This window comes from Clostridium sp. AM27-28 (genome assembly GCF_003480955.1).
GTDB classification, from domain to species: domain Bacteria; phylum Bacillota; class Clostridia; order Lachnospirales; family Lachnospiraceae; genus Otoolea; species Otoolea fessa.
The window spans coordinates 57,672-115,342 of the sequence record NZ_QUJT01000011.1 but is presented as its reverse complement, the minus strand read 5'-3'; the positions used below and the strand labels follow the sequence as shown (position 1 = coordinate 115,342).

Annotated in this window: 55 protein-coding genes (2 of these 55 cut by a window edge); 14 read left to right on the top strand and 41 right to left on the bottom strand. The window is 48.9% G+C overall.

All coding sequences use genetic code 11. The features are described 5' to 3' along the window. Window positions 1–306, bottom strand: partial view of a proline racemase family protein gene (locus DW720_RS12490; RefSeq protein WP_207663588.1) — the 5' portion only. Its footprint begins 735 nt before the window's first position; the window shows 306 of its 1,041 coding nt (coding positions 1–306); the start codon lies at window positions 304–306; its stop codon lies off the left edge, out of view. Window positions 307–671: 365 nt separating this feature from the next. Here DW720_RS12490 and DW720_RS12485 point away from each other — a divergent pair, with 365 nt between their 5' ends. After that, window positions 672–1,769, top strand: a complete 1,098-nt coding sequence (locus DW720_RS12485; protein ID WP_022358813.1) for a helix-turn-helix transcriptional regulator — start codon at window positions 672–674, stop codon at window positions 1,767–1,769. 76 nt (window positions 1,770–1,845) lie between these two features. On the opposite strand, the gene DW720_RS12480 is transcribed toward DW720_RS12485, so the two are convergent. Further along, window positions 1,846–2,205 carry a DUF1622 domain-containing protein gene (locus DW720_RS12480; protein WP_118749713.1) on the bottom strand — a complete coding sequence of 120 codons (360 nt, stop codon included), beginning with the start codon at window positions 2,203–2,205 and terminating at the stop codon, window positions 1,846–1,848. A 277-nt stretch (window positions 2,206–2,482) separates the two neighbouring features. Between DW720_RS12480 and DW720_RS12475 the strand changes: the two genes are divergently transcribed. Next, window positions 2,483–3,469: an ornithine cyclodeaminase family protein gene (locus DW720_RS12475; protein WP_182427995.1), complete on the top strand. Its 987-nt coding sequence runs from the start codon at window positions 2,483–2,485 to the stop codon at window positions 3,467–3,469. Between the two features lie 156 nt (window positions 3,470–3,625). Here DW720_RS12475 and glyA read toward each other — a convergent pair whose 3' ends face one another. The 4 genes from glyA to clpB all read right to left on the bottom strand — a co-directional run bounded on the left by glyA (window position 3,626) and on the right by clpB (window position 9,553). Then, on the bottom strand, window positions 3,626–4,873 hold the full coding sequence (gene glyA, locus DW720_RS12470) for a serine hydroxymethyltransferase (RefSeq protein WP_022358816.1): 1,248 nt from the start codon (window positions 4,871–4,873) through the stop codon (window positions 3,626–3,628). A 152-nt stretch (window positions 4,874–5,025) separates the two neighbouring features. Further along, window positions 5,026–6,174, bottom strand: a complete 1,149-nt coding sequence (locus tag DW720_RS12465) for an FprA family A-type flavoprotein (protein WP_118749712.1) — start codon at window positions 6,172–6,174, stop codon at window positions 5,026–5,028. 133 nt (window positions 6,175–6,307) lie between these two features. Further along, a complete protein-coding gene (gene rpiB / locus DW720_RS12460) occupies window positions 6,308–6,751 on the bottom strand; it encodes a ribose 5-phosphate isomerase B (RefSeq protein ID WP_022358818.1) in 444 nt (147 codons plus the stop codon). 210 nt (window positions 6,752–6,961) lie between these two features. Then, on the bottom strand, window positions 6,962–9,553 hold the full coding sequence (gene clpB / locus DW720_RS12455; RefSeq protein WP_118472541.1) for an ATP-dependent chaperone ClpB: 2,592 nt from the start codon (window positions 9,551–9,553) through the stop codon (window positions 6,962–6,964). A gap of 261 nt (window positions 9,554–9,814) precedes the next feature. Between clpB and DW720_RS12450 the strand changes: the two genes are divergently transcribed. Beyond that, on the top strand, window positions 9,815–11,734 hold the full coding sequence (locus DW720_RS12450; RefSeq protein ID WP_118749711.1) for an ATP-binding protein: 1,920 nt from the start codon (window positions 9,815–9,817) through the stop codon (window positions 11,732–11,734). Window positions 11,735–11,803: 69 nt separating this feature from the next. On the opposite strand, the gene aroE is transcribed toward DW720_RS12450, so the two are convergent. The 5 genes from aroE to DW720_RS12425 all read right to left on the bottom strand — a co-directional run bounded on the left by aroE (window position 11,804) and on the right by DW720_RS12425 (window position 17,701). Then, a complete protein-coding gene (gene aroE, locus DW720_RS12445) occupies window positions 11,804–12,673 on the bottom strand; it encodes a shikimate dehydrogenase (RefSeq protein ID WP_107001852.1) in 870 nt (289 codons plus the stop codon). A gap of 47 nt (window positions 12,674–12,720) precedes the next feature. Then, entirely contained in the window at window positions 12,721–13,500 is a 780-nt protein-coding gene (locus DW720_RS12440; protein WP_107001851.1) for a shikimate kinase, read from the bottom strand. Between the two features lie 164 nt (window positions 13,501–13,664). After that, window positions 13,665–14,552: a shikimate dehydrogenase gene (locus DW720_RS12435; protein WP_022358823.1), complete on the bottom strand. Its 888-nt coding sequence runs from the start codon at window positions 14,550–14,552 to the stop codon at window positions 13,665–13,667. A 98-nt stretch (window positions 14,553–14,650) separates the two neighbouring features. After that, window positions 14,651–16,672, bottom strand: a complete 2,022-nt coding sequence (locus DW720_RS12430) for an FAD-dependent oxidoreductase (RefSeq protein WP_118749710.1) — start codon at window positions 16,670–16,672, stop codon at window positions 14,651–14,653. A gap of 72 nt (window positions 16,673–16,744) precedes the next feature. Next, window positions 16,745–17,701 carry a LysR family transcriptional regulator gene (locus DW720_RS12425; protein ID WP_118293781.1) on the bottom strand — a complete coding sequence of 319 codons (957 nt, stop codon included), beginning with the start codon at window positions 17,699–17,701 and terminating at the stop codon, window positions 16,745–16,747. Between the two features lie 458 nt (window positions 17,702–18,159). Between DW720_RS12425 and DW720_RS12420 the strand changes: the two genes are divergently transcribed. From DW720_RS12420 to DW720_RS12395, 5 genes are all read left to right on the top strand, one after another. Next, window positions 18,160–19,374: an MFS transporter gene (locus DW720_RS12420; RefSeq protein WP_107001849.1), complete on the top strand. Its 1,215-nt coding sequence runs from the start codon at window positions 18,160–18,162 to the stop codon at window positions 19,372–19,374. Window positions 19,375–19,405: 31 nt separating this feature from the next. Further along, entirely contained in the window at window positions 19,406–20,170 is a 765-nt protein-coding gene (aroD, locus tag DW720_RS12415; protein ID WP_333493394.1) for a type I 3-dehydroquinate dehydratase, read from the top strand. Between the two features lie 335 nt (window positions 20,171–20,505). Next, complete coding sequence (locus DW720_RS12405) at window positions 20,506–21,126, top strand: TRAP transporter small permease (RefSeq protein WP_118749708.1); 621 nt, start codon at window positions 20,506–20,508, stop codon at window positions 21,124–21,126. Beyond that, the gene (locus tag DW720_RS12400) at window positions 21,126–22,415 is read left to right on the top strand and encodes a TRAP transporter large permease (protein ID WP_118749707.1); all 1,290 of its coding nucleotides are present in this window, start codon (window positions 21,126–21,128) and stop codon (window positions 22,413–22,415) included. The genes DW720_RS12405 and DW720_RS12400 overlap by 1 nt, the downstream gene beginning before the upstream one ends. A 132-nt stretch (window positions 22,416–22,547) precedes the next feature. Continuing rightward, window positions 22,548–23,594 carry a TRAP transporter substrate-binding protein gene (locus DW720_RS12395; RefSeq protein ID WP_118696203.1) on the top strand — a complete coding sequence of 349 codons (1,047 nt, stop codon included), beginning with the start codon at window positions 22,548–22,550 and terminating at the stop codon, window positions 23,592–23,594. Between the two features lie 172 nt (window positions 23,595–23,766). Here the strand turns inward: DW720_RS12395 and DW720_RS12390 are convergent, their stop codons facing one another. From DW720_RS12390 to DW720_RS12330, 13 genes are all read right to left on the bottom strand, one after another. Next, window positions 23,767–24,357: a 50S ribosomal protein L25 gene (locus DW720_RS12390; RefSeq protein ID WP_118492815.1), complete on the bottom strand. Its 591-nt coding sequence runs from the start codon at window positions 24,355–24,357 to the stop codon at window positions 23,767–23,769. Window positions 24,358–24,592: 235 nt separating this feature from the next. After that, window positions 24,593–25,408, bottom strand: a complete 816-nt coding sequence (locus tag DW720_RS12385; RefSeq protein WP_118570137.1) for a histidinol-phosphatase — start codon at window positions 25,406–25,408, stop codon at window positions 24,593–24,595. Window positions 25,409–25,503: 95 nt separating this feature from the next. Then, complete coding sequence (locus DW720_RS12380) at window positions 25,504–26,247, bottom strand: YkgJ family cysteine cluster protein (RefSeq protein WP_118570138.1); 744 nt, start codon at window positions 26,245–26,247, stop codon at window positions 25,504–25,506. A gap of 2 nt (window positions 26,248–26,249) precedes the next feature. Next, on the bottom strand, window positions 26,250–27,305 hold the full coding sequence (locus DW720_RS12375) for an aminotransferase class I/II-fold pyridoxal phosphate-dependent enzyme (protein WP_118492809.1): 1,056 nt from the start codon (window positions 27,303–27,305) through the stop codon (window positions 26,250–26,252). A 75-nt stretch (window positions 27,306–27,380) separates the two neighbouring features. Beyond that, window positions 27,381–28,226: a CPBP family intramembrane glutamic endopeptidase gene (locus tag DW720_RS12370; protein WP_182427996.1), complete on the bottom strand. Its 846-nt coding sequence runs from the start codon at window positions 28,224–28,226 to the stop codon at window positions 27,381–27,383. A gap of 61 nt (window positions 28,227–28,287) precedes the next feature. Continuing rightward, window positions 28,288–28,926: an endonuclease III gene (nth, locus tag DW720_RS12365; protein ID WP_118492805.1), complete on the bottom strand. Its 639-nt coding sequence runs from the start codon at window positions 28,924–28,926 to the stop codon at window positions 28,288–28,290. 156 nt (window positions 28,927–29,082) lie between these two features. Further along, a complete protein-coding gene (locus DW720_RS12360; RefSeq protein WP_118492804.1) occupies window positions 29,083–29,952 on the bottom strand; it encodes an NYN domain-containing protein in 870 nt (289 codons plus the stop codon). Between the two features lie 492 nt (window positions 29,953–30,444). Then, on the bottom strand, window positions 30,445–31,038 hold the full coding sequence (locus DW720_RS12355) for a type IV toxin-antitoxin system AbiEi family antitoxin domain-containing protein (protein WP_118469317.1): 594 nt from the start codon (window positions 31,036–31,038) through the stop codon (window positions 30,445–30,447). Window positions 31,039–31,194: 156 nt separating this feature from the next. After that, on the bottom strand, window positions 31,195–31,329 hold the full coding sequence (locus DW720_RS16160) for a hypothetical protein (protein WP_255646893.1): 135 nt from the start codon (window positions 31,327–31,329) through the stop codon (window positions 31,195–31,197). Between the two features lie 564 nt (window positions 31,330–31,893). After that, the gene (rlmD, locus tag DW720_RS12345; RefSeq protein WP_347474771.1) at window positions 31,894–33,300 is read right to left on the bottom strand and encodes a 23S rRNA (uracil(1939)-C(5))-methyltransferase RlmD; all 1,407 of its coding nucleotides are present in this window, start codon (window positions 33,298–33,300) and stop codon (window positions 31,894–31,896) included. Window positions 33,301–33,324: 24 nt separating this feature from the next. Next, on the bottom strand, window positions 33,325–33,915 hold the full coding sequence (locus DW720_RS12340; protein ID WP_118749706.1) for a TIGR01440 family protein: 591 nt from the start codon (window positions 33,913–33,915) through the stop codon (window positions 33,325–33,327). Between the two features lie 91 nt (window positions 33,916–34,006). After that, entirely contained in the window at window positions 34,007–35,110 is a 1,104-nt protein-coding gene (gene aroC, locus DW720_RS12335; protein ID WP_118749705.1) for a chorismate synthase, read from the bottom strand. A gap of 25 nt (window positions 35,111–35,135) precedes the next feature. Continuing rightward, window positions 35,136–36,212, bottom strand: a complete 1,077-nt coding sequence (locus DW720_RS12330) for a lactonase family protein (protein WP_107001837.1) — start codon at window positions 36,210–36,212, stop codon at window positions 35,136–35,138. 397 nt (window positions 36,213–36,609) lie between these two features. On the opposite strand from DW720_RS12330, the gene DW720_RS12325 reads away from it, so the two are divergent. From DW720_RS12325 to DW720_RS12310, 4 genes are read left to right on the top strand one after another with little or no spacing between them, the layout of a single operon-like run. Next, window positions 36,610–37,143: a helix-turn-helix domain-containing protein gene (locus tag DW720_RS12325; protein WP_022358843.1), complete on the top strand. Its 534-nt coding sequence runs from the start codon at window positions 36,610–36,612 to the stop codon at window positions 37,141–37,143. 36 nt (window positions 37,144–37,179) lie between these two features. Beyond that, on the top strand, window positions 37,180–38,256 hold the full coding sequence (gene potA / locus DW720_RS12320; protein ID WP_118523643.1) for a spermidine/putrescine ABC transporter ATP-binding protein: 1,077 nt from the start codon (window positions 37,180–37,182) through the stop codon (window positions 38,254–38,256). A gap of 18 nt (window positions 38,257–38,274) precedes the next feature. After that, window positions 38,275–39,096, top strand: a complete 822-nt coding sequence (locus DW720_RS12315; RefSeq protein ID WP_118523644.1) for an ABC transporter permease — start codon at window positions 38,275–38,277, stop codon at window positions 39,094–39,096. Next, on the top strand, window positions 39,096–41,024 hold the full coding sequence (locus tag DW720_RS12310) for an extracellular solute-binding protein (RefSeq protein WP_118749704.1): 1,929 nt from the start codon (window positions 39,096–39,098) through the stop codon (window positions 41,022–41,024). Before DW720_RS12315 ends, DW720_RS12310 begins: the two co-directional genes overlap by 1 nt. An 82-nt stretch (window positions 41,025–41,106) precedes the next feature. Here the strand turns inward: DW720_RS12310 and DW720_RS15760 are convergent, their stop codons facing one another. Then, window positions 41,107–41,247, bottom strand: a complete 141-nt coding sequence (locus DW720_RS15760; RefSeq protein ID WP_181986255.1) for a hypothetical protein — start codon at window positions 41,245–41,247, stop codon at window positions 41,107–41,109. A gap of 111 nt (window positions 41,248–41,358) precedes the next feature. Between DW720_RS15760 and DW720_RS12300 the strand changes: the two genes are divergently transcribed. After that, a complete protein-coding gene (locus tag DW720_RS12300) occupies window positions 41,359–41,790 on the top strand; it encodes a NifB/NifX family molybdenum-iron cluster-binding protein (RefSeq protein ID WP_117796726.1) in 432 nt (143 codons plus the stop codon). A 51-nt stretch (window positions 41,791–41,841) separates the two neighbouring features. Here the strand turns inward: DW720_RS12300 and trmL are convergent, their stop codons facing one another. The 13 genes from trmL to DW720_RS15755 all read right to left on the bottom strand — a co-directional run bounded on the left by trmL (window position 41,842) and on the right by DW720_RS15755 (window position 53,148). Beyond that, on the bottom strand, window positions 41,842–42,336 hold the full coding sequence (gene trmL / locus DW720_RS12295; protein WP_022358848.1) for a tRNA (uridine(34)/cytosine(34)/5-carboxymethylaminomethyluridine(34)-2'-O)-methyltransferase TrmL: 495 nt from the start codon (window positions 42,334–42,336) through the stop codon (window positions 41,842–41,844). Continuing rightward, window positions 42,330–43,505 carry an aminotransferase class I/II-fold pyridoxal phosphate-dependent enzyme gene (locus DW720_RS12290; RefSeq protein ID WP_118492791.1) on the bottom strand — a complete coding sequence of 392 codons (1,176 nt, stop codon included), beginning with the start codon at window positions 43,503–43,505 and terminating at the stop codon, window positions 42,330–42,332. The genes trmL and DW720_RS12290 overlap by 7 nt, the downstream gene beginning before the upstream one ends. Next, on the bottom strand, window positions 43,502–43,984 hold the full coding sequence (locus DW720_RS12285) for an Lrp/AsnC family transcriptional regulator (RefSeq protein ID WP_022358850.1): 483 nt from the start codon (window positions 43,982–43,984) through the stop codon (window positions 43,502–43,504). The genes DW720_RS12290 and DW720_RS12285 overlap by 4 nt, the downstream gene beginning before the upstream one ends. Before the next feature lie 14 nt (window positions 43,985–43,998). Then, complete coding sequence (locus DW720_RS12280) at window positions 43,999–44,616, bottom strand: AIR synthase-related protein (RefSeq protein WP_243015256.1); 618 nt, start codon at window positions 44,614–44,616, stop codon at window positions 43,999–44,001. Between the two features lie 115 nt (window positions 44,617–44,731). Then, on the bottom strand, window positions 44,732–46,249 hold the full coding sequence (locus DW720_RS12275; RefSeq protein WP_243017806.1) for a VanW family protein: 1,518 nt from the start codon (window positions 46,247–46,249) through the stop codon (window positions 44,732–44,734). A 127-nt stretch (window positions 46,250–46,376) separates the two neighbouring features. Further along, window positions 46,377–47,102 carry a 3'-5' exonuclease gene (locus DW720_RS12270; RefSeq protein WP_118749703.1) on the bottom strand — a complete coding sequence of 242 codons (726 nt, stop codon included), beginning with the start codon at window positions 47,100–47,102 and terminating at the stop codon, window positions 46,377–46,379. Between the two features lie 191 nt (window positions 47,103–47,293). Then, the gene (locus DW720_RS12265) at window positions 47,294–49,117 is read right to left on the bottom strand and encodes a B12-binding domain-containing radical SAM protein (RefSeq protein WP_118743201.1); all 1,824 of its coding nucleotides are present in this window, start codon (window positions 49,115–49,117) and stop codon (window positions 47,294–47,296) included. A gap of 4 nt (window positions 49,118–49,121) precedes the next feature. Continuing rightward, window positions 49,122–50,174 (bottom strand): L-threonylcarbamoyladenylate synthase, encoded by a 1,053-nt coding sequence (locus DW720_RS12260; RefSeq protein ID WP_182436550.1) that lies wholly within the window; start codon window positions 50,172–50,174, stop codon window positions 49,122–49,124. A gap of 150 nt (window positions 50,175–50,324) precedes the next feature. Beyond that, window positions 50,325–51,062: an N-acetylmuramoyl-L-alanine amidase gene (locus DW720_RS12255; RefSeq protein ID WP_347560722.1), complete on the bottom strand. Its 738-nt coding sequence runs from the start codon at window positions 51,060–51,062 to the stop codon at window positions 50,325–50,327. Between the two features lie 99 nt (window positions 51,063–51,161). Further along, window positions 51,162–51,521 (bottom strand): hypothetical protein, encoded by a 360-nt coding sequence (locus DW720_RS12250; protein ID WP_118696173.1) that lies wholly within the window; start codon window positions 51,519–51,521, stop codon window positions 51,162–51,164. Window positions 51,522–51,550: 29 nt separating this feature from the next. After that, window positions 51,551–52,177: a hypothetical protein gene (locus DW720_RS12245; RefSeq protein WP_118696172.1), complete on the bottom strand. Its 627-nt coding sequence runs from the start codon at window positions 52,175–52,177 to the stop codon at window positions 51,551–51,553. 17 nt (window positions 52,178–52,194) lie between these two features. Further along, window positions 52,195–52,974, bottom strand: coding sequence for a hypothetical protein (locus DW720_RS12240; RefSeq protein WP_118696171.1), 780 nt, complete (start codon window positions 52,972–52,974; stop codon window positions 52,195–52,197). 12 nt (window positions 52,975–52,986) lie between these two features. Beyond that, window positions 52,987–53,148 (bottom strand): hypothetical protein, encoded by a 162-nt coding sequence (locus tag DW720_RS15755; protein ID WP_182427997.1) that lies wholly within the window; start codon window positions 53,146–53,148, stop codon window positions 52,987–52,989. A gap of 182 nt (window positions 53,149–53,330) precedes the next feature. Here DW720_RS15755 and DW720_RS12235 point away from each other — a divergent pair, with 182 nt between their 5' ends. Continuing rightward, window positions 53,331–53,687 carry a helix-turn-helix transcriptional regulator gene (locus DW720_RS12235; protein ID WP_118696170.1) on the top strand — a complete coding sequence of 119 codons (357 nt, stop codon included), beginning with the start codon at window positions 53,331–53,333 and terminating at the stop codon, window positions 53,685–53,687. 43 nt (window positions 53,688–53,730) lie between these two features. Here the strand turns inward: DW720_RS12235 and DW720_RS12230 are convergent, their stop codons facing one another. From DW720_RS12230 to DW720_RS12220, 3 genes are all read right to left on the bottom strand, one after another. Then, on the bottom strand, window positions 53,731–54,603 hold the full coding sequence (locus DW720_RS12230) for a YitT family protein (protein ID WP_107001826.1): 873 nt from the start codon (window positions 54,601–54,603) through the stop codon (window positions 53,731–53,733). Window positions 54,604–54,713: 110 nt separating this feature from the next. Continuing rightward, the gene (locus tag DW720_RS12225) at window positions 54,714–56,168 is read right to left on the bottom strand and encodes a sigma 54-interacting transcriptional regulator (protein WP_118293786.1); all 1,455 of its coding nucleotides are present in this window, start codon (window positions 56,166–56,168) and stop codon (window positions 54,714–54,716) included. A gap of 149 nt (window positions 56,169–56,317) precedes the next feature. Beyond that, window positions 56,318–57,671, bottom strand: the 3' portion of a protein-coding gene (locus DW720_RS12220) for a sodium/glutamate symporter (protein ID WP_022358860.1). It continues 14 nt past the right edge of the window; 1,354 of the gene's 1,368 nt are visible here — the last part of the coding sequence; its start codon lies beyond the right edge, outside the window; its stop codon occupies window positions 56,318–56,320.

Genomic DNA, 57,671 nt, shown 5'->3' with positions numbered 1-57,671 from the left:
GCACATCGGCATCCAGTTTCCAACCTCGTAATATAAAACACCAAAATCTGCCTCCGGATTGCAGGGCTTGGTAACAATCGTTCCGGACATTACGTCATTTCCTCGCGGTTCAAAACAAATTGCTTTTCTCATCCAGTCCTGTTCCTGCATCATATAGAGCATCTTTTCTTCCATCGTGTTCCCCGGAATTTCCGGAAATCCCGATAAAATGGTTCGGGTTGGCTCTCCCTCTGTATGTGTCTCGATGCAGGTTACTGCCTTTCTCCCCTTAATCTCCTGCAAACAAAATTCATTCTTTTTTTCCATAGGCTCCTCCGTATTAAAAATTTTGTCCGTTCTCTTTCAGTTTTCTGAAATCTCGTTGTTAAAATCATATCATGATGAAAACTTTCAAAAAACATCATTTTTAATACAAAGTTTTTTGTGTTTTGGTTATTATGATGCATGACGTCAGTTAATGGTAGATACTTTCGGTTCTATCATAGTATACTTTTGGATACTTTTTCTATTTTCAAAGTTTTTCCACTTGCAATAATCATAACAACATTTTATTATGCTTTATATATTATCAGTCTATTAAAAATAGTTTAAAACAATAGTTGGACTATAGTCTAGTATTGATTCCATTTTGTTTTCACTAATTGAATACTCACGGGAAAGGAGGCATCTTCATGAGTGCTGAAAATCTTTTTACAACATCACGAATTGAAAACGTCAATCAGATCATTGCTGAACTTTACGACGATTCAATTCTTCTTGAAAAACGGATGGAGAGTTTTTTCCTGAACCTGAACAATATTGTTTTTTTTGAAAAAGCAAATTTTTTGTTTTACCAAAAGCAGGGACAGAATTACAAAACCCATTCCATCTACACCATCAACTGGAATGATGAACAGAAACGGCGATATCAGGAAGAATACTGCCATATGGACGATGTTCTGTCGATTCTGGACTCCGACAGTAATGTAACTTTCCTGACCAACCAGCTGTTCAATCAGGAGGTTCGAAAAAATTCTCTTTATTTTCAGGAATTTCTACTTCCCATGGGGCTGCATGATTCCATTGAAACGAATTTTTCGATTCGGAACCGGGATCTGCGGGGTGTGTTTTCCATCCACCGATCCAACGATAAAAAAAATTTCCTGCCAGATGAATTAAGCCTTGTCCGGTTATTCCAGCCGCATTTCTGCAACGTATTTAAAAATTACGGGCGGGAGCTCAACATCGGACGGGCATTTCATGTACTGGAAAATTACAACTGCATCGGAATCGGCTGTTTTGACGATAAACTGAATTTTATCGGGTGCAACACAACCTACCATACATACATGGAGAATCATGGATTTGCAGATTTATCCAACAACCCCATTTCCAATTGTTTTCGCTCTCTTTGCCGTCAGCTGCTCCGTTCTGGAAGCATTACCGGACAAAATATCGAATACAAGATGGAAAACAGCCCTTTGTTTCTGGAGGTAAGCCGCTCCCATCTTAAGGAGGGACCAGACAACGACTGCTTTGTATGTCTGTTCTTCGATTTATCCTATGTGATGGATCGTACTCTTTCCCAGATCAGCCGGGATTTTTCCCTGACGAACCGAGAAGTAAATGTTTTAAGCCTTTTACTGCGCGGCTATTCCAACGATCAGATATCTTCCACCCTCTTCGTCAGCATCCCTACTGTCAAAAAGCATCTGGCTTCCATTTATTCCAAAATGGAAATCAAGAGCCAGAAGCAAATTCTGGAACGCATTCATTTCTACGACAAATAATTTTCGCATTAATCTTGTTTAACCACGAAAAAAGGGAGTCCGCTCATCCTGCAGACTCCCTTTTTCGTGCCCCTTTTTACTCTAGCTTTCCTCCTTGCTCTTCCTGGGTGTCTCTTTTTTCGTTCTTGATCTCCCAATGAATCAAAAATGTAAGCATTGCCCGAAGGACAATGATGGCTCCCAAAATTCCAAGTTCCGACCATTCCCGTACCACAACCGTCCTGAGTACCTCGCCGCCCATCTTAAATTCCAACGCCAGCGCAATTCCCTGTGCCAGATTCAGGCGGATCAGCTGACGCTTGTTTCGTATCCACTGAACAAAGCAGGATACCGCTGTCGAAACCAGCACAATGATTCCAAACAATTCTAGCACGACCGTGCATATCTGTACCAAATTCTCTAACAACCAGTCTAATACTTTAATTACTTCTCCCATTACCCCTTCCTTTCCAGGTATTCTTCCCTTCTCGCTTGTGCTAATTTTATCCATTTCCTGTAGCTCAGTAAATGCGTAAACCTACTGAACCGCTACAATTTTCTTTACTATACACGCCCCATTTCAAATATGCAACTTGATTTTTATTCTGTTTTCATCTTGACAATGAAACGTGAAACTGCTACAATCCAGCTATACAAACCACTTTTGATTTGTGATAAATCTATTTTTAGTATATATGTTTTATTTCATTCATAAATATTCAGGAGGTTTTGATATGTTATTTCTCAGCGAACAAGAAATGTGGCAGTCCGTCACCTTAGAGGATGTCATGGACGCAATCGAAGATGCGTATGCGATTCACAAAAGCGGCAATTATAAGATGCCGGATCGTTTTATCGCACAGCGTGATAAAAATATGATGCTCTATATGCCGTGTTTTCTGGATTCCGTCATCGGTACAAAGATGTTATCCGAATTTCCGGACAATCCCTCTCTGGGAATTCCGTATCTGAACGGACTTATGATTTTAAATAACGCAAAGACCGGTCTGCCGAAGGCGATTATGAACGGAAGTGTCCTGACCGCAATGCGGACCGGTGCGGTCGGCGGTGTCGCACTGCGCTATCTGGCTCCAGAGGATGCTGCCTCAGTTGGTCTGGTTGGCTGCGGTATGCAGGGACTACACCAGCTTCTCTATGCCTGCGAGGTGCGCCCGATCACAGATATTTATCTGTATGACGCATACGCTAAGGATCTTTCCGGCTTTATCGAGCGCTTATCGGCGCGTCTGGCATCGTTTGGAAAAAACGACATCCAGATTCATACCTGCGCGGATACACGTGAACTGGCTGAGCACAGCCGCGTCCTGATCTCCGCCACCCAGGCGGTCGATCCGGTCTACCCGGATGATGAAGAGCTGCTTCGCGGCAAATGCTTTGTTGCCATCGGCTCCTGGCGTCCGGAACGGCGCGAACTGCCGGATGCGGTGTGGAAACTCGTCAAGAACGCGTACACCGAGCTTCCGTATGCCTGCGAGGAGAGCGGCGATCTGAAAATTCCGCTGGAAAAGGGCGTTCTGACACAGAAGCGCGTCCACTTTATCGAGGATCTGATCGAAGATACCAAGCAGGGACATCCGCATGAGCAGAACGAGACCCGCTGCTTTAAATCAGTCGGCATGGGACTCTTTGATGTGCGGACGGCACAGCTTATCTATGAAAAAGCATTGGACAAAGGAATTGGACAAAAACTTAATTTCTAGGAAAAATGGTTGGAATAGAAAAGGCTGTATCACCTACCGCGCGCTTCCATGCGGCAGGCAATACAGCCTTTTTCTTATTGTTATATGTGCATTAATTTTCCAGCATTTTTCTGAATCTATAGACTGGCAAATTTTTTGCTCCATATTCTTCTCTACTTATTTATATAACGGATACTTCTCACACAGTTTCGTCACTTCCGCACGGATGTAATCTGCCTTGTTCTCGAAGTCGGTAGCTGCCAGCCAGATGCACTCTGCAATCACTTCCATGTCCTCTTCTTTCAGTCCACGGGTGGTAACAGCCGGAGTACCGATGCGGACGCCAGAAGTAACAAACGGGCTTCTCGGGTCGTTTGGAACGGTATTTTTGTTCAGGGTAATGTATACTTCATCGCAGCGGTTCTGCAGCTCTTTACCGGAAATATCCATGCCGCGCAGATCAACTAACATCAGGTGGTTATCGGTTCCGCCGGTCAGAATCTTGAATCCCTGCTTCTGAAGTGCGGCTGCCAGCGCTGCTGCATTCTTCTTTACCTGAAGCTGATACTCTTTAAATTCTGGCTTCAGCGCCTCGCCGAAGCAGACTGCCTTGCCAGCAATGATGTGCTCTAACGGACCGCCCTGGGTTCCCGGGAAAATCGCCTTGTTGAAGTTGAACTTCTCAGCTGCTTCCTTATTTGCCAGAATCAGACCACCTCTCGGTCCGCGCAGTGTCTTATGAGTGGTTGTCGTAACAACATCTGCATACGGAATCGGGCTCTGGTGAAGACCGGCTGCTACCAGACCAGCGATATGAGCCATATCGACCATCAGGTATGCGCCTACTTTGTCTGCAATTTCACGGAAACGTTTGAAATCAATCTCTCTTGCATAGGCACTTGCACCTGCAATGATCAGCTTCGGTTTTGCTTCCAGTGCAATGCGCTCTACCTCTTCGTAATCAATCACGCCATTGTCATCGACACCATACGGCACAATGTTGAAATATAAACCGGAGAAATTGACAGGGCTTCCGTGTGTCAGATGTCCGCCGTGATCCAGGTTCATGCCCATAACAGTATCACCCGGTTTCAGCATTGCGATAAATACCGCCATGTTTGCCTGCGCGCCGGAATGCGGCTGTACGTTTGCATAATCACAGCCAAACAGTTTTTTCGCTCTCTCGATCGCGATGGACTCTACAACATCGACACACTGGCATCCGCCGTAGTAACGTTTTCCCGGATATCCCTCCGCATATTTGTTGGTTAATACCGATCCCATCGCCATCATAACCGGCTCCGATACAATATTCTCCGACGCGATCAGCTCCAGGTTTCTTCTCTGACGGGCTGCCTCTGCTTCAATGGCTTCTCCCACTTCCGGGTCTGCCTCTGTAATGAACTTCATTACCTCATCTACCATGTCTGTTTCTCCTATTCTTTTTCTGTCATCCATACAAAATCATCAAGTGGATTTTTCATATATAAATATAAAAACCACTCTTTTGTCTCTCCGGATTTTTTATTTAAAAAAGCCTTTTTCAGGTCTCATTAAATACTGTCACCAGACGCTTCTTATGCCAGCAGCGCTTCCGCCATCTGCTCCAGCGACGGAATATCGCTCTCCTTGAGCGCCCCGCGAACCGTAACGACCGGTTCAACCACCGTGATCTCCTTCATCGCATCCAGCATTCCCTTCATCGTGCGCGCTGCACTCGGCGCCCAGGAACCGTTTTCAATCAGGGCAACGGTGCGTTTCTGGTAATTCTTGCTCTGTAAGTGGTGCAGGAAATCTGCCATAACCGGCATCACACCCGCGTCATAGGACGGTGCTGCCAATACAATTTTTCCATACCGGAATGCATCTTCCAGCGCCTCCGCCATATCACCGCGCGCCAGATCCGCGATTGCCACTTTCGGGCATTCTTTTTTCTCAAGAATTTCCTTGGATTTCTTCGCCGCATCCTCGGTGTTGCCATGCAGGGACGCATATGCGATAAATACACCCTCAGACTCGACGCCGTAGCTGCTCCAAATCTGGTATTTTTCAAGCACATGACCGATCGTCTCTTTCAGAACCGGTCCATGCAGCGGGCAGATGATCTGGATCTCAAGACCGGCTTCTTTCTTAAGAAGTGCCTGCACCTGCATTCCATATTTTCCTACAATATTGAAATAATACCGTCTCGCCTCGCAGTCCCAGTCCTCATCCACATCAAGCGCACCGAACTTGCCGAAACCGTCGGCGCTGAACAGCACCTTGTCGCAGGAATCATAGCTTACCATAACCTCCGGCCAGTGTACCATCGGTGCCATGACGAACGTCAGCTCATGGCGCCCCAGTTTCAGGGTATCGCCCTCCTTGACCGTCAGCGCACGGCTGGTATCAAGATCAAAGTACAGTTTCAGCATCGGAAATGTCTTCGCATTGCCTACCAATGTGATTTCCGGATACCGTTCTACGACTGCCTGGATACTTGATGCATGATCCGGCTCCATGTGGCTGATTACCAGATAATCCGGGGTTCTTCCAGCCAGTGCGGTTTCCAGATTTTCCAGAAATTCCGTCTGTTTGCGCTTGTCTACCGTATCCATGATCGCGATCTTTTCATCCATAATCACGTATGAGTTATATGAAATACCATTTGGCACCTGATACTGCCCCTCAAATAAGTCAATGTCATGGTCGTTTACACCGATGTAGCGAATATCTTCTGTGATCATCTCCTGCTTCCTCCTGTTCTTTTCGCAGCTGCTCCATCTCTTTACAGCTGCCTCTTTTTGTTCTCACAGGCATCTCGCATCCTGCTGTCAGCCTGCCTTATGATTTCATCCGTTACCTCTGACTGACTCTGAATCAGTCTTTCTCCTCAATCGCCATAATCATATCCACGCGTCTCTGATGGCGTCCGCCCTCAAATTCTGCGTTGATCCACTCGTCAACGATCATCTTCGCAAGCTCACTTCCTACCACGCGGGCGCCGAAGCAGAGTACATTGGCATCGTTGTGGCGGCGGGACATCACCGCTGTGTACGGCTCGCTGCATACGCAGGCGCGCACGCCTTTTACCTTGTTAGCTGCCAGTGAAATACCAAGACCGGTACCGCAGATTGCGATACCCAGATCGGCTTCGCCGGAAACAACTGCACGACCTACCTTCTCTCCATAAACTGGATAATCACAGCTCTCGCTGCTGTCTGTACCCAGATTTAACACTTCGATTCCTTTTTCTTTCAGGAAATCCACAATAATGTTCTTCAGTTCTACCGCCGAATGGTCATTTCCAATCGCAATTTTCATCTCATCTTCTCCTCATCTGACTGACTTCCGGAACAAATGATATAGTCCGGTCATTATGAAATCATTTTAGTAAAGTTGCCGGGCAATGTCAAGACTGTGAAAATCTCAGAAATACATAAAAAGAGCGCAGAGGAAGCTCTTTCGCACTTCTCCGCGCCCTATTGTTTCTTCTATATAATAGTTATAAATCCGCCGTAAGACGTTTTCCGCTTACGCGCTATGGACAGCCGAAGCCGTCAGCTTGCCATCCGAAAGCCCGATCTCTATCGTATCGCCCGCACGGACGCCGTCCGCCAGAATCAGCTTCGCTGCCAGTGTCTCAACGTTCTTCTGCAGGTACCGTTTCAGCGGTCTTGCACCGTAAACCGGATCGTAGCCATTTTCAATGATGAAATCCTTTGCCTCGTCCGTCAGGGCAATCTTTAACTCCTTATCCGCCAGACGTTTGTTGACATCTGCAATCAGAAGCTCAATGATGCCTCCGATGTTGCCTTTCGTCAGCGGCTTAAAGAGAATAATCTCATCCAGACGGTTCAGAAACTCCGGACGGAAGTGAGCTCTCAAGTCATGCATAACGGAGCTTTCCGCCTCCGGCTTGATCTGTCCCTTTTCATCGATGCCGTCCAGCAGATACTGGGAACCGATGTTGGAGGTCATAATCAGGATCGTATTCTTGAAATCGACAGTTTTGCCGGTCGAATCCGTGATACGTCCATCATCCAGAACCTGCAGCAGGACGTTAAATACATCCGGGTGCGCTTTCTCAACCTCATCGAAGAGGACAACGGAATACGGTTTGCGCCGTACTGCCTCGGTCAGCTGACCGCCCTCGTCATATCCGACATATCCTGGCGGCGCTCCGATCAGACGGGAAACGGAATGTTTCTCCATGTATTCACTCATATCGATACGAACCATGTTGTTCTCATCGTCAAATAATGCCTCTGCCAGCGCTTTTGCAAGCTCTGTCTTGCCGACACCGGTCGGACCTAAGAACAGGAACGAACCGATTGGTTTCGTCGGATCCTTGATGCCCGCTTTGGAACGGATAATCGCCTCCGTCACCTTGGTAACGCCCTCATCCTGTCCGATAACACGTTTATGCAGCAGTTCGTCCATATGCAGGGTCTTGCTGCGCTCGCTCTCAGTCAGTTTGGCAACCGGAATACCGGTCCACTTCGAAATAATCCGGGCAATCTCATCCTCGGTGACACTCTCATGTACCAGACTGAGATCCTGATTTTTCACTTTCTCTTCCTCTTCCGCCAACTGTTTCTGCAGTTCCGGCAGCTTGCCGTACTGGAGTTCAGCCGCTTTGTTGAGGTCATACGCCTGCTGCGCTGCCTGAATCTCGCCATTTACATGCTCAATCTCTTCACGCAGTTTGGACAGCTTATCAACGGAAGATTTTTCATTTTCCCACTGGGCTTTCTGGGTCGAAAAGCTGCTCTTGAGTTCTGCCAGTTCTTTCTGCAGTTCTGCCAGGCGATCCTGACTTAAGCGGTCAGTCTCTTTCTTAAGCGCAGCCTCTTCAATCTGCAGCTGCATGATACGTCTCGACAGTTCATCCAGCTCCGCCGGCATTGAATCCATCTCGGTCTTGATCATCGCGCACGCTTCATCAACCAGGTCGATCGCCTTATCCGGAAGAAAACGATCCGTGATATAACGATCCGAGAGGATTGCCGCCGATACAAGCGCAGAGTCGGTAATCTTGACCCCGTGGTAAACCTCATATCTCTCTTTCAGACCACGCAGAATGGAAATCGTATCTTCCACAGTCGGCTCATCAACGTGAACCGGCTGGAAACGACGTTCCAGAGCTGCGTCTTTTTCGATGTATTTACGGTACTCATCCAGGGTCGTCGCACCGATACAGTGCAGTTCACCTCTAGCCAGCATAGGCTTCAGCATATTCCCGGCGTCCATCGCGCCCTCGGATTTGCCCGCACCGACGATCGTATGCAGCTCATCGATAAACAGAATAATCTGTCCTTCGCTCTTCTTGACCTCGTCAAGCACCGCTTTCAGTCTCTCTTCGAACTCGCCGCGGTACTTCGCGCCCGCCATCAGAGCGCCCATATCCAGGGCAAACAATTTCTTGTCCTTCAAGCCCTCCGGGACATCGCCGCGCACGATACGCTGTGCCAGTCCTTCGACAACGGCTGTCTTACCGACGCCAGGTTCACCAATCAGAACCGGGTTGTTTTTCGTCTTTCTGGAGAGAATCATAACCACGTTACGGATCTCACTGTCACGGCCGATGACCGGATCGAGCTTCTGATCTCTCGCACGTTCCACCAGATCGTAACCGTACTTATTTAAAGTGTCATACGTTGCCTCCGGATTATCGCTGACGACACGCTGGTTGCCGCGCACTGTCGAAAGCGCCTGCAAAAAGCTCTCTTTCGTAATGCCGTAGAGACGGAACAGTTCCTTGACCGCCTTATTCGGCTGTTTTAACATCGCCAGAAATAAGTGCTCGACGGAAACATACTCGTCACCCATCGCCTTGGCTTCGTCCTCCGCGTTCACCAGCACCTTGTTGGCATCGTTGGAGAAATACACCTGACCGCCGGATACCTTCGGCAGCTTTCCAATCGCCTGCTGCACCTCATCACGGAACTGGTCGCCCGAGATTCCCATCTTTGTTATTAATTTAAAAATCAAGCTGTCTTCCACAGTCAAAAGACTGTACAGCAAATGTTCCTGATCAATCTGCTGGTTTCCATATTCATACGCCAGCTTTTCCGTATTTTGAACGGCTTCCAGAGACTTCTGGGTAAATTTACTGATATTCATAAACCTGCCTCCTTTCGAACAATCTGTGAAAACCTTTTGGTCTCCTTTTGTTCTAGCAGTAATATAACACTTGTTGTTAGCACTGTCAAGAGTAGAGTGCTAATTTTTTGTGAGGAATTTGTGAAAACTTTTTTTTTAAACATTTTCATGTAAGCATATCTTTCTTGCTGATTTACCTGTTTTATGTTACATTTATTATCAACAACTCGATCTGTTTTTTAACTATAAACCCTGCATTTACATGAAAGTTGAATCTAACTTATGAATCATCCATCCAACGAAAATATCCCATCAAGAAGCTTTTCTTATCATGCCTTTAACTTTACCTTTTTGCTTCTTCTGGCAGTATTTTTCATTTCCTTATACACCGTTGCACTGCTGAAAAGCAACAGCCGCATCACCCTGAGCGCCGCCGTAGAACGGAATATTTCCTGTTCGGACGCGGTTCACCGGGCGATATCAAGCCGGCTGACGCGGGCAGATTTTGAACAGATCAATACAAAATCCGATATGAGCTCCGCGCAGTATCGAAGCCTGCAGTCTTATTTAAATGAGCTTCGCAGCCTCAATTCGACGCGCTACTTATACACTGCCAAGCGTGGACCGGGCGGAAAACCCATCTACCTGATCGATGGCCTGGATCTGGAAGCACCTGATTTTGCTTATCCGGGCACCTACCTGGAAGAGGAAATGGTTCCGTATCTGGAAGCTGCCCTCTCCGGCAAAACGATCCACTCACAAAAGATCATTGATACCACATGGGGGCATATTTTTACCGCCTGCTATCCGGTCATTGCCTCCGACGGAACCAATGACATTCTCGGTGCCCTCTGTATCGAGATTGATATGGAAGACACTTACCGATCGATTGAGGCGATCAACCGTTCCTCCTTTAGAATCGCCGCTGCCGCGAGCATGATAGCACTTCTGCTAATTGTTATTTCCTATTTTTATACAAAGAAACAGAAGTCCAGAGAACTCACCCAGCAGCAGCTTCTGGAACAGACCGCAAAAGCAGCAGAGGCAGCCAACAAGGCGAAATCGACCTTCCTGTTCAATATGTCGCATGATATCCGGACACCGATGAATGCGATCCTCGGTTACGCAGAACTTGCCAGAAACCATCTGCAGGAACCGGAAAAAATCGGTGAATATATGGACAAGATCCATATTTCCGGTGAAAAGATGCTCTCTATCATCAACAATATTCTTCAGTTTTCACAGATTGAGAATAACCAGATACACATTGAAGAAACCTCCATCCAGACTGAGAAAAGTTTTGATTCCTGTATCGTCATGGTTCAGACTGCCCTGGAAGAAAAACAGCAGCATTTTCATGTGACTAAGGACATTTCGTACCCATATATCTACATTGACACGACGTATATGTCCGAAATTGTATTGAATATTTTGAGCAATGCGATCAAATATACCGCCAAGGGCGGGACGATCTCCTGTGCCCTCCGCCAGGAGCCTGGTGAAACGGACGGCTGGTGTATCACAGAAATCGCAATCACCGATACCGGCATCGGCATTTCCGAGGAATTCCAGTCGCATATTTTTGAATCATTTTCACGGGAGCGTTCTTCCACCGTCAGCGGCATTGAAGGCACCGGGCTTGGCATGGGAATCGTGAAAAATCTGGTGGATCTGATGCATGGAACGATCGAGGTAAAGAGCAAGCTCGGAGAAGGTTCAACGTTCACCGTCCGGATCCCATGCCAGATTTCCTCGCGGGAGGAAACAGAGCCTACCGCATTCGATGAAACAGCTGCCCAGACTCTATCCGGCTGCCGGATTCTTCTTGCGGAGGATAATGATCTGAACGCCGAAATTTCCATCGAACTTTTGACCCGCGAGGGGCTTTTGGTCGAACGGGCAAATGACGGGGTTGCCTGCCTGGAAATGCTGCAAAAAGCGCCGGAAGATTATTATGATTTGATTCTGATGGATATCCAGATGCCGATCATGGACGGCTACAAGGCAACGCGGGCGATCCGGCGGTTTTCGGATAAGAAGAAGGCTGGCATTCCGATCGTTGCGATGACAGCGAATGCATTTACAGAGGATAAAGAGCGGGCGCTGGAATCCGGAATGAATGATCATGTGGCGAAGCCGATTGATATGAAGGTGCTGATGAGTGTGCTGGAGGAGCAGATTTGTGGGCATAAAGGTTTATAAATGATGAAAAACGGCACACCGCATTCTCATCACTAAGTAACGAGAATGCGGTGCGCCGTTCTTCAAATCCTATTTTGTAAAATATTTCTCTTTAATAATCTCCACCGGCATATCTTCTCCGGTCCAGAGTTTAAAGGAGGCAGCTCCCTGATAGAGCAGCATGTACATGCCGTTGCCTGTCTTACAGCCTGCTTCTTTTGCCTCCCGGAGAAGTCTTGTCTCCTGCGGGTTGTAGATGACATCGAATACGAACAGGTCTTTATGGAACATCGTTGTATCAGTAATGATCGTATTGTCCGTCTTCGGAGCCATGCCGACGGAAGTACCATTTACCAGAATCGCGCTGTCTGCGATGGACTGGCGCAGGATCTCCGGATCGGAGTAATCATGCAGGGTTACCTTGCATCCTGTGCGCTCGTTCAGTTTCTTTACAATCTCCTCGGCTCTCGGATAGAACGCGTCCTTGACGTTAAATACGTTAATTTCTGCCACGCCGTCTAAAGCTGCCTGTACAAGAATCGCGGTTGCGGCGCCGCCAGCGCCTAAAAGCGTCATTTTCTTGCCAATGATGTCTACACCATTTTCTGCAACTGCACGCATAAATCCGACGCCATCGGTCGTATAAGCAGTCAGAACACCGTCGTCGTTGACAATCGTATTGCAGGCGCCAGAAATCTCGGAAGCCGGTGAAACCTTGTCTGCCAGCTTGCACATGATATTTTTGCCCGGCATCGTGATATTCCAGCCGCGCGCGCCCATCGTCCGCAGTCCCTCAACCGCCTGCGGCATCTTCTCTTCCGGCACATCAAACGCCAGATATGTATAATCCAGACCCAACTGGCTGCACGCCTCGTTGTGCATCTCCGGCGAAACACTGTGTGCGACCGGGCTTCCCAGTAAACAAAGTAAACCTGTGTGTCCTGTGATATGATTCGACATCTTTTTCCCCTTTCGTTTTCTCTGTCAGAACTTTCTGAGCAGTCACATTATTTAAACTTCTTCACCTGTGCAATGATCTCCTCGCAGATCTCATTCGCTGATTTTCCATCGGTCGCGATCACAATATCCGCTGCCGCTTCATACGCCGGTCTGCGCTTCTCCATCAGCTCGGAAACATATTCCACTGTCTTATTATTTTCCAGAAGAGGACGGTCATGGTTCTCTTTGACACGCTCCAGAATCGTCTCCGGCTTCGCGGTCAGAAGTATAATCTTGCCGCTCTTTCGCATCTCCTGTACATTGATCTCGCGCATCGCTACGCCGCCGCCGCAGGATACAATCTTGTTCTTCTCGTTTCCTACCTCCTTGAGCAGGTTTGTCTCCTCGTTGCGGAAATATGCCTCGCCGTGCAGATCGAAGATCTCGGAAATGCTCATGTTGTTCTTTTTCGCGATCATTTCATCCATTTCCAATACATCCATCGCAAAGGTATTCTGCAGTGCATTCGAAACGGTGCTCTTTCCGACTCCCATAAATCCGATCAGGAAAATATTGAACCCAAACAGCTCATGGGACTGAATCCGTTTGCTCCGGTAGAGGACGCTGTCGTAAACTGCCATGATTGATTTTTTGTATTCATAATCATCCAGCTTCGCAAGCATCTTGCTCTTCTTGCGCTCTTCTTCCTCTGCCTGGTAAATCGGAAGTCCGTTTTTCTGTTTATAATTTGTAATCTCCTGGATAATCTGGCAGCGCATCCGCAGGGCGTCGATCAGAATCTCGTCGCACATGTCCAGATCATTTCGCAGCTTCTTTAATTCATCCATCTGTCTCATCCTTCTCCACTTGTATTCATTCAGATCACTTTTGCACTTTACATTGAAAGTGTGTTTTATTATTATACCCGAATCAGGATATGAACGCAAGTGCTAATGCGGAATAGCAGGTATAACTGTGGGGGATAGGTGTTGCTGTTCGAGCTATATTTTTATTAGATTCCCAGCTTCTCCTTCATGTAATCCACCGGTGTTGATTTTCCTGTATACAGTTCAATCGCGATCAGCGCCTGGAACAGCATCATGCTCATACCGTTGTATACACGGGTGCAGCCAGCTTCTTTGGCCTGCTTCATCATCACGGTCTCACGCGGTGCATATACCGTATCAGTTACGATCAGATCCTTGCGGAAATAGGACGGATCCGGGATATTGGACAGATCCTCCAGCGGGTGCATACCAACGCCGGTTGCATCACAGAAAATGTCTGCTTCGTGCATTTTCTCTTTTAAGAGTGCCAGATCGCCCAGGTCATGCATCTCGGCCTTGCAGTTAGAGTTCTTGTTGATGATGTCAACGATCTCCTCTCCGCGTGCATAGAACTTATCTTTAATATTGAAGATATGCAGCTCTGCAATGCCGTCCAGTGCGCCGCGTACTGCGATAGCGGTCGCTGCACCGCCGGTACCGATGAGAACCATCTTCATTCCCTTGAAATCAATGCCTTCTTCCTTGATTCCCTGCCAGTAACCCATACCGTCAGTGTTGTAACCCTTCAGGTATCCGGTTACATTGCCGTCTTTGTCACGGGTGTTGACTACAGTGTTGATCGCGCCGCACAGCTTTGCAGCCTCGTCTACCTCATCCAGATATTTGTGAACGACGGTCTTGTTCGGCATGGAGATGTTGGAACCCAGCATCTTCAGCGCACGGATACTCTCAACCGCTGCTTCCAGGGTATCGTTGTCTACCTCGAACGCAAGCTGGATAACATCGTCGCCATTCTTGTCATAGGCAAGGTTGTGGGTGGTCGGAGACTGTGTATGACGGATCGGGTAAGCCATTAATCCTACTAATTCGGTATGTCCTGTAATGTTTGGCATGATAATTTCCTCTTTTCTTCTCTATTTTTATAATCAAATAAAACGATATCATTCGTTCAGCGAACAGTCAGAATCTTTCAAATGCAATATTCAATTTCTTACTCCAACGGTGCCAGCTCTAAAAATCCTCTCGCTTCCAGCACGTTCAGAATCGCACGTCCTTCCATCGTTCCCTCCATGATACGGCGGGCGCGGACGGAATCTCCGATCGGGTAAATGAATGTATCTGTGTTGTCAAATGCCTCTTCAAGCTGTGCCAGAATCGGATTGTTGGCGCGCATTCCCAGACAGTTGAAACCGAGGTCAAAGTTCAGATCCTCGATCGTGCCATCCGGCAGCTTCACGGTAAATGCGTTTTCTTTGACTTCCTGCAGCGCAGTATTCACATACTCTTTCACACCATATTTGTCGTGTGTCTCACGCATGGAACATTTTGTGATCGGATCTGCCAGCATACCAATCTGCGGGAGCATATCCACGATGGTACACTTCGCGCCGCGCGGTGCGAAATACTCCACAACATCCAGGCCAACGGAGCCGCCGCCGACTACAACCACTTTTTTGCCCTTGCAGAAATCATCCGGGTATTCTCCGGCTTTTACTTTCTGAATCATCTCGAAAATGGTATCGACATGACCGGCTGCGATGTTTTCCTTGAGTCCCTTGATCGGCGGAACGACTGGAACGGAACCGGTTGCGTTGACAATGATATCCGGCTTGAACTGTTTGATCTTGTCCACGGTTGCCTCGCAGTTCAGAAATACATACAGATTTTTCAGTCTCTTCGCACGTGCTTCCAGATATTTCGGGAAGTCTTTCATACGGTTCTTGCTTGGCAGGTCGGAAATGAAGGTGGAAAGTCCGCCTAATTTACCACTCTTTTCTAATAAGAATACGTTGCATCCAACCTCGGCTGCCGTGCAGGCTGCTTCCAGACCGGCTGTACCGCCGCCGACTACAACTACGTTGCAGTTTTTATTGACTTTCAGCTTCTTGTAGATATCGCCCTCCGGAACAGCCGGGTTGACGGTACAGCGGATCGGACGGTTGACGCCGATTCGGTTTCCCGCACAGCCGACGTTACAGGAGATACATTTACGGAGAATCTCCTCCTCGCCGTTCTGCACCTTGCTGACCCAGTTCGGCTCTGCAATGAGTCCGCGTCCCATGCCGACAATATCGACATCGCCGCTCTCCAATACTTTCTCAACGACCTCCGGATCGCGGTAGTTGCCCGCATTGATAACCGGTTTACCAAATTTATCCTTCACGGCTCTTGCCATGTAGGAACGCCAGCCATCCGGCAGAAAGTTCGAGTCAATCTGATGCTGTAAGGACGGGTTCAGACCGCAGGATACATCGTACATATCTACGTACTCATCCAGATATTCGAGGTATTCCAGTGTGTCTTCCAGCGTGTTGCCGCCCGGCACGCGCTCTTCCGCAGAGATACGGACGATGATCGGGAACCACGGACCTACATTTTTCCGCACCTCTTCCAGAACCATCTTCGGGAAACGGAGACGATTCTCGACGGAGCCGCCGAATTCATCGGTTCTTTTGTTGTAATACGGGGAAATAAACTGACTCATCAGATAAGAATGACCGCAGTGGATCTCAATCGCATCAAATCCGATCGCCTGTACACGTTTCGCCGCCTCACCGTATTTTTTTACGGTCGTCAGGATCTCTTCCTTTGTCATCGGACGCGGAATCTCGCCGCCTGCCTTGGTCGGGATATTGGAGGAAGACACCGTCTCCATACCGGTTCTGGCAGAGGATGCCGAAGCGCCCGCATGGTTGACCTGAATCGCTACCATCGCGCCATTCTTGTGAAGATTCTCGACTAACTGATAGTAACGCGGCATAAAGCTGTCGTGATCGATGCGGATCTGGCTTGTGCCATTGGAACCAACCGGATATTCAATATTGGCATTCTCCAGAATAATCAGACCAGTTCCTCCCTTGGCACGCAGGGAATAATAATTCATATGGCGGTTGCTCATCTCACCGCTCGTCTCGCCATAGTTAGTACCCATCGGCGTCATGGCAACACGGTTTTTGATTGTCATGCGCTTAATGGTAATCGGTTCAAAAATTTTCGGGTATTTGCTCTTCATGATGAAATTCTCCTTCTCCATTGCATGAGAGGCATCCCTGTGTTTGTGACACTTTTATCATAACCGTTTTGCTTAAAAATTAACAATATCTTTCAGGTAAATTTTCAATACGTTTTTGCTATCGGTTTCCCGTTCCGCCTGCAGACCGTCCTGACGCGCCTGCTGTTTCATATATTCAATAAAGCGTTCCACCGCCGGTAGCCGGTAGCGTTCTTTCATCCAGAACATAAAAATCTGGTGATAAATGTCCAAATTTTCAATCGGGTGAATGCAGACTCCCGGAGAAAACTCCAGAATGTCCGTGCGCGGCATCAGTGCGATGCCAAAACTCTCCCGCACCAGCGCGACGATCGAATATTCGTCCGGGCACTCCACGACAATGTCCGGCTGGATGTTGTATTTCGCATAGAGCGCGCGGGTGCGCGTCCCCATCCAGGAGTCCTTATCATATCCAATTACCGGATACCGGTTCAGCTCCGCAAATGGAATTCTCTCCCGTTCCGCCAGCGGATGATCCTTCGGTGTGATGATAACAAGCTTCTGGTTCGCCACCGGGAAAAATTCCATATCATCCTTTTCCAGACAGCCGCCAAAGCCTACATCTAATTCACCCGTTTTTACCTTTTTTGCAATCGCCGGTGTGTGATTCTGCCAGAAATTAAACACAACCTTTTGATTTTCCGGCTGTTCTAAAAAGAGCTTGACCCGGTGCGGGATATAGTGGCCGGCCAGCGGAAACACGTAACCGATGTCGATCTTTCCCCCATCCATCGAAATCTCCCGCATTTTCCCGACCGCGATGTGGCAGTCTGTGAGAATCCGGTCCGCGTACTCCAAAAACATCCTCCCCGCCTTCGTCAGAGTCACCCCGCGTCCTTCTTTTTCAAAGAGCGTCACGCCCAGCTCATTTTCCAGTGATGCCATCGACCGGCTCAGGGATGGCTGTGATATATATAATTCTTCCGCCGCCTGATGATAATTTTCCAGATTCGCTATCTTCTGAAAATATAAAATCTGATTCAATGTCATTCCTAACGTCCCCCGTCTTTATGTATCTTCGTATTAACTCTTCGCAATATCAGCCGTAAATGCATCACACCAAACTTCCATAATCGTTACTGTTCACGCATACGTGCCCAGTAACGGAATTTGCCGTGGCTTCGCATTTAAATACGGCAAATTCCTGCTGCCACCACGTTTTCTTACGGCACTTTCGGTTCTAAAAGTGCCTACCCGTGAGCAGTAACCCATAATCATATTTATAACACATTAATACTTAAAATGCATTGGTTTTTTGCTATAAAAGTATTAGACTTCGGCTATAATAATTGTTAGAATAACGGCATCAAACGTGTTATTTTTCTAACACTAAAACAGAACTTTTTATATCGGCATCTCCTTTGTGTTTGTGACAGAACATCAGCCATCATCCGCCCGGTTTCCGAAACGGCAGCCCGACAGGCGGATCTTGAATTAAGGAGAAAATCATGAACAAGAAATATCTGCCAAGTGCACTTATCATGTACTTAAACTACTTTATCCATGGCGTCGGCTGTTCGATTCTCGGACAGGCAGTCATCAAGGAAGCGCTTGCCGCAGCCTGGGGCGTTGAGGCAATGGCGATCACCGCGATTTCCGCTGCTTTAGGACTCGGACGTCTGATTGCGCTTCCATTTGCCGGACCACTTTCCGACAAACTGGGACGCCGCATCTCAACCGCGATCGGCAGCGCCTCCTACGCGGTTTACCTGATTGGACTTGCTTTCGCTTTCAGCGCCGGACAAAACGGCGGCTATCAAATTGCTTATGTATGTGCAATCATCGGAGGTATCTCCAACTCGTTCCTTGATACCGGTATCTATCCGGCGGTTGCCGAGATTATCAGCAGCGCTCCGGGTGTCGCTACCATGGGAATCAAATTTTTCATTGCGATCGCGCAGATGCTTCTGCCGTTCGTACTCGGTGTTGCTGTGACAACCACCGCCACCGGCATGGTATCTTACAATCCGTTATTTATCGGATGCGGTATTATTTACGCTGTTTTATTTGTACTTATTTTCCTGTTCCCGCTGCCAGATTCTGAGCAGAAGGCAGAGGGCAAATCCGAGGGACTCATCGCCAGCTTAAAACACACAAATTTTTCGTTTGAGTCCATCGCCATGATCGTGATTGGTTTCACCTGCACCGGTACCTTCCAGTTATGGTTAAACTGCGCGCAGAACTTCGCAAAAGAAAATGCAGGCTGGGCGAACCCGTCCATCATGCAAACCTACTATTCCGCAGGTACCCTGATGGCGCTCGTTGTCACCTCCCTGCTGACCCGTAAAATCAAGGATGTACGTTTCATCCTCGTTTACCCGGTTATCTGCCTCGTTACTTTGGTTGCCGTACTCATCGGTCACAGCCAGACCCTTATGATTGCAGGCGCTTTCATCATCGGCTGGGCAGGCGCGGGCGGTCTGTTACAGATTGTAACCTCCGTCTGCAACATGCTGTTCCCGAAGATCAAGGGAACCGTAACCGCACTGGTTATGATTGCTTCTTCCTTATGTAATTACACAATTTTGACTGCCGCTTCCAAAATGGCACCATCCCATGTTATGATAATGAATATCGTACTGACTGCCATCGGCGTTCTCTTAGGACTCTTTGTCAATGCCCGCTACGCGAAAATGGTGTCTCTGGCAGAAAGCGACGAATAAATATTTATTGATAAAATGAAAGGATTCTCTGATTATGAATACTATCAAAGTTAGAAATATCGAAATCGGCTCCGGCACACCGAAGATCATCGTTCCGATCGTAGGCGTTACCAAACAGGAAATCATCGACGAGGCCAAAACGTTTGATTCTATTCCAGTTGATATGGTAGAATGGCGTGTAGACTGGTTCGAAGGTGTCTTTGATTTTGAGAAGGTAGAAGTCGTCTTAAAGGAACTGCGTGCCGTTCTCGGCGAGACTCCGATTCTGATGACCTTCCGTACCTCCAAAGAGGGCGGCGAGAAATCCATCGAGCCGGAAGATTACGCAAAGCTGAACATCAAGGCAGCTCAGACCGGCTATGTTGATTTCATTGACGTAGAGATCTTTACCGGCGACGCGATTGTAACCAAGATCATCGACGGCGCACATGCGGCTGGCGTGAAAGTCATCGCTTCCAACCATGACTTCCACAAGACGCCGGAGAAATCCGACATCATCTACCGCCTGCGTAAGATGCAGGATATGAATGCAGATATCCCGAAGATCGCAGTTATGCCGCAGAACAAGAAAGATGTTTTAACACTTCTCTCTGCCACCGAGGAAATGACTTCCCTCTATGCGGACCGTCCAATCATTACCATGTCGATGGCTGGCACCGGCGTTATCAGCCGTCTCTGCGGCGAGGTGTTCGGTTCTTCCATGACCTTCGGCGCTGCCAAGAAAGCATCCGCACCGGGTCAGATGGGCGTAAAGGATCTCGAGACTGTACTTGGACTGCTTCACAATGCGATGTAATATCTGGCTTATCCAGTTATTCGGTTACTGTTCACGCTAACGTGCCCAGTAACTGAATTTGCCGTGGCTTCGCATTTAAATACGGCAAATTCCAGCTGCCACCACGCTATCTTACGGCACTTTCGGTTCCAAAAGTGCCTATATTATACTTTTAGCCACCTATTTTTTTACTCCCGGAAATCCCTGTGCCTGCGGGTACGGAGGGATTCTCCGCGAGGCACTCAAGACCTGCTACCTCCATCGCAGGTCTATTATTGTTATCAAGCGGCACATCCGGTTTCAAACGTGCCTGCATAAACAGCAACCTATTATCCGTATTTACAAGGGGATTATTCATGAAAAAAACACTTAACTGGCTGGATGAAAACCTGGAAGAATTTCTGCTGGTTGTCATGCTGGCTGCGATGACACTCATTATGGGAATCCAGATATTTTCCCGCTACGCGCTGGGACAGTCGCTGTCCTGGTCCGAGGAGGTTACCCGTTTTCTCTTTATCTGGAGCGGTTTTTTAAGCGTCAGTTATTGCAGCAAAAAATGCCTTTCTATCAAGATCGAACAGTTCGTCGCCGCCTTCCCGCGCAGAGGAAAGGCTCTTTTTAAGGTTATCAATCATACCTTTGAGCTGATTTTTTTCCTCTATATGATCCCATTTGCATACTCTTACATGATGTCCGCTGTGAACAGCGGACAGTTATCCCCCGCCTGCGGGATTCCGATGTACTATATTCAGGCAGCGCCGTTTGTTTCCTTTCTTCTGGTAACATTCCGCATTCTGCAGCGCTGGATCATCGAATTTAAGATTGCCCGCGGCGAAGATGTCTACGATCCGGCCCACCCAGAGCGTAATACACCGGAATCCTTTATCCATGCAAATGCAGATATACCGGAAACGGAATCCAATGAAATCGAATCGCTCATCGAGGCAAACACACCATCCGGAAAGGAGGAACACTGATGCCTGCTGCTCTCTTATTTGTTATCTTTGTTGTGCTGCTTGTCATCGCAATCCCGGTATCGATCACCCTCGGTATCGCCTCGGTTCTCCCTTCCGTTTTTGACCCGTCCTTCACGGTCGGCGCCAAGTATCTGATCCGCGCCATGTTCGGCGGACTGGATTCTTTCCCCCTGCTCGCCGTGCCGATGTTCGTCTTATCCGGCATCATCATGGCAAAGGGCGGTATTTCCAAGAAGCTGTTCGACGTATTCGCCTTCTTTCTTGGCAATTTTACCGCCGGTATGCCGTGCGCGGTCATCGTGACCTGCCTCTTCTACGGTGCTATCTCCGGCTCTGCCCCGGCAACCGTCGCAGCTGTCGGAAGCATGACGATCCCGATTTTAAGCGCCCTCGGCTATGACCGGACTTTCTCTACCGCGATCGTGGCAGTCGCAGGCGGTCTGGGCGTTATCATTCCGCCGAGTATCCCGTTTATCATGTACGGCATGGCGTCCGGTGCCTCTGTCAGCAGCCTGTTCTTAGCCGGCGTCATTCCGGGTCTGATGATTGGTCTGCTCCTGATGCTGTATGCCATCTATCACTGCCGACGTTACGGTGAAGATAGAGAAAAAATCCACGCTGAAATCCATCTGCTGCACGAAAAAGGACTGTTCCGGGTGCTGCGCGAAAGCTTTTTCGCTCTCTTAAGCCCGGTCATCATCCTTGGCTGTATCTACAGCGGCATCGCCTCCCCCACGGAAGCAGCAGTTATCTCCGTTTTCTATGCCTTGTTTGTCAGCCTGTTCCTCTACCGGACCATGAACTTTCGGGATATCCCGCCGATTTTTGTGGAAGCGATCCGCACATTCACACCGATCCTCTTTATTCTGGCAGCTTCCACGGCATTTTCCAGAGTTCTGACCCTGATGCAGGTGCCGCAGGCGGTCAGCAGCTTTATCCTGGAACATTTCAACAGCCCGGTCATGATCCTGCTTGTCATCAACCTGTTCCTGCTTATCGTGGGAATGGTCATGGATACAACCCCGGCGATCCTGATTCTGACCCCGATCCTGCTCCCGATCGTGACAGCGATCAACATGGAGCCGGTCCAGTTCGGTGTGATCATGGTTGTCAATCTGGCAATCGGCTTCGTAACCCCGCCGATCGGCGTCAACCTCTTTGTCGCCAGCTCCCTGACCGACGTCCCGATCATGGCGATCGCAAAAAAAGCGATGCCGATGATTGGATTGTTCCTGGTGGCGCTGCTGCTGATTACGTTTATACCGGCTTTGTCGCTGGGATTGTTATAATGCTGAATGGACGCTTGGAAATGTTGAAGTTCTGAAAGATTTCATATAACGACTTGCTTCACGCTTTCAGGCTGTGAATGGAATATTTCACATATGAAATGGATGTTTTTAAATTTGAAAGGATCTCCCATTATGATTTATATTTCAAACCTAGTGTCCCGCCGATGCCGGACTTCTTCCCGATTCGCTGCGGCGCTCATTTCTTCCTCGGTTCTTTTATTCGGTGCCTCGCTCGCGCTGAGCGGCTGCGCCTCCAGCAAGGAAGAACAGCGCTATTCCTGGCCACTGGCGACCGCCAGTCCGGAGGACACGGTAACGCAGCTGTTTGCCGAAAAATTTGCGGAGGAAGTACATGACTTAAGCAACGGCGCAATGCGGATTCAGGTTTACGCCAACTCCACACTCGGCGGTGACCGCGACCTGCTCGAAACGTGCGCGGACGGAGATATCCCATTTGTCGTGCAAAACACCGCCCCTCAGGTTTCTTTCATGAAGGATCTCGCCGTTTTTGACCTTCCATGCGTCTTTGATTCGCTGGATGACTGCCGCAAAAAGCTGGATGATCCGGATTTTTACAATCTCATCAGCCAGGTGTACACCGACGGCGGTTACCACCTGCTCGGCATGGCAGATCAAGGATTCCGCATCATGAGCACAAATAAACCAGTTTACTCCCTGGCAGATTTCAAAGGGCAGAAAATCCGTACCATGGAAAACAGCTATCATCTCGCATTCTGGAAAGCAATCGGCGCCAATCCGACGCCAATGACCTTCAGCGAGGTGTATATCGGTCTCCAGCAGCACACGATCGACGCGCAGGAGAACCCGTATGAGGTCATCGTCTCCAACCGTCTCTACGAACAGCAGGATTATGTGGTCGAGACGAACCACCTGCCGCATCTGATCTCCTTGATTGTCAATGACGATTTCTTCCAGAACCTGACTCCAGAAGAACAGGAAATCATGACGCAGGCAGCCAAAACCGCGACCGAGTATGCCAGAGAACAGTCCGACGCGCGCATCTTTGACCGTATCGCTACGATCGAAGCGAGCGGCACCGCGATTTTAACTCTCTCGGATGAAACGCGCGATGCCATCCGGGAGGTGGCTGGAAGCGTATATGAGAATATCCGCGAGAATATTGATCCGGAAATTTATGACGCATATATGGAGCCATAACCTCATCCTCTTTTACCGTCTGCAAAAAAAGTTCATACAAAATTCAAAAGCGGATATACCGACCATCTGGTCAGTACATCCGCCTTTTCTCATGTTTCAATCATTCCGCGAAACTTTTTATCTGCCTTGCGGACAGCATCCCGTTTCGCTTCATCCTGGCACTGCGCTTCAATTATTTAGCTTCTTCTGCGTCAGCCTCTTCATCGGTCTCCGGTACATTGTTGTGAACCGCTGTGACGGTAGCAACTACTGCCTCCAGATCGGTCAGAATATCAACGTCTTTATCTTTTGCGATCGAAAGGTCTTTGACACGAATTGTATCACCAATCTCCATCTCACCAACATCAACTTTGACTTTCTCAACCAGTGCAGCCGGTAATGCGCGGTACGATACTTCTTTCAGTACCTCCTGCAGAACGCCAGTTTCTACCTTGTCGTGGTTCTCAAAGATAATCTCAGCAACGGAATGAACCTTCTCATTGCTTACCAGCGCCTGGAAATCTATCTCTACAACCTGATTTGCCATTGCATCATAGTCAACTTCCTTGATCAGGACATCGTAGACTTCACCTTCTACATCCAGCATAATCTGTCCGCCCTTGGTCTCGGTCTTCAGCAGACGATCCACGTCTTTCTTTTCCATCTTAACAGGAATGGAGCCCTGAATCTTCTTGCCAAATACGTTGCCTGTTACATAGCCTTCTCTTCTGAGTCTCTTTGCCTTAACATCCATGCTTCTTTTTTCAGCTTTTAAAGTAGTCATTTGTCTTTTCCTCCAAAAATCTGATCTGCGCCTTCCGCACACCCTGTGTGGAAAACACATTGTGCTTAGCAGCCCTCAGCCATGGGGTTTTGTTAAGTATCTATCTCCTTGTTACGGCTCATATTATAGCAGGGTTCTCTGAAAACGATTCACTAAAAATAAAAATATTTCGGCTTTATTTTCAGCATTTTTAAGGTTGAAATTTAGAATTTGTATATTTTTCTTTCTGTCTTTTTTATACAAGAAGTATCTCCCTAAATCCGCCCCCCGGGTTCAGGGCACACACACTTTTAAATCCACACGCCACCGCCAGCTCCTGCGCCTGCTTAAACCCATATCCGATCGTGTCGGCACTGTGGCTGTCGGAGTTGATGAGGATACGTCCGCCGCAAGCACACAGCTCTTTTAACAGGGCTGCGGACGGGTACGGCGCACTCCGGTAGCCGCGGGACATGGCGCCTGTGTTGATCTCAAACGGAATCCCCAGAGCCGCCAGTTTGTGCATCGCCGTGATCGCCGGTTCCAGATAGGCGTCTTTCGTCTCATCAAAATGTTTATATCCCTCATTAAATTTTGTCAACAGGTCAAAATGTCCGATGAAATCGCATTTTGTCCGGTCATAAATCTGAGCCTCTGCCTCGAAATACTCCCGTGCAAACGCGTACCAGTCACCATGCCACAGCGTCTCGACTGCTTTTACCAGTTTCTCTTCCGTATCATCCACACAAACATACCCGCCATCCTTGATGAGCGCATGGGTCGAGCCGATCGCGTACTCTGCTTTCTGCACCGGTCCCAGTCCATCCAGCTCGATCCCGATATAGAGATTCATCTTTCCCCGGTATTCCTCCCGGAGTTCTTGAAGTTCTTCGGTATACTGGCGAAGCTTCTCGTCGTCCATCCCGAATCCCGGCTCAAACATCGAAAAATCAGCATGTCCTGAAACGCCCAAATCGGTCATTCCCATCCGGTATGCCGCCTCCACCATCTCCCGCGGCGTACTCTTTCCGTCGCAGAACGTGGTGTGGGTGTGAAAATCCGTATGAAGCATCGGTAATCTCCTTTCTTATTTCACTCTGTCAAAACGGTTCAGCCTCTTCACAGCTGCGGGCAAACATCCTTGCGGATTTGTCTTCAACAAAGGATTTATCGCAAACTCCGCTCCGCCATCTGCATCCGCTTTTCAAACTGCTCGTAAAAGTCCTTCTCTCCATCATACGGAAGCAGATAGAACAGTTTCATAATCAACAGATTGCGCCGTTTTTCGCGCTCGGCTGCCGCAGCGGCACGGTTTTTCTTCTGTATCTCCTGTTCCTCCGGCGTTCCGATGCATGATTCTGCCAAAAGGTTCTGCGCCGCCTCCGTTTCCGCCATTCTTATATCTTTTAAGAAATAATGCCACCGGCTGATATACGCCTCATACCGCTTTAAATCTGGCGTATCGATCCATTTTTTCACTTTGACTTTCGTCCGGTTTTCCTTTTTACACTCATGAATCTGGAGAAAATACTGGAAACTTCCATTTTCATAAAAGCGCCCCAGTGGAAACAGGCGGCAGATGCCCGGCCGGTATGCATGGATCCGGCAGCGCCCTGCTTCATCAAGAAACCCACAGGCTTCATCCGCCCCGCTCCGGAGCGCCAGATTCGGCAGAATCTGTCCGTCCACGACGTTCCACTCCACCTTTTTCTCCTCCAGCAGATGTTCCAGCGTGTCCCCGCGCAAGGTGGTCAGACGGTACACATCATATGGATCCAGCACGATCGAATTACCCATTCCGTGGCAGCACGCCGAACAGCCCCGGCAATCATCGCATCCGACTTTTACCATATCGTCCCGGCTGTACAGCTTTCCATCTGAAATCTCCGCCATCGTTACATTACGTTCCATCTCTACTTCTCTCTTTCTGCCTCAATCCGATCTAAAATCTCCCACAAATGTTCCAGATCCGCCTCTCTGGTCGCCCAGCTCGTCGCAAAACGGACAACGGTGTGATCCTCGTCATACCGCTCCCAGAAGCTCACGGAAACCTCTTTTTCAATCTGCTCCATCCGATCATTTTCCAAGATCACAAACTGCTGGTTGGTCGGGGACTCACGGAAAAACGTATAACCGCGCTGTTTTAACCCTTTCTTTAAAGCTGCCGCCATCTCTACCGCATGGCGTCCCAGGCGCTCGTACAGCCCGTCTGTAAACAGCACATCAAACTGGATTCCCAGCAGGCGTCCCTTTGCCAGCAGCGCGCCCTGCTGCTTGATCCGGGTAATAAAATGCGCCGGAACATTCTTCTTCTCACCAAATACAACTGCCTCTCCGCAGAATGCGCCAACCTTCGTGCCGCCGATATAAAATACATCACACAGATGCGCGATCTCCGAAAGACTCAGGTCATTTTCCTCTCCCGCCAGACCATATCCAAGACGCGCCCCGTCCAGATAGAGCGGGATTTCATACGAACGGCAGATCTCCGAGATCGCCTGCAGCTCCTTCCGGCTGTATAAGGTTCCGTATTCCGTCGGATGGGAAAGATACACCATTCCCGGAAATACCATATGATCATGGTTTGCGTCCGCCTCGAAATTTTGCAGATATTCCTGCAGATCCGCCGGATCAATCTTCCCATCTTTTTCCGGAAGCTGCAACACCTTATGCCCGGTGTACTCGATCGCCCCGGCTTCATGAATACTCACGTGCCCTGTCTGCGCTGCCACTACGCCCTCATACGGTGCAAGCATGCTACTGATCACGGCCGCATTCGTCTGGGTACCGCCCACCAGAAAATAAACCTCCGCCTCCGGGCATCCGGTCGCCTCCTGTATTTTTCTGGCGGCACTCTGGCAGTAGCGGTCCATGCCATATCCCGGCAGACTCTCCCGGTTCGTCTCCGCCAGCTTCTGAAGTATCTCCTCGCAGGCGCCCTCTGTATAATCGCTTGCAAATGAAAGCATCGTAGTATCTCCTCCTGTTCTTTCTTCGAGCAAACACAATCCTGCGTTCTCGAAATTGTTTGTATTTTTATGTCCTCACCAGTGCCAGAGAAGCCCCCGCATCAGCATCGCCGTCAAATTTGCTGCACTGTGAAATAACACAGGTTCCCACAGACGGTTCTTTTTTTCATACAACCACGCCAGTATAAGTCCCATGAGCGCCGCATAAATCCCCTGCGCCCAGTTTCCATGCACCAACCCGAAAAATGCCGCCGACCCAAGTGCCGCCCAGAAAAATGGGAGCGCCATACGCAGGCGCTCAAATATAATGCCGCGAAACAGCAGTTCTTCGGAAAGTGGGGCGGCAATGCCCATGAGAAAGAACTGCTGCCACAGGGCGCCGGAAAATAAAGCGGCGGTGCCCTCCGACGCACCTTTTCCCAGAGCTGCCGCAAGCATATCCCCCTGAGGCATTTTCAAACACAGAGACACCGCTTCAGCTGCCTGCCCAGTCATCCGAACCTTTTGCACTGCAATATGCAGCACTCCCAGGAAAATCTCCTTTTTTTCTAATGCCCAGAAAATCATGTTAAACACAGCACTGAACGCAGCTGCCCCCAGCAGGATTTTCCACACATCCGACACTTTTTCCCAGAAATATCCACATTTCTCTTCCTTTGTCGTCTTTATCTGTGGAGAGACCTGCTCTTTCATCCCGTCTGCCTCTGCTATGCGCCTGTTTTCTTTCTTTTTCTGGATCCTCCGCCAGTAAAATGGATAAATCACGGCAAATGTAAGAAACGACGACACGGTTCTTCCCACATTTCCCTCCAGATGTCCCAGCACCTCCACACATCCGCCGATTAAATCGCTGATGACGCACGGAAAAAACATCTGCCAGACGATACGCCAATCCGCTGTCTCCTGCCGTTCTTCGTCCATTTTTCTGCCTCCTGTCATCCTTTTCCTATCTGCATCTGTTTCCATGACTTTTTCAGACTTTCTACTCCACGTCTGCCTTCGCGCAGATATCCTGCAGACAGCACTTGTCACAGTACGGCTTCGTCCGCGCCGTACAGACTTCACGCCCGTGATACACCAGGCGGTGGCAGAAATCGCTGCCTTCCTCCGGTGGAATCAGCTTCCAGAGTGCCATTTCCACGCGCTTCGGGTCCTTGATTCCTTCCACCAGCCCTATCCGGTTTACCAGGCGGATGCAGTGCGTATCCGTGACAATCGCCGGTTTTCCAAACACATCCCCCATAATGAGGTTGGCGCTCTTTCTGCCGACTCCCGGAAGCTTTAACAGAGCGTTAAAATCATCCGGCACATGCCCGCCGTACTCGTCGCGCAGCATCTTCATACAGGCGCTGATGTCCCGCGCCTTGCTGTGTCCCAGACCGCACGGCTTCACAATCGCCTCGATGTCTTCCACCGGGGCATCCGCCAATGCCGCCACATTTGGATATTTCTCAAACAATCCCTTAACTACCACATTGACACGCGCATCGGTACACTGCGCCGCCAGACGGACACTGACCAGCAGCTTCCACGCCTGATTGTAGTCCAGCGTACAACCCGCATCCGGATATTCTTTTTTCAGGCGGTCAATTACCTCTAATGCAAGCTCTTCCTTTGTCATATTCCTGTCTCTCCTATCTGCTATCCTTCACTTTTCAATTTACAGTCTGTCTTTGTAACAGCTGACACAACACTACAACCACTGCTGCATTCTTCCAGCCTCATACGAATCACCGCCGCTTCTGCAACTTTTTATTCTCATACGAACCGTATATGCTTACTCTTCTTCCGCGTCCGCATCCTTCTTCCGTTTTCCGCCGCGCCGTACCTTGGAAAGTACCGGCTTTTCTTCTTTCTGCTTCACGCGCACATAGATGATCGACAGAATCTTATTGTGCGGATTGCGCGCTGACCGAACCTCAACGGAATCAAACCGCTCGATAAACTGCTTTAACTTCGTGCATTTATAATTTCGCGGGTCAAATCCCGGCACACGCTTTGGAAGATTGTCTCCCAGCTCCGATAAATCCACCCAGCCATCGTCGTCCGCATGCGTGTTGATGATTGAGATGATCTCTTTCTCCATCTCCTGCATGTTCGGAATATTGCTGACTGCATTCGGATCGCTTTCTTTCTCTGCTTCTTTTCTGGAACCATCCACATCACTCTCCTTGCGCGTCTGCGGCAGGGACGGATTCTGCGACGGATTTTCATCGTTTAATAAAATATCCAGGAATTTAAATGTCTCACACGCCGAAACAAATGCATTCGGCGTCTTGCGCTCTCCCATGCCGATCACCGTCATGCCTGACTCACGCAGGCGCAGCACCAGCTTCGTAAAATCACTGTCCGAGGTGACGATACAGAAGCCATCCACATTGCCCGAATATAAAATATCCATCGCATCGATGATCAGCGCCGAATCGGAGGCATTTTTCCCCTGCGTATAATTGTACTGGAAAACCGGCGTGATCGCATAGTCGCGCAGGTTCTTCATCCACGCCCGCACGCTCGGCGTCTGAAAATCGCCGTAAAGGCGCTTGTATGTCGCACTTCCATAATTGCTGACCTCATCTAAAATCAGCTTGATATACTTGCCGGACACATTTTCCGCATCGATCAGTACGGCTATTTTTTTGTCATCCATCTCCTGTTTCCTTTCTCAAATACCGCTCAAAATATTCTCTGCCGCTTTCATCAGGGCGCACTTTCCTTTGAAATAAAAAGGCATCGGAACTTTCGCACGGTCGCATGATCGTGACTCTGAAAGCCTCCGGTGCCGGAATTTCTCATTTTCACACCGCCGAAACGGTCGTGATCGACAGCCGATACAGCTTATCTATAAGTGTATCACGTTCATGAGAAATCAGCAAATATTCTTTTTATTGTATTATGGTTTCACTGCATATCCGTCGTTCTCTTACATCACTGTCAAAATCAACAACAGGGTAGAACTCTCACGAATCCTACTCCAAAATTACTAACATAAAGCCAGCTACGGCTTAAACCATAGCTTAATGTCAAAGAGGAAAAAACAAACTCTTGAATATTAAAATTCTTCAACAAAAATCCTCTAAGACAATAGATATTTCACTATCTCTTAGAGGATATTTCTTCAAAACTTGTTCCGCTGTATGAATCATATCATTACCTCCACATACATCATCACTTCATCCCTTACTCCAAGTTTAACCGCATACTCAATCAATCTTGAAAGATTCTTTTCCTTCGAGGACATATATTCCTTGATTGCTGTCTGATATAACTGAATTTCATATTTCTTTCGATCTTTAATCAAATCACAAATACATCTTTCCTTGTCATACACTTTAACCAAATTACCGCTGCTTGACGGGATTTCACAGGTCCCCATATCAAGAATCTCTGGGTTTGCGTAACGAACTTTTTTGTTTTTCTTTTTGATATGTGTTGCATTATATCCGGTAGGAACAGTGAAACAAATATGACTGTATTCTCTGTCGATAAGACCATGCAAATAAAGGGCGGTCTCGCCCGAATAAATAATATTCTTATTTCGTTGCTGGAGTACAAACAACTCATCTGGCCACACATTATCTAAAATATAAATGCCATGTGCCACTTTTTCCATATCATGCTCTCTGACGTATTTTGAGACAGATGGCTTTGATACACCTGATTCAACGGCCTTCGATGTAATCAAATATCCATTGTCTTTTTCAATTAGCGATTCCAAAATATCTGATATTGACATAGTTGTCCTCCTTATCCTTGATATTTGCTTTTGTGCTTAAATTATATTATATTTAAGCGTAAAAGTAAATTCAATCCTTATATGCTTGCAGAAGTAAAAGATAACGCAGCCGAATAATTTCACAAAAAAGCGACAGTCTGATTTACATTTTGTATTTCAGGAAACTGCCGCTTCTTTTTCTTCCTTATTCTGTTTTTCTTCCTCCAACTCTCGGAGGACTTCATCGCCGTACTTATCAATCATCCGTACCAGAAAATCAATGCACCGTTCAAATTCAATATTCTGTTGCATAAGCTCCTCCCGTCATTGTTTTGATCTGAGCTTATTTTACAGAACCTACCGGAAAACCACATTGAATAGAAATTGATTGTAAATTGACACAATCACTTTAAAAATATCCGCATTTTCTTTAATCAAATATATGTTCGTGTTATGATAGATATACTCAATCTTAACTAGCTATGACGGAAAAACCAGCCTTCCAAAACTTAGAAAAGATCACTTGCTATAGAATTGTAATTTGCTTCTTCTTTGACCCCTTATAAACACAAAAGCTGAACAAACAGGATTTTTCGTCCTACTTGGCAGATTATAGTTCTCTCCTACTTCGATTCCACATTTCCTTTTGATTTGAGAAATATATAAATTTGAAACCTTCAAGCCAAATTCTTTCAGCACATAATCTTTGATTTCCTGATAGGTCGCTTTCGGCTCTGCACTGGTTGCATCCAGCTCGTTCAGGTCTAAATCGATCTCTATCGTGTCATCTGGTTTTTGCGCGAGCAACGAGGCAAGCCGAGATGCTTGCATCTCGATTTGCCGACTGCCGCGTTCATCGAGACAAGTACTCTTGTCTCAATGTTGGGACAAAAGAGCTACCGTCTCCACATGCCCGCTCATCCCGAACATATCACAGCATCTCACGCGCTCCACCGCGTATCCTCTTTCATTCAGATACTTCACATCGCGCGCCAATGTGGCGGAATCGCAGCTGACATAGACTACCCGCTTTGGCTGCATCCGGACGATCGTGTCGAGGCAGACGCTGTCACAGCCTTTGCGCGGCGGATCGACGACGATGACATCGGCATAGACCTGATTTTTTTCATACTCCCTTGGAAGTACCTCTTCAGCTTTTCCGACGAAAAACTCGACATTTTCCATGCCATTTAATGCCGCGTTCCGGCGGGCATCCTCGATCGCCGGAGGGACGATCTCTACACCGTACACTTTCTTCGCTTTCTGCGCCAGAAACAGGGAAATGGTTCCGATTCCGCAGTACAGATCCCATACAGTCTCCCCACCGGTCAGCCCCGCGTATTCCAGCGCCGTTCCATAGAGTTTTTCCGTCTGCACCGGATTGACCTGATAGAAAGAAAGCGGCGAAATCTGGTACGATACATTTCCGATTTTATCTGTGATATAGCCTGGTCCGTATAAGTTTACAAGCTCCGCACCAAGAATCACGTTTGTTTTTTCCTGATTGATGTTGTAGGAAATACTGGTCATGCCAGGGACTTCTTTTAAGCGTTCCACAAAAATATCCGCATGCGGCAGCTTCTTTCCATTGATGACGAGACAGACCATCAGCTCGCCGTTTGAAAATCCCTTCCGAATCAATGCATGGCGAATCAGACCCTTGTGCGTCTCCTCGTCATATGGCGCAATCTGGTATTCTTCCATGATTTTCTTGATAATATCCAGAATTACCGCATTTTCTTCGACACCCAGCAGGCAGTCTTCCGCTTCCACAATATGGTGGGTGCGTCCCGCGTAAAATCCGGCAATGATTCTTCCATCCTTATCGCGTCCAAACGGAAACTGTGCCTTGTTGCGGTAGCGCCACGGGTGCTCCATCCCCAGGATCGGCTCCATCACGATGGTTTTATCCACAATCACACTATCCGCCCGCTCCGGCAGCCGCAGGTTCTCCATCCCGCCGATCCGGCGCAGGTTATTGTAGACCTTGCGCTCCTTAAAATGAAGCTGCGCCTCATAACTCATCATCTGAAGCTGGCAGCCGCCGCACTGTCTTGCGACCGGGCATTCCGGCATCACGCGGTCTTTGGATGCTTCCAGCACCTCCATCAGACGGGCAAAGCCGTAATTTTTCTTCATTTTCATCGCCCGCGCCCGGATCCGATCCCCGATCACGGCATCTTTTACAAACCAGATATAGCCGTCCTGCTTTCCGATCCCGGCTCCGTCCTCGCTCATATCTTCGATTGTCAGTTCAAATTCATCATTTTTCCTGATTTCCACGTTTTTTTTTACTCCTCATTTTCTTTATTTCGCATCCAGATAATGCGCCCGCTCTCCGCCAATATATTTCAGCCTCGTTCTCGCACACGTCACATGGGCGCCGCCGATCGCACGGATCGAGGTCCGCACCGGAACTGCAACCGGGCGCAGGTGCATACCGATGAAAGTGTCTCCGATATCGATGCCCGCGTGTGCCTGAATCCGCTCTACGGCTGTCGGATGTTCAAATCCCGCATAGGCTGCCGTTGCAAAGGAACCGCCTGCTTTTAGCTGCGGCACGACGTTTACCATCTCCAGACCATATTTTTCCGCCGCTTCTTCTTCCACAATCAGCGCCCGGTTCAGATGTTCACAGCACTGTGCCGCCAGATAAAGCCCCTGCGACTTGGTGACTGCATACAGCTCCTCAAACACCGATTTTCCGATCTCGGCGCTGGAATAGGAACCGATCTTATGCGATGCAATCTCGCTGGACGAGCATCCGACCACCAAAATCTGTCCCGGCTTCATGTTTGCCGCACTGAGAAGTTCCTCTGCGGCAATCCGTACCTCCTGGCGCAGCTCCTCTAACTGTCCTGCTGTCTCTATTTCTTTTGAAATTCCTGTTGCACTCATCCTGCTGCCTCCTGATTTAATGCCAGAAAAAGCCGCGGACCAAACAGGCTGAGCCCGCCGCAGCTTTTCCAAAATTTTTATTTACATTCCCTTACTTCCGGTAAAACTCCTGAATCCGATCCAGCCTCGCCGTCATGCCGCCCAGCAGCATATCCGCCGCCGCAAATGCCGCCATCGTCTCAACCACGACAACCGCTCTCGGCACAATGATCGGATCATGGCGTCCCTTGATGCTGATGCCGATCTCCTCGCCGCTCTTATTGACGGTTCTCTGCTCTGCGGCAATCGACGGGGTCGGTTTAAATGCCGCACGGAACACAACTTCGCTTCCATCCGTCATACCGCCTAAAATGCCACCTGCATGGTTCGTCGCCTTGCCGATGCTTCCATCCGAATCCATGACAAATGCGTCGTTGTTCTCGCTTCCTGCCATCTGCGCCGCATGGAAACCCTCTCCGATCTCGAAGCCTTTAACAGCACCGATCGAGCAGATTGCCTTTGCCAGGTTCGCATTAAATTTATCAAAAACCGGTTCACCAAGCCCTGCCGGAAGACCGGCAATCACGCATTCCACGATACCGCCAGCAGAATCTTTCTCCGCCATCTTCCTTTCCAGATACTGCTCTGCCTCTGCGGCTGCGGCAGCATCCGGCATATACAGCTTATTCTTTTCACATTCCGCCAGATCAAACCGATCCGGCGCCACTTCCACCGGTCCGATCGCTTTCGTGTATGCTTTTACCTGAATGTTCAAGGATTCCAGCAACTTTGCCGCGATAGCGCCTGCTGCCACGCGTCCGATCGTCTCGCGTCCCGAAGAACGTCCGCCGCCCCGGTAATCCCGGAAACCGTATTTTTCATCGAAGGTATAATCCGCATGTCCGGGACGGTAATAACTGGCGATCTCACTGTAATCCTTCGAATGCTGATCCTGGTTCCGCACCAGCATCGAGATCGGCGTGCCCGTCGTCCGCCCTTCAAAAACGCCTGACAGGATCTCCACCGTATCGCTCTCGCTGCGCTTCGTCGTAAAACGGCTCTGCCCCGGTTTGCGGCGGTCCAGATAACGCTGAACGTCTTCCTCATAAAGCGCAAGCCCCGCCGGACAGCCATCTACGACCACGCCCACGCCTGCGCCGTGGGATTCGCCCCACGTTGTCATTGTCAGTATTTTTCCGTATGTTGATCCTGCCATTCTCGCTATTAACTCCTTCTGCCATTTAGTCTGCTTTCTTTCCTCTCGTAGGTACCTTTGTAATCACACAGCAGTTTGGCTCATTCACCGAAATACTGCGACCGCTCATCACCAGCAGTTTCTCCTTATATTCCACCTGGAAGAAAGAAATGCTGTTACTACCGTGGTTGATCGACGCCAGATGGTTTCCATCCGGGAAAATCGCGATATCTTTCGGGTAATCTCCACTGATCGGAAGACAGCAGAGCAGCTTCAAAAGCCCCGTCTGTGCATCGCGCTCGTAGACACTGACTGAATTATCGCCCGCATTGCTGCAGAACAGATGTGTCTCGTCCTCGGACATCCGGATCGTGCACGCTGCAGTCAGCTGGCTGGTGCGCTCCGGTGCGGTCGATGGGATCGTCTGGATCTTCTCGATCTTCGGCACACGATCGCCCGTTTCATACGTGTATACATCAATCACATTTTTGATTTCATACATCAAATACAAGAATTTTCCATCCTTGCTGAACATGAAATGTCTCGGACCAGATTCCAAATCACAGCGGATCGCGTCCACCAATGAAAGGGTTCCCTTCTCGCCATCAAACCTGTAAATCTTGACCTGGTCAATTCCCAGATCGGCTACCAGCAGGAATCTGCCATCCGGTGTGCGCTCCGCACAGCTCACATGCGGACGGAACGTGCGCTCTGCCACGCTTCCAAGTCCCTTGTGGTAAACGCCGTCGGTCACTTCCCCGATAGAACCGTCCGGTTTCAGGCGGACCACCGTCTCCTTGCCGTCATGATAGCCGGATACGAAGATAAACTTGTCCTCCGCATCGGTCGCAATATGACAGCCGCGCATCGCCTTGATATTTGCGCTGTTCACACGGCTGAGTGCGCCATTTTCCAGAATCCGGAACGCCACAACGCCCTCGTCCGCGATGGAATAGAGCATCCGCCCGTCATGTGAAACAGTTAAATAGGAAGAGTTGTCCACCTCCACCTCGCACCGGTAGATAAACTTTCCCTTTTTTACATCCACATCATACACGGTAATTCCCTTTGCCTGACCGTTGTATGAGTAAGAACCCACATACGCCATATACTTATCCTGCATGAAATGTTCCTCCTTTGAGCCCCCAGAACCGTTATAACGGTTTCTATCAAATTATCTGCCCCTATTTTATCATCATACCGCCATTTTTGCACCCTTTTTTCACACAATTTGAGAACCCCCGGATTTTCCCGTTTTTTTCCTTGACACCTTCCCCACATTCTGTATAATAGATACTCGGAAGCAAGTTTATTATTTCTAAACAAAAAGATTAATTTTACATTCATTTTAGAATTTCTAAACTTTCATCTTACTTTTGCATGTTTCTAAAAAACGCCGGACGGATGGTTTTCCCACCCGGTTTTTATAAAAAAGAATGTGCCCTGGCGCATCCTCGCGGAGCGTTTTTTGTTTTATAGGACGCAATTTCCTATGAAACCAGGAAAGGAGGTTCCCTCTGTTGAGTATAGGAGGAAAATTAAAGGAACTGCGAATTTTAAAGGGTCTGACGCAGGAAGAGCTGGCTGACCGCGCAGAGCTTTCGAAGGGATTTATCTCCCAGGTAGAGCGCGATCTGACCTCCCCGTCCATCGCTACTTTGATGGATATTCTCCAGTGTCTCGGCACAACCATAGGGGAGTTTTTCAACGAGGCTCCGGAAGAGCAGATTGTATTTGAAAAAAACGACTATTTTATCAAGGAAGATCCGGAACTGAAAAATGAGATTCAGTGGATCATCCCGAACGCCCAGAAGAACACGATGGAACCGATCCGCCTGACACTCGGTGCCGGCGGCTCCACCTATCCGGACAGCCCGCATGAGGGTGAGGAATTTGGCTACGTTCTTTCCGGCAGCATCCTGATTCATCTGGGGAACCGGACGTACAAAGCCAAAAAGGGCGAATCTTTTTACTATACGAGCGACAAGACGCATTACCTTGAAAGCCGCTCCGGCGCGACGATCCTCTGGGTCAGCTCGCCGCCAAGTTTCTAATACTACACATTATTTTACTATTTACGGAGGAAACGCATGAGCCAGCCATTAATCGATTTACAGCATATCTCGAAACGCTTTGACGACACCCTGGTCCTGGATGACTTGAGCCTTTCAGTAAAGGAAAATTCCTTTGTAACGCTCTTAGGCCCCAGCGGCTGCGGCAAGACAACCACGCTCCGCATCATCGGCGGATTTGAATCTCCAAATACAGGAAAAGTAATTTTCGGCGGCGAAGATATTACCAAACTTCCGCCAAACAAGCGCCAGCTAAACACCGTATTCCAGAAATATGCACTGTTTCCGCATATGAGCATCGCAGATAATATCGCATTTGGACTAAAAATTAAAAACAAATCAAAAGCATATATTGATGATAAAATTAAGTACGCTTTAAAGCTTGTAAACTTAAACGGCTTTGAGCACCGCAGCATTGACTCTCTAAGCGGCGGTCAGCAGCAGCGTATCGCCATTGCGCGCGCGATTGTCAACGAGCCGAAGGTTCTGCTTCTCGATGAGCCGCTCGGTGCCCTAGATTTAAAACTGCGCCAGGACATGCAGTACGAGCTGATCCGTCTGAAAAATGAGCTTGGCATCACTTTTATCTATGTTACCCACGATCAGGAAGAGGCATTGACGATGTCCGATACCATCGTTGTCATGAACCAGGGTTATATCCAGCAGATGGGTTCCCCGGAACAGATCTACAACGAGCCGGAAAACGCATTCGTTGCCGACTTCATCGGCGAGAGCAACATCGTGGACGGTCTGATGATCCACGACGAGCTGGTTGAAATCTTCGGCGCGAAATTTGCCTGCGTTGATAAAGGCTTTGGAAATAATCAGCCGGTTGACGTTGTCATCCGCCCGGAGGACATTGACCTCGTAAAACCAGAGGAAGGCACGCTGCAGGGCGTTGTCACCCACCTGATTTTCAAAGGCGTCCACTATGAGATGGAGGTCACCACCCCGGACGGCTATGAGTGGCTGGTTCACAGCACGGATATGTTCCCGGTCGGCGAGAAGGTCGGCATCCATGTAGATCCGTTTGACATCCAGATCATGAACAAGCCGGCGTCAGAGGACGAGGAAGCTGTGGGCGTCAATGAATAGAAAGGAGTCGGACTTAGCATGAAATCAAACGTGAAACGGCTCTTCGCCGGTCCTTATATTCTCTGGATGATCGGTTTTACCATCATCCCGCTCCTGCTGATCGTATACTACGGTCTGACGACCAAAAGCGGGACATTTACACTGGCAAATGTCTGTTCCATCGCAACCCCGGAACATTTAAAAGCACTGCTTTTATCTCTGGGACTGTCCTTGGCCGCAACTGCCATCTGCCTCCTCTTGTCCTATCCGCTGGCATTGGTACTGCGCCGCCGCGGCATTGGGGCAGGAAGCTTTATGGTATTCGTCTTCATCCTTCCGATGTGGATGAATTTCCTGCTCCGCACCCTCGCGTGGCAGACGCTTCTGGAGAAAAATGGCGTCATCAATGGCATTCTTTCCTTTCTCCATCTGCCAAATATCGCCATCATCAATACACCGTGGGCGATCATTCTGGGTATGGTATACAACTTCCTGCCTTTCATGATTCTACCAATTTATAATGTGCTGGCAAAAATCGACGATAATACCATCAACGCCGCCAAAGACCTGGGGGCAAACAATTTCCAGACACTCATTCACATCTGGATTCCGCTCAGCATCCCGGGCATCATCAGCGGCATTACCATGGTATTTGTCCCGGCGCTGACGACCTTCGTTATCTCCAGTCTCTTAGGCGGCAGCAAGATCCTGCTTATCGGAAATGTCATCGAGCAGGAGTTCACCAAGGGAAGCAACTGGCACTTAGGTTCCGGTCTCTCGCTGGTTCTGATGATTTTCATTTTACTGAGTATGGCGCTCATCGCCAAATACGATAAAGAAGGGGAGGGCAATGCGTTCTGATGAAACATAACCGCTTAAAACAGTTTTTCCAGGACTTTTACCTGGCGCTCATCCTGCTCTTTTTATACATCCCGATCGTGACCATGATCGTTTTGTCCTTTAACAACACAAAATCGAGAACCGTCTGGGGCGGTTTTACCACCCGCTGGTATACGCAGATGTTCCAGGATTCCGCCATCATGAATGCCTTAAACAATACGCTGCTCATCGCGTTTGCGTCGGCTCTGATCGCGACCGTCATCGGCACGATCGCCGCCATCGGCATCAACAGCATGAAACGGATTCCGCGCACCATCGTCATGGGAATCAACAACATCCCGATGCTGAACTCCGACATCGTAACCGGTATCTCCCTGATGCTGGCATTTATCGCGTTCGGTATCTCTCTCGGATTTAAAACCGTGCTGATCGCGCACATCACATTTAACATTCCATATGTGATATTAAGTGTCATGCCGAAACTCAAGCAGACGAACCGGTACACCTACGAAGCCGCTCTGGATCTCGGCGCCAGCCCGCTGTATGCCTTCTTCAAGGTCGTATTTCCGGACATCGTCCCGGGTATCCTCTCCGGCTTTTTGATGGCATTTACGATGTCCCTCGATGATTTTATCATTACGCACTTTACAAGAGGTGCCGGTATGGATACCTTATCCACCCTGATCTACAGCCAAGTGCGCCGAGGCATCCAGCCGACGATGTACGCCCTGTCCACGCTGATTTTCGTGGCAGTCCTGGTGCTCCTGGTGATCACCAACTTTGCCCCGGAGAAAAAATCCACCGGCAATGCGACTATGATTGACACAGAGACCATCAAGCGCCGCAAACGCAACAACCAGATCAAGAACGGCGTTCTGGGACTTGCCTGCACGCTGATTCTGCTTGTCGTTGGTGTCAGCACCTACAGCCGCTACACCACGACTCATTCAAACGAACTGTACGTCTACAATGCAGGCGAATATATTGATCCGAACCTGATTGAGGAATTTGAACAGGAAACCGGAATCAAGGTTACCTACGACGTATTTGAGACACTGGAAGAAATGTATCCGGTCATCGAAGCCGGCGGCGTCAACTACGATGTAGTCTGCCCATCCGACTACATGATTCAGAAAATGAAGGAAAATGACCTGCTTGCCGAACTCAACTTTGACAACATTCCAAATGTCAAAAACATTGACCCGCAGTACATGGAAATGTCCAAGCAGTTCGACCCGGAAAACAAATATTCCGTGCCATACACCTGGGGAACCGTCGGTATTCTTTATAATACGAAGCTCATCGAAGAAAAAGGACTTCCGGTTCCGACCAAATGGTCCGATCTCTGGAATCCGGCTTATAAAGGCGAGATCCTGATGCAGGACAGCGTCCGCGATGCCTTCATGGTAGCGCTCAAAAAAGACGGCTTCTCTGCCAACTCGACCGACGAAACCGAACTCCAGCAGGCAAAGCAGGATCTGATTGACCAAAAACCGCTCATACAGGCTTACGTCATCGATCAGGTACGTGACAAGATGATCGGCGGCGAGGCAGCCATCGGCGTCATCTACTCCGGCGAGATCATGTACATCCAGGATGAGGTAGCCGCACAGAACCTCCCATTCTCCCTGGAATATGTAATCCCGGAAGAGGGAACCAACGTCTGGCTCGATTCCTGGGTAGTTCCGAAAAATGCGAAAAATAAGGAAAACGCAGAAAAATGGATCAATTTTCTCTGCCGCCCGGATGTCGCAGTCAAAAACTTTGAGTACATTACCTACGCGACGCCAAACAAGGCAGCCAAGGAAATGCTGGACGAAGAAATCCAGAACAACAAAGCCGTCTTCCCAGATGCGAAGCAGCTGAAAAACTGCGAGGTTTACCGGTATCTTGGGGATGAGGCGGACGAGCTTTATAATAGTTTGTGGAAAGAAGTTAAGTCGGATTAAGGGACTTGCTGCTTCAAATCATAATTGTAAAAAAGAGTCAACAGAAGTGCATTCTGCTGGCTCTCTTTTTCTATCAAAGATATTATACTTCCAATGCCGCTTTTAAGTCTTCCATACTGGAATATCTCGGTGCATTTGGATCTTTTACAATCGTTCTTCCTTCTTCGATTGCTATCAGTAACGCATCCTTCTTTTCATTCTTCTCAATATTTACTTCATCCATACAAGCCACCTACATATATGTCTATTATATATTTTTTCATAAATAACATATACATTTATATTGATTTTTCAATTCTAAGCGCTATACTATCTCTAAAAAAGGAGGTCACTCATGAAAATTGCAGTCCCTTATGAAAACGGAGAAATCTGCTCCCACCTGGCTCAGGTGAAAGAATTTTTAATTTTTGATGTAGTTGACGATGAGATTATTTCCACCAAAACCGTGAAACAGACCTATGCAAACGATCCCGGCGCGCTGGTCGAGTTTCTGAAAAAAGAAAATACTGCCGTTCTCCTCTGCGACGCCCTTCCGATCCCGATGATGATCGCCCTGCGCGAAACCAGCATTCAGGTTCTCGGCGGCGCCAAAGGCGCTCCTAAAGACCGCATCGAAGACTTCTTAAACGGAATGCTTCACTTTGACCGGAGCGGAAATAACGGACCATCCTGCGGCGTCCACCTGCCGGACAACAATAAAAATGGCACTGACTCCGACGCCGAATGCGACGGAAATATCAGTGCCTGTGGGACTTGGTGCCACTAATTCCTGTTTCATCTGAGACGTTGATGACGCACGTGTGGGACAGAATCCACCTTATTTCCACTGGAGGTGATGCAGATGCCCCTCCGTATTCATCTTCTCAAACCCATTCTGCCGCAGCGCCTCATACAGAATGATCGCCACCGAGTTTGACAGATTCAGAGAACGCGTCTCACCCCACATCGGGATGCGGACGCAGCGCTCCGGGTCTTCGATCAGGAGTTCTTCAGGGATGCCGCGGCTTTCCGGTCCGAACATGATATAGCAGTCCGGATCGTAGTGAACGTCCGTATACACCTGCGTCGTCTTCGTGGTCGCCATATACGGGCGCGCGCCCGGATTCTTCTCCAGAAAATCTTTAAAATCGCTGTAAACTGTCACGTCCAGATGTGGCCAGTAATCAAGACCCGCTCTTTTTACCATTTTATCATTCAATTTAAAACCGAGAGGCTCGATCAGATGAAGCCGCGTGTTCGTTGCCACGCAGCTTCGTCCTATATTTCCTGTATTCATCGGCATCTCCGGTTCATAGAGTACAATATTTAACATTTCTTCTCTCCATCCAGCCGTGCCACAAACCGCTTGATGCGCTCGATCGCCTTCTGCAGATCCTCCAGCGAATACGCATAGGAAACACGCAGATAGCCCTCGCCGCAGTCTCCAAACGCGGTGCCCGGCACAAGCGCCAGCTTCTCTTCCTGTAACAGGCGGTTTGCGAATTCATCCGAGGTCATGCCAAACCGTTTGATGCACGGGAACATATAAAATGCTCCATACGGCTCGAAACAGTCCATGCCGAGCCCCCGGAACTCTCTCAAAAGATAGCGGCGGCGCTCATCGTAGGCTTTCTTCATGCGGGCAATGTCCTCATCGCCATTCCGCAGGGCGTCAACCGCTGCATACTGGCTGGTGGTCGGCGCACACATAATCGCAAACTGATGGATTTTCAGCATCTGTTTTAAGATAAGCGCTGGAGCCGCCGCATAGCCGAGACGCCACCCGGTCATCGCATATGCCTTGGAAAATCCGTTGATCAACACCGTGCGGTCACGCATCCCGGAAATCTCCGCGATGGAAACGTGCTTGCCACTGTAGGTCAGCTCGGAATAAATTTCATCACTCAGCACAAACAGATCCTTCTCCTCAATCACCTTCGCGATCGCCTCCAGATCGGTGCGGTTCATGATCGCGCCCGTTGGATTGTTCGGGAATGGAAGAATCAGCACCTTTGTTTTCGGTGTGATTTTCTCCAGCAGCTTCTCCGGCGTCAAACGGAACTCATCCTTCTCCTCCAGCTCGATAATGACCGGCGTACCGCCCGCCAGCACCGTACACGGCACATAGGAAACGTAACTCGGCTGCGGAATCAGAACCTCATCGCCCGGATTGAGCATCGCGCGCAGGGCGATATCAATCGCCTCGCTGCCGCCGACCGTTACCATCACTTCTGTATTCGGATCATACTCAAGGCGCTGACGACGTTTCAGATAATGGCAGATCTCCTGGCGCAGTTCCTTTAAACCAGAGTTCGACGTATAGAAGGTACGTCCTTTTTCCAGCGAATAAATGCCCTCCTCGCGGATATGCCACGGTGTATCAAAATCCGGTTCGCCCACGCCCAGGGAGATCGCGCCCTTCATCTCGCTGACAACGTCAAAAAACTTCCGGATTCCGGACGGCGGAATATTTACAATCGTATCTGATAATGGGTTTCTCACGGAACAATCAACATCCTTTCATCCTGAGGACCGTCGCAGAGAACGGTACCATGGTCTTTGTATTTTTTAAGAATAAAATGGGTCGCGGTACTCAGCACAGAATCGATCGTGGAAAGCTTTTCTGCCACGAACTGTGCAACTGCACGCATGGTTTTCGCCTCGATCATAACGGTAAAATCATAGCCGCCGGACATCAGGTATACCGAAGTCACCTCGCTGTACTGATAGATTCTCTCGGCAATCTTGTCAAAGCCCATCTCGCGCTGCGGCGTTACCTTTACTTCGATCAGTGCAATGACCTTCTCCTCATCTGTATTATCCCAGTTAATCAGGGTATGGTAACCGCAGATGATATGTTCATTTTCCATTTCGGCGATCTCCGCCGCGACCGCAGCTTCATTCTCCCCGAGTAAATCCGCCAGCTCTTTGACGCTGATGCGGCTGTTTTTTTCAATGACCGCTAAAATTCTCTCTCTCACTTTACTACCTCCTGTTAATGGGATTTTGGTAAGTCTTTCATTTTATCTATCTCATCCGGTTTTGGCCGGTCAAGAAAGCTATGTACTTCGCCGCTGTAAATCTCGCGTCCGATCGCTGTGCGCGTCCGACCGATGAGCGCCGCCGGAATGCCCTCTCTCTCCAGATTCTTTAGCAGTTTCGGACCGCTAGACGCCGTCAGCAGAATGCAGCCCTGGGACTGTAAACGGTATGGATTGAGGTCAAATACCTCGCAGACCTCCACCGTCTCCTGGCGGATCGGAAGTTTCCTAAGATCCATCTCAAATCCGAGTCCGAATCCATCAAAAAAATGCCACAGCGCTGCCATGACGCCGCCCCCGCCCGCCGGATACCACGCAGATGCGCCGAGACGGGTCAGCACTTTCCGCTCTTTATGTGCAGCAAATGCCTCCAGAAGCGGAGACGGATTCCATTTCTCATAGAGATTCTGGCATTCTCTCACATACCGTGCAGAAAATCGGTTCAAAAGCGCCGCCTCGCCGCTTTTTGCCGCCATCGAGGTACCAAGAAGCGCGGTGTAACCGACCGCCAGAAGATCCTGCTCGGCTTTCATCTCCCCGTATGCCTCGAAAATTTCATCTTTTATGTTCATTCTGATTCCTTTCCCAGCTTCACATTCAAGTACAGTAATTTTCTGCGTTTACCACGCCATGTTACCACAAATCTCTGCTCTCATACCATCACTATATATGATCCGATATAAGCTATCACTCCATCGGCGGCGCTGCTTCCTGCGCCGGACCGGCTGGTCCCTGCGGCTGTGCCGGGGTCGGCTCCTGTGCTGCCGGTGCTTCCGTCGGTGCCGGAACCGGATTTTCCGGCTGTGGCGTCTCAGGCTGCGGTGTCTCAGGCTGCGGTCCAGCCGGAACCGCCGGTGCCGCAGCTGCAACGGCCGGACCTACACGGTAGATTGCCTTCGATGCCATATAGGTATCCGTCTGCAGCAAGGTTTTCTCCGTCTCCACGCCGTCCACGTAGACGTATTTCCAGAGCCGTGACTGCAGCCCATAGTGCGCCGACTGTTCCTTCACCCTCGCACCCGGCTTCAAAGATGCGTCCACCTTTGTGATCGGCTCGCCCGGATCCTTCTTCGACAGTGTCTCCGAAACGTATTTGATCGTCCGGTTTGCCGGCCGTGTCTCTTTTCCATATATCGTAAATGAAATAGTCCCGCCGTTCACTGCCCCTTCCATATAGATCGGGGTATCGTATGGATTTTTAAATTTCAGATCCTTATAAGTACCCGCGATCGCCGAATCCTGCGATGCCGGAACGTAAGTAACAATCATCGAATGATTCTGGCGCTGGGTGATATCCATCTCCGCCAGAAGCGCTGCATTGTAGAGCGTCGTGCAGATCTGGCAGGCGCCACCGCCGACCGTATCGACTACCTGACCGTTCGCATAGGAACCTGCCGATGCATAGCCATTTTCCACCGTAAATGGGGTCAGCCATGTATAAGCCGAAAATTCTTCTCCCGGCATCAGAACCGTGCCGTTGATCTTCGCCGCACCGTTCCGCAGATTCTTGGAACGCGACACATTTCCCGGGTTGAATCCGGTACTGAATGTTCCAAGTGCATCCTGAATCGTAGATAATGCCTCTGTCGTGCGGGTCGGCTCTGCATTTTTGACTGTTGCATCCACCGAAACCGGTTCCGAAAGACCGCCCGCGAGCGCCTCATTCAGTGCTTTTGTCGTCGCATCTATGTCCACTTCCTGTCCCGCCGAAGACTGGCTGACCTGAAAGACTCCATTTTCATGCGTGATCACAGCGTCCTGCGGCGCTGTCGTAAATTCCGCGCACCGGGTCTGCACAAACTCGGCAACCTTCGCTTCATCGACCGCTGTCTCAATCTGCAGATCCACGCCGGACTGCTCTAATTCCTTCTGATTCAGATACCGGCGCAGAAGATTTCCGCCGGAAAGTTTCTCCACTTCCTCATCAATCTCGTTCTGGTTGACCCAGGAAAATCCCAGCTCCGCCGCCGTCGTCTGAACCTCATGACCTTCTACCCGGATCGAAATGGTCTGATTTTCCATCTCCCCGATCGATTTCTCAATCGTCTGATCCGCCTCTTCCCGTGTCATCCCGGAAAGATCAAACCCACCGACCTGAAAGCCCGTGGGAATCGTCCCCGCTGACGCGGTGCCCGTACCGGCTATAAGCAGTCCCATCACTGCCGCACCGCATACGCCTGCCATCCAATTTCTTTTTTTCATCATCTACCGAACCTTTACATCATAAGACCTGCCAAAATGGTTCCCGCTACCATCGCTACTACTACGATTATAATAACAACCGCTGATACGATCTGGCGTGTTTTCTGATTTGAAAATTTAAACATATCTCTCACCTCTTCTGCATTCTGCCATGCTGCGCGATAATCTGATCCGTAAGTCTCGAAATCTCATTTTTCGAAAGCGAATCAATCTGCGCAGATAAATTTATTCTATGATATTTTAGTAATTCCCGCAAGACTTCTTTTTGCTTTTTTGACGCGGGCTGTTCGCGTTTTACCTTGTAAATCAAAGGCTGCGGTGCAAACACCTCCGGCACTTCCAGAAAATACCTGTTTTTAAGCTCCTGATACAGATGGTGCGCCGCCAGCGCATCCGAAAGCGCCCGATGGCTCTCGCCCGGATCCACCGTAAAATACCGGCACGCGGCTGCCAGATTCTTTTTTTCCTCCTCTGGCATAAAATGGCGGCAGATTTTCAAGGTATCAAGCCCCGCATGCTCAAATGTATACTTCCGGTTGACCGCCGCCCGCTTGAGAAAGCTGAAATCAAAGATAACATGATGCCCCAGAAGCGGCAGCTCCCCGCAGAATGCCAGAAGTTCCGGCAAAACTGTATCCAGCACCGGCGCATCCTTCAAATCATCGTCACAGATTCCCGTCAGCTCCCGGATGCGCGCATCCAGTTCCCGCTCCGGGTTGACAAACGTCGAATACGTCTGCACCACGGTTCTATCTTCCACCCGAGCCGCGCCAATCTCGATGATCCGCTCGGTTTTGGGATTTAACCCTGTTGTCTCCAGGTCAATCGCTATATAAGAATTGTCTGTTTTTTCCATTTTATTTATCCATCGTAACTGTTCAGTACCTTCACAGTCACGCGCAGTAAATGCACAGACCTACTGAACAGTTTACTATCCATCTAATTTAAAATATGGCTGTCTTACATTTCTTCCCATTCTCAGGTGTTCAGACTGCCGCCATACGCAATTTCTTTTTCCTGTCTCTCTCTAGAAAATCCCATTTCTCACTATATTTCATCCTGGGAAATGGAAAATGCCGCCGCATTGCCAAACAGAGCATCCCGGTTTTTGTAATCAAACAGCACAAAGCTTCCGTCTTCCATCCGCTCTAAATGCGCCATTTTCGCCATCTGCCTGGAATCGTATGCCTCGTAGCCCTTCAAATAACGGCGTTCCTTCGCCTCGCGCATGAAAAACTGCTTCGTCTCGTTCTTCCACTCCGACGGATCCGGGGCAAAGGATGGGCGGCTCTTGACGTTTTCGCGGAGGTAGAGGTCATACATTAAAAGATCCTGATAGGATGTCTCATCGATAGAAAAAATTTCTGCCTGCTTCCTCCATTTCTGAATGAACCTGTATAAAATCTCATACCGCGCCAGCCGGTTATGGCTCACTCCATTCAGTCCCTCTTCCTCATAAAATGCCGCCAGGCGGTCATACAAATCAAACGCATCGCCCCATTCCTGCGACAGGCATTTCATCGTGCAGCGGAACTGCCCGCTGTTGTAATAGACCTCGACCATCTCTTCCACACCCTTGAGACGGATCACCTCTTCATAGGAAAGCCAGTTGGTTCTAAGCACCTCATACGGCGGCTTGCTCTGACTGAGCAGACCGTATTTCTGCTTCCTTTCTTCCATATAGGAACCTTTCAGCACCTTCAGAAAGCCAAGCTGAAGCTGTTCCGGCTCCATTTTGTATACATCGTTGAAGGAACGATGAAAGCTCTCGATATCCTCATACGGAAGCCCCGCAATCAGGTCGAGATGCTGATGGATGTTGCCAAAGGTGTTGACCTGCGCCACACGGCGCGCCACCTTGTCTAGATCCATCGTCCTCCGGATCTCCTTCACAACCACCAGGTTCGTCGTCTGCACACCGATTTCCAGCTGAATCAGCCCCGGACGCATCTGTTTCATCAGCGCCAGCTCGTCATCATCCAGAAGATCCGATGAAATTTCAAAATGGAAGTTAGTAATTCCATTATCGTGTTCCAGCAAATACTGCCAGATCGCCATCGAATGGCTCTTTTTGCAGTTAAACGTCCGGTCTACGAACTTTACCTGCGGCACCCTCCGGTCAAGAAAAAACTGCAGTTCCTTCGTCACCAGCGAAAGGCTGCGGAACCGCACTTTTTTATCAATCGAGGACAGACAGTAACTACAGGAAAATGGACATCCACGGCTGCTCTCATAGTAGATAATGCGGTGTTCCAGCCCGCTTAAATCTCCGTAGGAAAATGGAATGTCGTCCAGATTCATGAGCGGCGCCGGACGATGGACCTCGATGGTGCCATCCGAACGGCGTAGGACAATGCCTGGGAGCTCTGAAAAACAAACCTCCGTCCCGCACTCACACGCCTCCACCAACCGCGTAAAGGTCTCCTCGCCTTCGCCCTGCATGATCAGCTCGACCTCCGGCAGCTCATCCATCAGGTGAACCGCGTCATAGGAAGCCTCCGGACCTCCCATCCAGATGCGGACCTGCGGAAGAACCTTTTTCAAATCGTGGATCAGTTCCTTCACGTAAACGATATTCCAGATATAACAGGAAAATCCCACCACATCCGGTTTTCTCCGGTAAATATCCTGCAGAATCTGATCCATCTGGTGGTTGATGGTGTACTCGCCGAGATCGATCTGGATTTCCGACACGGTTTTCGTTCGATTCGCGCCTTCTGCTGCCTCCGAAACCATTTCCATTCCAACAGCCGCCCCCTGCTCATCCTTCTGTCCCAGCCCCAGCCGCTCCATCGCATACCGTCTCAGGCTGTAAATTCCCAGATTTGAATGTATATATTTGGCATTAATCGCCGCCAATAAGTACCGCATCGTCTCACACCTTCAAAATATGATAGCCAGCCGCCTTATTGAGCCGGTTCATAATCGCCCGTCCTAAATTGTCTTCCGAAAATCCTTCCGAAAAGATATATTCCGCGCCGCGATCGTCGAAATCGCGCAGAACTGCATACAGGTTGTGTGCAACAGTCTCCTGATGCGCCCGCGCACCGATGCTTTCCAGCATCCCCGCCGGGTAACGGTCTTTCGTCTCGTCCGTGCAGATAATTCCAACCTTGCGCCCTTCTGCCAGCTTTTCGCCTGCCAGGCGGTTGATCGTCTCCACAACTGCCTCCGTCTCGCCCTCGACCAGTGTCAGATCGGCTTTCGGTGCATAATGGCGGTATTTCATTCCCGGTGCTTTCGGGCGCACATCCGCGCTGACCGGTCCTAAAATCGCCGGATCAATGCCGACTTCCCCGACCGTTTCACGCAGCATCTCCACGGTGATCGCACCCGGTCTTAAAACCATCGGCATTTCCTCCGTGACATCCACAATCGTCGATTCCAGACCGATTCCAACCGGACCGCCGTCGATGATCGCATCGATCTTTCCGTCCATATCCTGAAGCACATGATCGGCGCGCGTCGGGCTTGGGCGTCCCGATGTATTTGCACTCGGAGCCGCGATCGGCACGCCGGACAGACGGATTAACTCTGCCGCGATCGGATCGGACGGCATCCGGATCGCCACCGTATCAAGCCCGCCGGTCGTTCCATACGGCACGATCGCGCTCTTAGGAAATACCATCGTCATCGGTCCCGGCCAGTATGCCCTTGCAAGCTTTTTGCCATTTTCCGGCATATTCGATACCAGCGGCGCGATCTCCTCCAGACAGGACACATGCGCGATCAGCGGGTTGTCAGAAGGGCGTCCCTTCGCCGCATAAATCTTCTTCGCTGCCGCCTCATCCAGCGCATTCGCCCCCAATCCGTACACCGTTTCCGTCGGAAATGCCACCAGACCGCCCGCGCGGATGATCGCTGCCGCCTTCTCAAGCACCTCCCGGTCATGCGCCGTAAAGTCCTTTGGATTTTCTATCTTCCACATCTGGGTGTGAAGTTCTTTTTTCGTTTCGTTTTGCATATTGACTCTTCTTTCTACTATCTCACAATGAATAAATCTATCTTCCGTACTAAGCTCGAAAACACCTCGCTAAGTACTCCTAGTATACACAAGATTCCTCGCCAGTTCAAGGTTTCAGCGCCCATTCAGATACTCCATAATCCCCATATGCAGCGTATACGCCACGCGGTCCTGGTATTCTTCTGTTTTCAGCAGTGCCGCCTCTTTCCAGTTAGACAAAAATCCGCACTCGACGATGACAATCGGACATTTGACGTGGAGCAGGAGGTAATAGCTGTCATTCGGTTTGGCTTTTCTGCGGTTCTGGTCTCCCAGCGCATAGTCGAAGCGCTTTTGCAGTATTTCCGCCAGCCGTTTCCCCTTCTCTGACTTCCGGTAATAAAATACCTGCGCACCGGATACGTCCTCCTGATGGTAGCTGTTCTGGTGGATGCTGACGACTAGATCCGCGCCAGATTCCTCGACGCGGGCGCAGCGGTTTTTCATGTCGGACATTTTCCGGCTTCCGGCTGACGTATCGTAAAGTCCCCGGTCATCCTCCCGGCTCATCACAACCTCCACATCCGACTGCTCCAGATACCATCTAAGGCGCTTCGCGATTGCCAGATTGATGTCCTTTTCCAGGCTTCCGTCCACACTCACCTTTCCCGGATCAAAATCCCCGTGCCCGGCGTCCAGAAAAACAATCGGCTTTTCCTTTCCAAGCACAGCGTCCGCCCCCGCTGATGCCAGCCCCGCATACCGTGCCGCCAGAAAGACGCCGCAAAATAAAAGAAGGCAGACTGCCAATTCCACTGACAGCCGCCTTCGCATTTGTTTTAAAAACGGGTGTGTTTCAAACCATTCGTTCAAGTGCACCGCTCCTGATGCATTCTTATGTTATCTATATTCGCCTTGTTGCCTGTATATCCCGGCAGGTTCTTATAAATTTTTTGCTCTCATTTATTACACCTACTTTTCCGGATCTGCTCCAAGGAAAAGCCATGCTGCCAAAGGCCAAATTGGCATCATTACAACAATGACCCATAATCTTGAACGCCCTAATGTCCATGTTCTCCTTACCGTAGCCGCAACAAGTGGTTCTACCCATATAATAGGAAATGCAAAAAGTAAAATTGCAAGAGGAATATTAAAAATACCAATTTGTACTATTGGTTGAAGCACCACCGACATCACCTTCATAGCAAACATGAATGCAACGAAACCAATCACTTCAATAAGGCAATACCTGCGATAACTCTCACCATACTCTTCCCCAACAAAATCGGATGCTCTGGAAAAGTATTCTTTTATATAACCAATTATATCCATTTCTGATTTTCCCTTTTCTACCTAATCTGTTATCTAAAACTACTTATAAAGTGAGCGGCATCCACTGCCACATGAACTTTCTGCCACTTTGAAATTTCTCTGAGCTGTCTGCTCTGCTCTATCTGTACATCCAGCTGATCTTTTTGCAACTTCTCCATCGTCCAGCGATGAAGCTGTTCATCCAGCTTGTCATAGAGTTCTTTCATCGAATCAACCCGCCCGGTTTCTATCATATGAATCAGATAGTCCACCGACATAGGCGTGTTATATTCGTCTTTGTTCAGAAGCAGGCGTTCACATTTTTCTGCCACCGGTCCATACGCCTCCCGATACCGTTCCAGGATTGCATTTAATTCCTCCTGTTTCTGGTCGCATAATTTCTTCTTTGAATTAGAGATTGGACCATAGAAGAAAAAGAGCCCAATCGCAACTGCGATACCAATTGGTCGTCCAATCGCTCCAAAAAAGCATCCCGCAATAATACTTATAAGAATATATTTTAACTTATTTTTCGGTGCCCATTTCTCTTTCGATTTTTCATATCTCTGATATAACTGCTTTTGCCGGAAATATTCCTGTCCAATTCCATAGTAAGAGTCCATCTGCCGCCGAATATCTCTCAGATCCTGCAAATTTCCAGCCATTTCCTGATTCATATTTCTATACTCCTCATTTAGTCTGCATGGTTGATAATATCGTCATAAAGGGCACAAACCGTATTTCCGTCAAATACTGGTACAAGACGTGCCATTTTTTCATTTACAAAGGTATCAAGCGTCGCTTTATATACTTCAAATCCATTTGCAGGAATAATCTCAACATTTTTCGGGATCAGAACTTCCGTATCTTTTATTTTCCGCGTCAGCGTCTCCTCTTCCCCTTTATAAGGTGTGTATACAGCATCTTCCTTTGTGAAATAATATGTATCATTTCCATATTTCACTTCGATTCCCATATCTCCAGAGGTACTTATATCTACACATGAAATCTTTCCATAATCTCCTCTGGCTTCAATCCATATTTTACTTCCTACATCTCCCACCTGATTTAATTCATCATTCGTATAATAGGAACTGTCAGACAGCGTCACATTCGCTTTATAATACGAGCCACAGTCCTCCGCGCTGTTGACCTTCATATAGCAGGTTCCGCAAACCCGTTCTCCGTATAATGGGTTCAGCGTGTCGCCCTCTGAAATCATCTTGCCATCTGCACCTATATAATATCCGTCTACGGATGTATTTGTCTCCATGACACCCCAGCGCCCGCAGTAATACCAATCTCCATTATCTTTCACCCACTCGTAATCTGCCGTACTTCCATCATCATTCGTATAGATCCATCTTTTGGTCTCTCCCAAGGTCTCCTGTGTCCAGGTTCCCGCATACGCAGAAATACACTGCATCAGTGATAATGCTCCCGCTACCGCCCAAATATATTTTTTCCGTCTCATAAATTGCCCTCCTTATGCATTCTTTTTCAGAGTTTTTTCCCGCTGCACCTGCTGGCTGTATAACAGCGCATCCATGGAACTTAAGATTCTCAGCCGGTTGGCCGGGGTTAACTGCTTTACCAGCATTTCTATCTCATCTGCAGTCTTTACTCTGCCTTCATTGCTTTGATACAACCGTGCTCCCCCTTGCTTATCTGGTTACATTTTCTTTTGTGTTTTTGCTTGTTTAATTACATATTAGCATTGAAAATAGCTTATGTCAATGCTTTATAACTTGATTAATGTTTGTATGATTACTTTTTGCATTGACACAAACATTCTTATTTGATACTATAATCTTGCGGAGGTATAACATCGTGAAATTCACAGACAAACTAAAACTGATTCGTAAAACAAACAAAATGACACAAGCTGAATTTGCCGAATCGATTGGTATTTCAAGAGGAAATCTCGCTAATATTGAACGCGGAATTGTAAAGCCGACCCAGATCTTCATCAACTGTGTTTCCCTGATGTACCATGTCGATAAAAACTGGCTTCTGGATGATACCGACGATGATCTAAGCCGCTTAAACGGAAATGCAAATGTTCTTTCCCTCATTACGGATAAATACAATCAATTAGATGATGACTATAAGAAATTTGTGGAAAATCAAATCAACGAACTCTTAAAAATGCAAACTACATCTTCTACATCCGAAAAAAAGGTATGAGCCATTTTCCTGCTCATACCTTTTCTTTCATTTGTATATTTATTTACTGCTGTGCCTCCGCTACATCCTTAAACCCAAGTCCAAAAATGCCCGAGGTTTCCTTCACAATCACAAACGCATTCTCATCCGTCTCCGCAATAATGCGTTTTAAACGATTGAACTCCGTTTTGCGGACGGTACATAAAACCACCGTTGTGTCCTCGCCGCTGTAGCCGCCCTTGCCCGGAAGCAGCGTTACCGTACGGTCAATTTCCTTAATGACACGTTCTGCGATTTTCTGCGGGTATTTCGTCACGATCGACGCCTCGCTTCCGGCATCATTTCCGTAGATGATCATGTCGATGACCTTCGTCTGCGCGTACAGGGAAATCAGTCCGAACAGTGCCGCATCGACATTTCCAAAGACGAAGATCGAGGTGGAGAGGATGATTCCATCGATCATCATCAGGGCGCGCCCGATCGAGACATGCGGATATTTCTTCTGGAGCAGGTAGCCGACCACATCGCTGCCGCCCGTCGTCGAACCGGACAGAAAGATGAACGCCATGCCGACGCCGACCAGAATGCCGCCGTAGAGACTTCCCATAAGCTGGTCGCCCATATAAACCGGAAAGACCGGGGCGATCACGTAGTCAAGCACCACCGAACAGATTCCGCACGCAAACGCCGTCCGCAGCGCAAAGGCACGGCTCAAATGAAACCACGCCAATATTAAAAGCGGCACATTGACCATCAGTGTCAGCCGTCCGACCGGCAGGTTCGTCACATGGTTTAACATCAGTGCCACGCCGACCGCACCGCCCGGCGCAATATTCGCCGTCTCAATAAAGCTGTGCGTGCCGATACTGTAGATAAATGCGCCCAGAATCAGATATAAAAAATCTTTTACAGAATATTTTCCAATGTATTTCTCCATTTCTGCATTTCCTCCTGTTATTCTGTCTGAGCGTTCCATCCTTTCCGGGCTGATTCTGCTGGTTCTGCTTCCCGCATCGTCCTCAATTTTCCGTATCTATCCTCCATCGCTCAGATTTCTTTTTCCTGTTTTTCCTTCGCCTTTTCGCCCCGCAGCTGGCTCGCCTTTCTCTGCAGCGTCTGCCTCGGCACATCCAGAATCCGCGCTGCCTCAGATATATTTCCGTGCGCCGCCTCCAACGCCTGCCAAATCAGTTTTTCCTCATAGGCAGCCACCGCCTCACGAAGCGACGAGCAGAGTTTTGGAACTTCTTCCAGGCTTTCCGGCGTCTTTTTCCTGTCCGCCTGCTTTTCCAGCAGAAGCTTTCCCTTGATGTCTTTATACTGGAGCAGGGCGCTCGTCTCGTCCACCATGCTCATGCCGTAAACGATCACGTGTTCCAGCTCCCGGACATTGCCCGGCCAGTCATATTCTTCCAGTTTTTTTAGCAGATCCTTTGACACATACTGAACCTGCTTGTGGAACGTGCCATTGTGTTTGTTTACATAAAACTTGACAAAATGTCCAATATCCGCCTTCCGTTCCCGCAGCGGCGGAATCCGGATCGACATCATGCTCAGACGATAATAAATATCGCGCCGAAGCTGTCCTTTCTCGATCGCCTCAAGTGGTTCCACATTGGTCGCCGCAATGATCTTCACATTCGTGCGTTTCGTCTCACTGCCGCCCAGGCTGCGGAAACTGCCGTCCTGCAGAACCCGCAGAAGCTTTGACTGCAAAAACAGAGGCATCGAATTGATCTCGTCGAGAAACAGTGTTCCGCCGTCCGCCAGCTCAAAGAGTCCCTTATTTTCCATTGCCCCGGTAAACGCGCCCTTGGACGTTCCAAATAAGATACTTTCGAGCAAGGTATCCGGCAACGCCGCACAGTTCTGCGCGATAAACGGTTTATCCCTCCGTTCACTGGCATTGTGGATCGACTGTGCAAACACCTCTTTTCCGGTTCCCGTTTCCCCATAGATCATAACCGGCAGATCGCACGCCGCCACCACCGGTATATAGTCTCTGGCATTTTTCATTTTTTCATCCACTGCGATGATATCTTCCATCGTAAAAGATGCGCCGCTGTGTTTTTTCAGCTTTCCAGCGCCGCCGACCGGGATCTGTTCCGAAGTCAGTTCCACACTCTCCGGCTCTTCCTCGCCGTCTGTCATCTCCTCCATCGACAGATCGATCGCACCCACCACGGCGCGCCCGCTCTTGATCGGAATCGAAAGAGAGCTGATATGGATGCCCTCCTGCCCCTTGGTCTGAAGCAGTTGATTTTCCACGTAAACCGGCAGTCCGACCTCCATCGCCCGGATCATGCTGCTGTTCTTAGCGTTCAGGTTTTCAAATACATCGAAAAAATTTTGTCCCACCAGCGCCTGGTAAGCTTCTCTCTCTTTCCGGTTTGAAAATTTACTATTTAACTTTGCTGAAAACAGAATCTCGCCATCCAGGTTGATGATCGTGATTCCGTCAATATATCCTTTTCCATGAAATAACTGTCTTAAAAACTCCATGCATTTCTCCCCTGTCTGAAACACCGCTGACCGGAATCACGCGCCAAGTCTCACGGACGTTCGACTTGAATCTGCGTTCATCCGGCCTGACAACGGTGTTATGTTTACACCTGTTCCAAGTGTATCAGAGGAAACAGGCAAAGACAAGTTTATCCGATCTCCTCCACACCTGGGCGATCCAACGGAAGTTTCAGCCACCACCATTTAAATACGATATTTGCGATGATGCATGCTGCCATGATTACCAAATAGATGCCGATAAACTTCCAATGGCTGCCATTTAAGAGCATCATCGGTCCCATCGACCACGCAAACATCTCTGCCGGAGTTGTAAACGGCGCTGCAAATGCAGTATCGTTCAGCGTCTTGGAGCGGTTTTCCGGATCAACGATTCGAAGAAGGATGAAGCCGATCGCAAAAACGCCCGTTGAATAGCCAAATACGAAGATCGCGCGCTCAAACCAGCTGCCGCGGTTCATCGCCGGACCAAAGAACATCAGAGTTGCCACTACGATTACAATACCGCAGAGCAGAAGAAGTGCCAGCGGAGCTGCATATTTAACGATAACTGCCAGTTTGATGGAAGCGATTCCGAAAAACACCAGATAATCCGTCGCAGTACCGGAGATACGTCCCACTACATTTTCATCAATATAATCACCGACGCCGACTTTTCGGAAAACGAGGAACATCACGATCGCGGTCAAAAATGCCATCAGGTAATTCGGCAGATCCAGACCGATCGCTGCATAGATTCCCTTACTGAGTCCCACACCGATACCGGATGCGATCAGCATCACTGCCAGATGCCATGCCAGCGGATCCAGGACGTTGGATGAAATAGTTTCCTCGCCCATCGACTTGCGCTCATTTTTGGGCACCAGACCACAGCGCAGATCATCGGAGATCTGATTGAAGCCTTTCATATATTTGGTCCAGCCCTTTTTCGTTCCCAGCTTGATGAAGAACAGACCGCCAAAGATACCCGATAAAATACCAACAGTTGCACAGGTCATCGCGATATCCATTGCATCCAGATCACCCAGTCTCTCAAACGCGGTACCAACAGCCGCTGCCGTTCCGTGTCCGCCGGAGAAACCAGCTGCCAGCAGCAGACCGAAGCCATAGTTAATGTTCGGGAATAATTTCGAAATTACTAAAATACTAAACAACGGTGCCAGTGAGAACTGAATCGCCTGTGCCAGCACTTTATAGGAAAAATAAGAACCAATCCGGTCAATTTCCGCTTTAAAATCTTTCTTATTGAAAGAAAATCCATTAATTCCGACACCTGCGAAAATCAGGATAATCAGAACACTTGCATAAGAACCAATATTTTCAGAAAACGGCAGGATTCCCAGTCCCTGCGCCCCGAGTGCCAGCGCGATAAATCCGGCAATCATGCTTGGCGGAATGAAAAATTTCTGTACCAACGGCACTTTTGCACGTAAAAGCTGACCAACCGCGATAAAAAACGATGCGATCGCAAAGTCCACTAAAATG

What these genes read in the sequence shown, in the direction of transcription:
- DW720_RS12485 (WP_022358813.1), top strand. Translation starts at nt 672, where the DNA reads ATGAGTGCTGAAAATCTTTTTACAACATCACGAATTGAAAACGTCAAT.
- DW720_RS12480 (WP_118749713.1), bottom strand. Translation starts at nt 2,205, where the DNA reads ATGGGAGAAGTAATTAAAGTATTAGACTGGTTGTTAGAGAATTTGGTA.
- DW720_RS12475 (WP_182427995.1), top strand. Translation starts at nt 2,483, where the DNA reads ATGTTATTTCTCAGCGAACAAGAAATGTGGCAGTCCGTCACCTTAGAG.
- glyA (WP_022358816.1), bottom strand. Translation starts at nt 4,873, where the DNA reads ATGGTAGATGAGGTAATGAAGTTCATTACAGAGGCAGACCCGGAAGTG.
- DW720_RS12465 (WP_118749712.1), bottom strand. Translation starts at nt 6,174, where the DNA reads ATGATCACAGAAGATATTCGCTACATCGGTGTAAACGACCATGACATT.
- rpiB (WP_022358818.1), bottom strand. Translation starts at nt 6,751, where the DNA reads ATGAAAATTGCGATTGGAAATGACCATTCGGCGGTAGAACTGAAGAAC.
- clpB (WP_118472541.1), bottom strand. Translation starts at nt 9,553, where the DNA reads ATGAATATCAGTAAATTTACCCAGAAGTCTCTGGAAGCCGTTCAAAAT.
- DW720_RS12450 (WP_118749711.1), top strand. Translation starts at nt 9,815, where the DNA reads ATGAATCATCCATCCAACGAAAATATCCCATCAAGAAGCTTTTCTTAT.
- aroE (WP_107001852.1), bottom strand. Translation starts at nt 12,673, where the DNA reads ATGTCGAATCATATCACAGGACACACAGGTTTACTTTGTTTACTGGGA.
- DW720_RS12440 (WP_107001851.1), bottom strand. Translation starts at nt 13,500, where the DNA reads ATGGATGAATTAAAGAAGCTGCGAAATGATCTGGACATGTGCGACGAG.
- DW720_RS12435 (WP_022358823.1), bottom strand. Translation starts at nt 14,552, where the DNA reads ATGCCAAACATTACAGGACATACCGAATTAGTAGGATTAATGGCTTAC.
- DW720_RS12430 (WP_118749710.1), bottom strand. Translation starts at nt 16,672, where the DNA reads ATGAAGAGCAAATACCCGAAAATTTTTGAACCGATTACCATTAAGCGC.
- DW720_RS12425 (WP_118293781.1), bottom strand. Translation starts at nt 17,701, where the DNA reads ATGACATTGAATCAGATTTTATATTTTCAGAAGATAGCGAATCTGGAA.
- DW720_RS12420 (WP_107001849.1), top strand. Translation starts at nt 18,160, where the DNA reads ATGAACAAGAAATATCTGCCAAGTGCACTTATCATGTACTTAAACTAC.
- DW720_RS12405 (WP_118749708.1), top strand. Translation starts at nt 20,506, where the DNA reads ATGAAAAAAACACTTAACTGGCTGGATGAAAACCTGGAAGAATTTCTG.
- DW720_RS12400 (WP_118749707.1), top strand. Translation starts at nt 21,126, where the DNA reads ATGCCTGCTGCTCTCTTATTTGTTATCTTTGTTGTGCTGCTTGTCATC.
- DW720_RS12395 (WP_118696203.1), top strand. Translation starts at nt 22,548, where the DNA reads ATGATTTATATTTCAAACCTAGTGTCCCGCCGATGCCGGACTTCTTCC.
- DW720_RS12390 (WP_118492815.1), bottom strand. Translation starts at nt 24,357, where the DNA reads ATGACTACTTTAAAAGCTGAAAAAAGAAGCATGGATGTTAAGGCAAAG.
- DW720_RS12385 (WP_118570137.1), bottom strand. Translation starts at nt 25,408, where the DNA reads ATGCTTCATACGGATTTTCACACCCACACCACGTTCTGCGACGGAAAG.
- DW720_RS12380 (WP_118570138.1), bottom strand. Translation starts at nt 26,247, where the DNA reads ATGGAACGTAATGTAACGATGGCGGAGATTTCAGATGGAAAGCTGTAC.
- DW720_RS12375 (WP_118492809.1), bottom strand. Translation starts at nt 27,305, where the DNA reads ATGCTTTCATTTGCAAGCGATTATACAGAGGGCGCCTGCGAGGAGATA.
- DW720_RS12370 (WP_182427996.1), bottom strand. Translation starts at nt 28,226, where the DNA reads ATGGACGAAGAACGGCAGGAGACAGCGGATTGGCGTATCGTCTGGCAG.
- nth (WP_118492805.1), bottom strand. Translation starts at nt 28,926, where the DNA reads ATGACAAAGGAAGAGCTTGCATTAGAGGTAATTGACCGCCTGAAAAAA.
- DW720_RS12360 (WP_118492804.1), bottom strand. Translation starts at nt 29,952, where the DNA reads ATGGATGACAAAAAAATAGCCGTACTGATCGATGCGGAAAATGTGTCC.
- DW720_RS12355 (WP_118469317.1), bottom strand. Translation starts at nt 31,038, where the DNA reads ATGTCAATATCAGATATTTTGGAATCGCTAATTGAAAAAGACAATGGA.
- DW720_RS16160 (WP_255646893.1), bottom strand. Translation starts at nt 31,329, where the DNA reads ATGCAACAGAATATTGAATTTGAACGGTGCATTGATTTTCTGGTACGG.
- DW720_RS12340 (WP_118749706.1), bottom strand. Translation starts at nt 33,915, where the DNA reads ATGAGTGCAACAGGAATTTCAAAAGAAATAGAGACAGCAGGACAGTTA.
- aroC (WP_118749705.1), bottom strand. Translation starts at nt 35,110, where the DNA reads ATGGCAGGATCAACATACGGAAAAATACTGACAATGACAACGTGGGGC.
- DW720_RS12330 (WP_107001837.1), bottom strand. Translation starts at nt 36,212, where the DNA reads ATGCAGGATAAGTATATGGCGTATGTGGGTTCTTACTCATACAACGGT.
- potA (WP_118523643.1), top strand. Translation starts at nt 37,180, where the DNA reads ATGAGCCAGCCATTAATCGATTTACAGCATATCTCGAAACGCTTTGAC.
- DW720_RS12315 (WP_118523644.1), top strand. Translation starts at nt 38,275, where the DNA reads ATGAAATCAAACGTGAAACGGCTCTTCGCCGGTCCTTATATTCTCTGG.
- DW720_RS12310 (WP_118749704.1), top strand. Translation starts at nt 39,096, where the DNA reads ATGAAACATAACCGCTTAAAACAGTTTTTCCAGGACTTTTACCTGGCG.
- DW720_RS15760 (WP_181986255.1), bottom strand. Translation starts at nt 41,247, where the DNA reads ATGGATGAAGTAAATATTGAGAAGAATGAAAAGAAGGATGCGTTACTG.
- DW720_RS12300 (WP_117796726.1), top strand. Translation starts at nt 41,359, where the DNA reads ATGAAAATTGCAGTCCCTTATGAAAACGGAGAAATCTGCTCCCACCTG.
- trmL (WP_022358848.1), bottom strand. Translation starts at nt 42,336, where the DNA reads ATGTTAAATATTGTACTCTATGAACCGGAGATGCCGATGAATACAGGA.
- DW720_RS12280 (WP_243015256.1), bottom strand. Translation starts at nt 44,616, where the DNA reads ATGAACATAAAAGATGAAATTTTCGAGGCATACGGGGAGATGAAAGCC.
- DW720_RS12275 (WP_243017806.1), bottom strand. Translation starts at nt 46,249, where the DNA reads ATGATGAAAAAAAGAAATTGGATGGCAGGCGTATGCGGTGCGGCAGTG.
- DW720_RS12270 (WP_118749703.1), bottom strand. Translation starts at nt 47,102, where the DNA reads ATGGAAAAAACAGACAATTCTTATATAGCGATTGACCTGGAGACAACA.
- DW720_RS12265 (WP_118743201.1), bottom strand. Translation starts at nt 49,117, where the DNA reads ATGCGGTACTTATTGGCGGCGATTAATGCCAAATATATACATTCAAAT.
- DW720_RS12260 (WP_182436550.1), bottom strand. Translation starts at nt 50,174, where the DNA reads ATGTGGAAGATAGAAAATCCAAAGGACTTTACGGCGCATGACCGGGAG.
- DW720_RS12250 (WP_118696173.1), bottom strand. Translation starts at nt 51,521, where the DNA reads ATGGATATAATTGGTTATATAAAAGAATACTTTTCCAGAGCATCCGAT.
- DW720_RS12245 (WP_118696172.1), bottom strand. Translation starts at nt 52,177, where the DNA reads ATGAATCAGGAAATGGCTGGAAATTTGCAGGATCTGAGAGATATTCGG.
- DW720_RS12240 (WP_118696171.1), bottom strand. Translation starts at nt 52,974, where the DNA reads ATGAGACGGAAAAAATATATTTGGGCGGTAGCGGGAGCATTATCACTG.
- DW720_RS12230 (WP_107001826.1), bottom strand. Translation starts at nt 54,603, where the DNA reads ATGGAGAAATACATTGGAAAATATTCTGTAAAAGATTTTTTATATCTG.
- DW720_RS12225 (WP_118293786.1), bottom strand. Translation starts at nt 56,168, where the DNA reads ATGGAGTTTTTAAGACAGTTATTTCATGGAAAAGGATATATTGACGGA.